Consider the following 55,300-nt stretch of genomic DNA (forward strand, 5'->3'; position numbering starts at 1 on the left):
CTATTTAAAGCGACCACCGATCCCGCCCGGCCTCTTTTGCCCGGTACAGCGCGGCATCGGCACGAGCGATGATCTCGGTGCCGGCCAGCCCCTCCGCCATGCTCGCAATCCCCATGCTTACGGTTACATGGTCGCTGACCGTAGAGGCGCCGTGCGGTATGGCTTCCGTACACAGGCCGTCCTGAATACGCAGGGCAACCTTTTCCGCGATGTTTGCCGGGCAGTTAAACAGGATCACCACAAACTCCTCGCCACCATAGCGTGACACCACATCGTCAGGGGTTCGCACCGATTTCTTTAGCACCTCAGCCACGCGTGTGAGGCATTCGTCACCCGCCTGATGGCCATAAGTATCGTTGTAGAGCTTGAAGTAATCGATATCCAGCATAATCACCGAGAAGGTTTTTTTCTGCTCTACCGCGTTTTCCAGCACCACTTCCATTTTCCGGCGATTAGCAGTTTTGGTTAATGGATCCTTATGCGCCAGCGCATCCAGTCTGGAGATCAGCAGCTGGTTTTGCTGGTTACGTCGCCAGGCCTCGTCAAACCAGCTCAACAGGATGAAACGCCCGCAGATCAGGATCAGCGTAAAGACGGTCCAGATAATAATGAAGTGAAGGTTGAGGCCATCGTTTCGTACCCAGCTTGCTATCGGCAGGGTGATCCAGAGCGGCAGCACAAAGGCGAGCAACCCTTTAGGGTAAAAATAGAGCGCCGTTAAGCCGGAGAGTAATAAAATGACGCACAGCGGCCAGACGTGCGGGAGCAGCAGATGGGTGATAAACCAGAAACAGGAGACCGACCAGATGGCACTACAAATAAACAACACCACACTGATACCGGCGATGCGCCGCCAGGCCATGAGGATCAGCGCAGCTGAGAGGAGGGTTATGCCCAGCATGGAGGCATCGACTATTTTCGTCAGCTGCGGTGAGTGGGGATAAAGGGGATCGCCGGCCTTAAGCAGAACGTGTCGCAGCAGAATCATCACCGCGAAGCTGATATTGACGAAGGCCAGCCATGGCAGGTTCATCGCCAGTCCATGCATGACCATGGCATGGCGCGTTGGCCAGGTTGCCCGTTCAAGTGTCGGTTTTTTTCTTTTTTCCATTAACGCTTTTTACCCTTTCTGGCGAACACGTGAAGCAGGAAAGGGCGGACGAGCCGCCCTTTTGCGTGACCGTTACGGTGTCACAATGTTAAACCAGAAATCAAATTTATCCATATATCCAAGCATTGAATCCAGTTTAGCGCCGTCACCGGTGAGTTTCACGTCGCCGCTCTGTTCGGCCTGTTTGAGCGTCACCTCTTTGAGGATAATTTTGTTCAGCGTGTCGCGGTTAAGGGTGAGAGTAGCGTCTGCGTCCTTCGCCTCCGCGTTTGCCGTGTGGTTCAGCACGCCGTTTTCCAGCTCGAGTTTGTATTTCCCGCCATCGCTGCCAAGATCAATGTTAAACACTGATTTGGCGTCACCTGCTTTTTGTCCGTTGATGTGAACGGCAAGGTAGTCAAAGAACATCTCCGGCGTCATCGCCCGCACCGTATCCGGGCTGGCGGTATTCGGCGTTGGACCTTTCACCACACCGTTACGCAATTCCTGCGCGCCGGTCAGATAGAAGTTACGCCACGGGCCGGATTCAGCCTGATAGCCAAGCTGTTCCAGCGCATCCGCTTCCAGGTTGCGCGCCGCCTGGTTGTTCGGATCGGCAAAGACCACTTTGCTCACTACCTGCGCCACCCAGCGGTAGTTACCCTGGTCGAAGTCGGTTTTCGCTTTGCTCAGGATGGCATCCGCGCCGCCCATATACTCCACGAATTTCTTCGCGCCTTCTTCTGGCGGCAGTTCATCCAGCGTCGCCGGGTTGCCGTCAAACCAGCCCAGATACAGCACATAGGTGGCTTTTACGTCATGGCTCACCGAGCCGTAATAGCCGCGGTTAGCCCAGGTATGCGCCAGTGAATCCGGGAGCTTGAAGTTAGCGGCGATCTCGTCGCGCGTCAGCCCTTCATTCGCCATACGCAGCGTCTGGTCGTTGATGTAACGATAGAGGTCACGCTGGCTTTTCAGCAGCTTAACCACGTTTTCATTACCCCAGGTCGGCCAGTGGTGTTGTGCCATGATGATTTCGGCTTTGTCACCCCAGCGTACAATCGCCTGGTTGATGTATTTCGACCACGGCAGCGGCTCGCGGATTTTGGCCCCGCGCAGCGAGTAGGTGTTGTGCAGGGTATGGGTCACGTCCTCAGCGGATTCAATCAGTTTCTTCTCTTCGATATACCAGAGCATCTCGGATGGCGCTTCGGAGCCCGGCGCGAGCATAAAATCGTATGTCAGGCCGTCGATGACCTCTTTCTGCCCATCTTTTTCGATGATGTTGGTCGGGGCAATCAGCGTCACCGTTCCGGCGGAGGTGGTCGTGCCCAGGCCCGCGCCCACCTGACCTTTGGCATCTGGCTTCAGCAGGTTGCCATACATATAGCTAGCGCGGCGGCTCATTACGTTACCCGCCATGATGTTCTCAGCAACGGCCGCTTCCATAAACCCGGCAGGCGCGTAGATTTTCACTTTGCCGGACTTCACGTCGGCTTCATCCACCACGCCGCGCACGCCGCCATAGTGGTCAACGTGGCTGTGGGTATAAATAATGGCGACGACCGGTTTTTTGCCGCGATTTTTAAAATAGAGATCCATCCCGACCTTCGCCGTTTCTGCCGACACCAGCGGGTCAACCACGGTAATACCTTCTTTCCCTTCAATGATGGTCATATTTGACAGGTCAAGATTTCGTATCTGATATACGCCATCGGTCACTTCAAACAGGCCGCTAATATTAATCAGCTGAGATTGACGCCATAAGCTGGGATTAACGGAGTCTGGTGCTTTATCGCCTTCTTTAATAAACGAATATTGCTGTGGATCCCAGATAACATTTCCTTGTTCCCCTTTGATAATGTCCTGAGGAAGAGGCGCAATAAAGCCTTTATGGGCGTCCGTGAAATCGGTATTGTCGGAGAAGGGAAGCTGATTAAACAGGGCGTTATTGGCTTGTTGCGTGGCGGCCGTGGCATCTTTCGGCGCTTCTGCGGCATACGCGGAACTGACGGAAATAAAAAGTCCAGCCAGAGCTAGACTCCTGACGATCAAATTGAATTTCATCCTAAAACCTCTCAATGATGTATTACGTCGCTTGTGGAAAGTTCGCGTCCTGGCAGAAAGTGATTCAAAAAATGAAATGAAAAAAAGGAGGTAGAAATAACTATAATCGGGGAGATGTATTCAGCAAGTAAATGGATGAAAAACCGGGCATTGCGCCCGGTACGTTATTTCTTTCTGTTCGTCTTTTTTCTTTCCGAGCGTTGGCGTCTCGTCGAAGAAGTTCCACGGTTTAAGTAGGGTATGCACCCATTCCGTCGGCATGATCGGCCACTCTTCCGCGCGGGCGACGTGGGTAGTCCCGGTGGTCATCCAGACCACGTCATCCTGGTCGTTGAGCGACTCGTTATCCTTGCTGTACTGCCCCAGCCCCGTATCGTGGATGGAGCGGTTCGGGAATTTGCCTTCCGGGTAAAGTTCATCCGGATGGTAGCGCGTCACCCACAGCTGTTTGTCCATAAAGCTCAGGCGATGGTAGATCCACTCGTCCGGGGCAAATTTCGCACCGCTTGCCACCGGGTGCGTACCGCCCGCGTAAGGGATAATCTGATACGAAACCGGGTTGCCCATGCGATTCTCTTTACTTGTGTTGCTCAGCAGCCGAATGGTGCCCGGGTCGAACTTCTGCGCGGCCTGCTGTTCGGTGTCAATGTCGTACTGATTCACCTGCATGGTGCTGGTGCGCGGGCCACCGGCGGTATTCGGCTTCACTTCCGGGTCCATCGCCACCAGCTTGTTGTTGATGCCGTCCACATCCATATCCAGGCGGAAGTTGTAGATGTGCTGGTGGGTGGTGCCGACGATGTTATGGTCGATCAGCGTGCCGTATTTTGTGTCGTCTTTGGCGGTGGCATCATGCATGGTTTTCGCCTGAACGCCTTTTACCGCCTCGATACCCGTTGCACCGGCGTCAATACCAATGGTGCCATTTTCATGGAACACCCAGTCGAAGATGTAATCGTAGTTGCCCACGGTACTTACCCAGCGTACCACCAGTTCACGACGTTCGGTGCTGACGTTCGGTTGGCCCATCTCCTGATGCTTATATTCCGGCCCCGCGTAGCGTTCGAAAATCGCAATCGCGCGCGGGATCTCCATCGGCGCACCGGTATAATCCGGGATGGTTTCATTGAGCATCACGCCGTTAGACGGCACGTCTTTACCGCGCACCAGCGGTGAGGTCAGGGTGCCCATACCGTAGTCGCCGGAGTCGAGATAGGCTTTAAAGTACCAGCCCACGTCCGGATCGCCGTAAGGGACGATCATGCCGCCGAGCGAACCCTGATACATCACCTGGCGTTTTTTGCCGTTGTCGTTATACGTAACGGTTGAAATCATCGGGCCCACGCGGGAGTCCAGGCTCAGGTGGAAATCCCAGTTCTGCCAGTGCACCATATCGCCGGTGATGGTGTAGTTCTTGCCTTCCGGCTCGACGATCTCCAGGGGTTTTTTCACCGTTTCTACCCGGTCGCGGCCGTCATACGGGCGCGGGGTGAGCGGAACCGGGATGACCGGGCCTTCTTCGATCTTCTGAATTTTCTTCTGTTCAAGATCAACAACCGCGACCAGGTTCTCAATCGGGTGCGCCCAGTAGTTGCCGTCGCCCACGTCCAGATAGCTCACCACCTTCAGCAGGCGATCTTCCTGCTTCAGACCGTCCTTGCCGTCGAAATAGCCGACGGTCAGCGGGGTGGTAATCACTTTCTTCGTATCGGTGATGCCGCGCTTTTTCAGCACTTCGGCAAACTCGGTGCTCTCGTTGATGATCTGCTGTACCGTGGCGAAGTCATCCAGCAGCACCATGCCGTGCGCGTCTTTTACCGGTTCCCAGCGCAGAATTTTTTTATCCTTCAGGCCCACCACGCTTTCGATAACGTGCTTGCCATCGAGCATGACGATCTTCGCCTGGCGAGGGGCATCGACTGCCGTGCCGTTGAGCACAAAGTCCCACACTTTGGCTTTCTCCGGCTCTGCAAGGGCGATCTGGGTAAAGCGGGTATTGGGTTTACAATCCGCCGAGGTTTTCACAATCTCAACGGCTTGCCTAATTTCGTCCGCCGTTAACGCGTTTAACGGGTGAGGGCGTTTTTCAACCTGGAAGGTCTGATCGAGGCCAGACTGGAAAACATCGTTGATGAAGGTCTCAGAGATAAAGGCTTTGTTGCCTTTCATCACCACCGGCACCTCAAGCTTGAGGGTTTTACCGTTGACGATGGCGGTTTTTGCGCCCGGTTTGACCTTCACAAAGGCACCGTCTTTCGCAATGGTGAACATCTGTGCGTAATCATCCCACTGAACGTCCGCGCCAAAGTCCTGCAGCGTTTTGTCCATTGGGACCATATGCGCCTCGCTGCCGTGGGCGAAAACAGGGGATTGCCAGGCGCAACACAGCGCAACGGCCATGGCCAGCGCCGTTCTACGGGCAGAAAAAGAAGAATTGCTTCCCATCGTAGACCTCATCTTGTTGTGTTTATTGTGTTGTGACAGCCTTATCCTGACAGGCCCATGAGAAAAGCGTTTGCCTGCATCTGCCAGGTTATTTGTTGGTCTTGCCAGGTTAAAAAAAGAGCGGGGATACATCACATGCCGGGCCATTTCCTCTCCCCACAAATGATGTCAGCACAGACGCCCCCCCTCTCCCTTGAGGGAGAGGGCTGGGGTGAGGGGGTACATACGGCTCTGGTGGTCATTCCGTTCACTTTATGTTCCTTGCTACTCTGTAACGGCATGGTCTGTGAACGTGCCAGGGTGGCTCAATCGCCACCACCCTGGCTACCCGGGCTCCCGGCGGTAAATCGCCGCTTCGCGGTGCCCTCAGCTTATTCCTTCAGGCTATCGGGTCGGGCATGAGCCTGCATCCCTGCAGGCCACGCCCTCTCGGCGCATCCCTGCGCCTCGCCCCGGCCTTACGGAAACGCCTCGGCGATTTACAGCCGGACCAGGGCATCGCTGTAAACCATTAATTTTCCTGAAGCAACATATATCGCTTTCGGTTAAAAAATTACTGGGATTCCTCTCCCATTGGGGAGAGGGTCAGGGTGAGGGGGAAACTTAGCTGAAATCGCCCCGCTGGCGCGCCACCAGCGTCAGAATGGAGTAGAGCGCCACGGCCTGCTGGTGCTGGTTGAAAATCTCAACGGACCATTCCACCACGCCGGTTGGTTTTTCCTCCGCGGTACGCTGTTTTTTCAGCGTTTTGCGTTTGCAGGTCAGACGCACCTGAATGGTGTCGCCCGGCTTAACCGGCTCGATAAAGCGCAGGTTTTCCATACCGTAGTTGGCAATCACCGGCCCGACGCCCGCGTCGACAAACAGTCCCGCCGCGGCGGAAATCAGGAAGTAGCCGTGCACCACGCGCTCGCCAAAGATCGACTCTGCCGCACCGATCTTATCCATATGGGCGTAGAAGTGGTCGCCGCTCAGGCAGGCAAAGTTCACAATGTCTGCTTCCGTGAGGGTGCGGCGCGGCGTCAGCAGACTGTCGCCCGGCTGTAGCTCTTCAAAGTATTTGCGGAACGGATGCACGCGATCTTCCTGCACCGTTGCGCCACGCACCCACTGTTTGCCAATGGCGGCCAGCATCGACGGGCTGCCCTGAATCGCGGTGCGCTGCAGGTAGTGCTTCACCGCACGCAGGCCGCCCAGCTCTTCGCCACCGCCCGCGCGGCCCGGGCCGCCGTGCACCAGCTGTGGCAGCGGGGATCCGTGGCCGGTAGACTCTTTTGATGATTCCTCGTTAAGGATCTGAATACGGCCGTGGGCGCGCGCCGCACCGGCAATAAACTGGCGTGCAATGTCCAGGTCTGCGGTGACCAGCGTACCCGCCAGGCTGCCGCCGCCCGCGCGGGCAAGCTGCATCGCGTGGTGTGCGTTGCGATACGGTATCAGCGTCGCAACCGGGCCGAAGGCTTCCGTCGCATGGACGGCAGGGGTTTCATCCGGCTGCGGGCAGAACAGCAGGGTCGGTGGGAAGAACGCCCCCGCGGCCTGCAAATCCGCATTGCCGCCCAGACGTATCTGGCAGCCTGCTACGATCAGCTGCTCCACTTTCTCCTGCACGTCCGCACGCTGTTCGGCGTTGACCAGCGCGCCCATCTTCACCCCTTCCTGCGCAGGGTCGCCCACCACCACCTTTTCCAGACGCGCAATCAGCGCCTGGCTCACGGCGTCAATCTGGTTTTGCGGGACGATAATCCGGCGGATAGCGGTACATTTCTGCCCGGCCTTGGCGGTCATCTCGCGCACCACTTCCCGGATGAACAGGGCAAATTCCGGCTGTTCCGGCGTGACGTCTTCCCCCAGCACGCAGCAGTTCAGGGAGTCCGCCTCCATGGTGAACGGAATGGAATTCGCCACAATATTCGGGTGCACGCGCAGGCTTTGCCCGGTGCTGGCGGAGCCGGTAAAGGTCACTACGTCCTGGCTGTCGAGCTGGTTCAGCAGGTCACCCGCGCCGCCGCAGATCAGGCTGATGGCGCCGTCCGGCACCAGTCCGCTCCCCACGATGGATTTCACCATCGCCTGCGTTACCTGTGCGGTAGCGGTAGCGGGTTTGATAATGGCGGGCATCCCGGCAAGCCAGGTCGGCGCCAGCTTTTCCAGCATCCCCCAGCAGGGGAAGTTAAAAGCGTTGATGTGCACCGCCACGCCGGATTTCGAGGTCAGGACGTGGCGTGCCGCAAAGCCGCCTTCTTTCGACAGCGGGATTAACTCATCTTCCGGCCACAGCGTGTCGTCCGGCAGCTCGCGGCTGCCCAGGCTTGCGTAGGTGAAGAGGGTGCCGATCCCCCCTTCAATATCGACCCAGCTGTCCGCCTTCGTCGCCCCCGTCTGGGCTGACAGGGCATAGAACGTCTCTTTCTCGCCAAGCAGGTGCTTTGCCACCGCCTTCAGCATGGCGGCCCGTTCGATAAAGGTCATCTCGTGAAGCGCTTCACCGCCGCGCTCAATCGCATAGCGACGGGCGTGCGCCATATCCAGCCCTTCGCTGGTCACGCTCCAAAGCGCTTCGCCACTGATGGCGTGATGAATAGTGCGTTCGCGGCCCCGACCAGACTGCCAGGTACCGGACACGAAGCTGGCTAACTGCTGCATCGCTTATCTCCAAATGTTTCGTGATTTCACTATTAATAGTTTGATCGTGAATCATAAAAATCAAGCTGTGTTTTTAATGAATTGTTAACGTTGTGATCTGGCTGGATGAATCGCATCGCTAAAAGCCGCCTGGCGCAAGGCTGTCAGTAAAAGCCTTGCGAGCGGCATCACAAAACCGGGAAACAATTCTTGGGGTTATATTTAACCTTTGTGTAACTTTTAAAAAACAAAGTGATTCAACATTACGCTTTAATTTGCAAACTAACGAATCATAAAGGTGATGACGTGACGCAAGAACAACGGTTTGAGCAGCGCATAGCGCAGGAGACGGCGATTGAGCCTCAGGACTGGATGCCTGACGCCTACCGTAAGACGTTGATCCGCCAGATTGGTCAGCATGCGCCCTCCGAAATTGTCGGCATGCCGCCCGAAGGGAACTGGATCACCCGCGCGCCGACGCTGCGCCGGAAAGCGATCCTGCTGGCGAAAGTGCAGGACGAAGCCGGGCACGGGCTCTACCTCTACAGCGCGGCGGAAACGCTGGGCTGCGCGCGGGAAGACATCTACCAGAAGATGCTCGACGGCAAGATGAAATACTCCTCCATCTTCAACTATCCGACCCTGAGCTGGGCCGACATCGGCGTGATCGGTTGGCTGGTGGACGGTGCCGCCATCGTCAACCAGGTGGCGCTGTGCCGCACCTCATACGGTCCGTATGCCCGGGCGATGGTGAAAATCTGTAAAGAAGAGAGCTTCCACCAGCGTCAGGGCTTTGAAGCCTGCATGGCGCTGGCGCAGGGGAGCGAGGCCCAGCGCCAGATGCTGCAGGACGCCATCAACCGCTTCTGGTGGCCGGCGCTGATGATGTTCGGGCCAAACGACGACAACTCGCCGAACAGCGCCCGCAGCCTGGCGTGGAAAATCAAGCGCTTCGGCAATGACGAGCTGCGCCAGCGCTTTGTCGACAACACGGTGCCGCAGGTTGAGATGCTGGGCATGACGGTGCCCGATCCCGACCTGCACTTTGATGACGAGAGCGGTCATTACCGCTTCGGCGAGATCGACTGGCAGGAGTTTGAAGAGGTCATTAACGGGCGCGGCATCTGCAACCACGAACGCCTGGCCGCGAAACGAAATGCCTGGGAAGACGGGGCGTGGGTGCGGGAAGCCGCGCTGGCGCACACCGAAAAACAGCGCGCCCGTCAGGCCGCATAAGAGGAAATAACCATGAGCAATGTCTACTGGCCGCTGTACGAAGTATTCGTACGCAGCAAACAAGGGTTGTCCCACCGTCACGTGGGCAGCCTGCATGCCGCCGACGACCGCATGGCGCTGGAAAATGCGCGCGATGCCTACACCCGCCGCAGCGAAGGGTGCTCTATCTGGGTGGTGAAGGCGAGCGAGATTGTTGCCTCTCAGCCCGAAGAGAGCGGCGAGTTCTTCGACCCGGCGGAAAGCAAGGTTTACCGCCACCCGACGTTTTACACCATCCCTGACGGCATCGAGCACATGTGAGGCAAAGAATGAATTCAGTGACTGCCTATGCCCTGCGTCTGGGCGACAACGGTCTGGTGCTCTCCCAGCGTCTGGGCGCCTGGTGCGGCCACGCGCCGGAGCTGGAAATAGACCTCGCGCTCGCCAATATCGGTCTCGATCTGCTGGGCCAGGCGCGCAATTTCCTGGCCTATGCCGCAGAGCTGGAAGGCCAGGGCGATGAAGACACCCTCGCGTTTGGTCGCGACGAGCGCCAGTTTCGCAACGTGCTGCTGGTGGAGCAGCCGAACGGCAGCTTCGCCGACACCCTTGCCCGCCAGTACCTGATGGATGCCTGGAACGTGGCGCTGTACGAACGGCTAACCCAAAGCCGCGACGGTCAGCTTGCCGCCATTGCCGCCAAAGCCATCAAAGAGGCGCGCTACCACCTGCGTTTCAGCCGCGGCTGGCTGGTGCGTCTGGGCGACGGGACCGAAACGTCCGCGCAAAAAATGCAGCAGGCCATCGACAGCCTGTGGCGTTTTACGGCCGAGCTGTTTGAGGCGGATGACGTTGAGCTGGAATTGATTGACGCCGCCGTGGCGGTTGACCCGCGCGGCCTGCGTCAGCCATGGGAAAGCGAAGTCTTTGCCGGTCTGAATGAAGCCTGCCTGCAGGTGCCCGAAGAGATGGCGTACCGCACCGGGGGCAAGCAGGGGCTGCACACCGAACATCTGGGCCCGATGCTGGCGGAAATGCAGTATCTCCAGCGCGCGTACCCCGGCCAGCAGTGGTAAAGGAGAACGCTATGCAACGCCTCGTCGACATCGCGCCTGCGCAAATTCCTCAGATCTGGTCGCTGTTAAGCCAGATCCCGGACCCGGAAGTGCCGGCGTTAACCATCACCGATTTAGGCATGGTGCGCAGCGTGAAGGCGCAGGGGGAAGGCTGGGTTATCGGCTTCACGCCCACTTACTCGGGCTGTCCGGCAACGGAACACCTGCTGGGGGCGATCCGCGACGCGATGACCGCGCACGGCTTTACCCCGGTGCACATTGTGCTCCAGCTTGAACCCGCCTGGACCACCGACTGGATGACCGCCGACGCGCGTGAGCGCCTGCGGGCGTACGGCATCAGTCCGCCCGTGGGGCATAGCTGTCACGTGCACGCACCTTTGGAGGTGAGCTGCCCGCGCTGCGCCAGCACCGACACCTCGCTTATCAGTGAATTTGGTTCGACGGCCTGCAAAGCGCTCTACCGCTGCAACACCTGCCGTGAGCCCTTCGACTATTTCAAATGCATTTGAGGCTGCCATGACAACGTTTCATTCATTAACAGTGGCAAAAGTGGAACCCGAAACCCGCGACGCGGTGACCATCACGTTCGCGGTGCCGCAGGCGCTGCAGGACGCCTACCGTTTCCGCCCCGGCCAGCACCTGACGTTAAAAACGAAGCTTGACGGGGACGAGCTGCGCCGCTGCTACTCCATCTGCCGGAGTACCGCCCCGGGTGAGATCAGCGTGGCGGTCAAAGCCATCGACGGCGGGCGTTTTTCCCGCTATGCCCGGGATGAGATCAAAGCGGGTATGGCGCTGGAGGTGATGGTTCCTCAGGGGCAGTTTGGCTACCAGCCGCGGGCCGAACGCGAAGGCCACTACCTGGCGATTGCAGCAGGCTCCGGGATCACCCCGATGTTGGCGATTATCTCTGCAACGCTTGCGACCGAACCGAACAGCCATTTCACCCTGATCTACGGCAACCGCAGCAGCCAGAGCATGATGTTCCGCCAGGCGCTGGCGGACCTGAAGGACAAATACCCGCAGCGGCTGCAGCTGGTCTCCATCTTCAGCCAGGAGCGGCTGGACAGCGACCTGCTCTACGGCCGCATCGACGGTGAAAAGCTGCAGGCGCTGGCGAAAACCCTGATCAACTTCCGCCAGTACGACGAGGCGTTTATCTGCGGCCCGTCGTCGATGATGGACGACGCCGAAACTGCGTTGAAAGCGCTGGGGATGCCGGACAAAGCGATTCACCTTGAGCGCTTTAACACCCCGGGAACCACCGCTAAACGCGCGGTGCACGTCCAGGCGGAAGGGCAGAAAGTGACCGTGCGCCAGGACGGACGCGACCGTGAAATCACCCTGACGGCGGAGGATGAAAGCATTCTTGATGCCGCCCTGCGTCAGGGAGCGGATCTCCCGTATGCCTGCAAGGGCGGCGTATGTGCCACCTGTAAATGCAGAGTGCTGCGCGGGAAGGTGGATATGGCGACCAACTACAGCCTGGAGCCGGACGAGCTGGCCGCCGGGTATGTGCTGAGCTGTCAGTCGATGCCGTTAACCGCCGACGTGATTGTCGACTTCGACGCGAAGGGGATGGCATGAGCGAATTGATTGTTACCCGTCATGGCCGCGTACTGCAGCTGACGCTCAACCGTCCGGCGGCGCGCAACGCCCTCAACAATGCGCTGTTGACGCAGCTTGCTGAGCAGCTTGAGGCCGCGGCTTCTGACATCGAGATTTCCGTCTGCGTGATTTACGGCAGCGAGCGCTGCTTTGCCGCCGGGGCCGATCTCAACGAAATGGCGGAGAAAGACCTGCCTGCCACCCTGAACGATATCCGTCCGCAGCTGTGGGCGCGAATCAACGTTTTTCCTAAACCGCTGATCGCCGCCGTGAACGGCTTCGCGCTGGGCGCGGGCTGCGAGCTGGCGCTGCTGTGCGACGTGGTGATTGCTGGCGATAACGCCCGTTTTGGCCTGCCGGAAATCACGCTGGGCATTATGCCCGGCGCGGGCGGCACCCAGCGTCTGATTCGCAGCGTCGGTAAATCGCTTGCCAGCAAAATGGTGCTGACCGGAGAGAGTATCTCCGCGCAGCAGGCGCTGAGTGCGGGGCTGGTGAGCGATGTGTTTCCAGCATCCCTTACGCTGGAGTATGCCCTGAAGCAGGCAGCGCTGATGGCGCGCCACTCTCCGCTGGCCCTGCAGGCGGCGAAACAGGCGCTGCGTCAGTCTCAGGAAGTGCCGCTGCAGGCCGGGCTGGCGCAGGAGCGTCAGCTGTTTGCGCTGCTTTCTGCCACCGAAGATCGCCGGGAAGGCATCGACGCCTTCTTACAAAAACGCACCCCCGACTTTAAAGGACGCTAATTGTGGAATGTATTCTCAGTCATGTTGAGCAGGGCGTAATGACCATTACGCTGAACCGTCCGGAGCGTCTGAACAGTTTTAACGACGTGATGCACCAGCAGCTTGCCGAGTGCCTGAAACAGGCCGAGCGTGATGACACCATCCGCTGTCTGCTGATCACCGGGGCGGGACGCGGCTTTTGTGCCGGTCAGGATCTGAACGACCGTAACGTCGACCCCAACGGCCCGGCGCCGGATCTGGGGATGTCCGTTGAAACCTTCTATAACCCGCTGGTGCGCCGCCTGGCAAAGCTGCCGAAGCCGGTCATTTGTGCCGTTAACGGCGTGGCGGCTGGCGCGGGGGCTACGCTGGCGCTCGGCTGCGACATGGTCATTGCCGCTCGTTCCGCCAACTTTGTGATGGCCTTCAGCAAGCTCGGCCTGGTGCCGGACTGCGGCGGCACCTGGCTGCTGCCGCGCGTGGCCGGACGCGCACGCGCCATGGGGCTGGCGCTGCTCGGCGACAAACTCAGCGCCGAACAGGCGCAGGCGTGGGGGATGATCTGGCAGGTGGTGGATGACGACCAGCTCTCCACCACGGCGCAGCAGATGGCGCTGCATTTTGCGTCTCAGCCCACCTTCGGGCTGGGGCTGATCAAGCAGGCGATCAATGCCGCAGAAACCAACACCCTCGACGCCCAGCTCGATCTGGAGCGCGACTATCAGCGCCTGGCCGGGCGCAGCGACGATTACCGCGAGGGCGTCAGCGCCTTCCTGGCGAAGCGCTCGCCGAACTTTACGGGGAAATAAGATGCTGAACATACGGACTGTCGCCGTGATTGGCAGCGGCACGATGGGCGCAGGCATTGCCGAAGTGGCGGCAAGCCACGGTCATCAGGTTCTGATTTACGACATTTCTGCCGACGCCATTTCCCGCGCGATTGACGGCATTCGTCAACGCCTCGCGTCCCGGGTAACGCGCGGAAAGCTTTCTGCGGACGCGAGCGGACAGATCCTCGCCCGACTGGTTCCGGTGACGGATATCGATGCGCTGGCATCGGCAGATTTGGTTATTGAGGCGGCCTCCGAACGCCTTGACGTCAAAAAAACGCTGTTTGCGAAACTGGCGGAAGTCTGTCCGCCGCAGACGCTGTTGACCAGTAACACTTCCTCTATCTCCGTCACGGCGATTGCGGCGGACATCCACCATCCGGAGCGCGTCGCAGGGCTGCATTTCTTTAACCCGGCACCGGTGATGAAGCTGGTGGAGGTGGTCAGCGGGCTGGCGACCTCTCCGGAAGTGGCCGACGCGCTGTGCGAGCTGGCGCTGAACTGGGGCAAACAGCCCGTTCGCTGCCAGTCAACGCCGGGGTTCATCGTCAACCGCGTCGCGCGTCCGTTCTATTCCGAAGCCTGGCGCGCGCTGGAAGAGCAGGTCGCCCCACCGGAGGTGATTGATGCTGCCCTGCGCGAAGGCGGTGGTTTCCCGATGGGGCCGCTGGAGCTGACCGACATGATTGGTCAGGACGTTAACTTTGCGGTGACCTGCTCGGTATTTAACGCCTTCTGGCAGGAGCGTCGTTTTCTGCCCTCACTGGTGCAGCAGGAGCTGGTGCTGGCCGGAAGACTGGGCAAAAAGAGCGGAAAGGGCGTTTACGACTGGCAGAGTGGCAAACCCGACGTGCAGTGGGTCAAGGCGGTAAATGACAGCTACAGCCCGATGCGCGTTGAAAAAAGACGTGACGGTGTCACCGAAATTGATGATGTGTATCTGATTGAAACGCAGGGGGAAACCGCTCAGGCGCTGGCGCTGCGGCTCAACGGCCCGGTGGTGGTGGTCGACCGCATTGAACGTGATGTGGCGGTGATAGCCGCGGCGGCAAGCAACCCGCATACCGCGACGCAAAAAGCCATCCGCTACCTGCAACAGCAGGGTAACCGGGTGGTGCAAATTGCCGATTATCCCGGCCTGCTGGTCTGGCGCACGGTGGCGATGATTGCCAACGAAGCGCTGGATGCCATGCAAAAAGGGGTCGCCAGCGAGAAGGACATCGATACCGCCATGCGCCTGGGCGTGAACTACCCGAGCGGGCCGATCGCCTGGGGCGAGCGTCTGGGCTGGCAGCGCCTGCTGACGCTGCTGGAGAACCTGCAGCGTCATTACGGCGAAGAGCGCTATCGCCCCTGTTCACTGCTGCGCCAGCGCGCGCTTCTGGAGAGTAGCTATGAGTCTTAACGCCTGGCATAACGCCCGCGCGATGTACGAACGGGACGCCTGCGCGCAGGCGATGGGGATGGACATTGTCGAGATGGATGAAGGCTACGCGGTGGTGACCATGATCATCACGCCGCAGATGCTTAACGGCCATAAAACCTGCCACGGTGGACAGCTTTTTTCGCTGGCAGATACCGCCTTTGCCTACGCCTGCAACAGCCAGGGGCTGGCAGCGGTGGCCTCAGGTTGTTCGATTGATTTTCTGCGTCCGGGCTTTGCCGGGGACACGCTCACCGCCACCGCGCGCGTGATGCATCAGGGCAAGCTGACCGGCGTGTATGACATTGAAATCCAGAACCAACAACAGAAAATCGTCGCCCTTTTTCGCGGAAAATCTCACCGCATCGGCGGCAGCGTGACAGGAGAGACAAATGCGTGACGCATTTATTTGTGATGGTGTTCGAACCCCTGTGGGGCGCTACGGCGGCACGCTTGCCGCAGTCCGAACCGACGATCTCGGTGCCGTGCCGCTGCGCGCGCTGCTGGCCCGCTATCCCCAGCTCGACCTCGAGCGGATCGATGATGTGATCTTCGGCTGCGCCAACCAGGCGGGGGAAGATAACCGCAACGTGGCGCGCATGTCGGCGCTACTGGCCGGGCTGCCGCAGACGGTCTCCGGAACCACCATTAACCGCCTGTGCGGCTCCGGGCTGGACGCGATTGGTTTTGCCGCGCGCGCCATTAAGGCAGGCGACGGCGACCTGCTGATCGCGGGCGGCGTGGAGTCGATGTCCCGCGCACCCTTTGTGATGGGCAAAGCCACCGCCGCGTTTCAGCGTCAGGCGGACGTCTTTGATACCACCATTGGCTGGCGATTTGTGAATCCGCTCATGCATCAGCAATTTGGAACTGACAGTATGCCGGAAACGGCAGAGAATGTAGCTGAATTGTTAAATATCAATCGTGCCGAACAGGACGCGTTCGCGCTGCGCAGCCAGCAGCGTACCGCGCAGGCGCAGCAGAACGGTATTCTGGCGCAGGAGATTGTGCCGGTGCGGGTACCGGGCAAAAAAGGGGCGGTCACAGAGTTCAGCGTGGATGAACATCCGCGCGCGGACACCACGCTCGAGCAGCTCGCCGGGCTGAAAACGCCGTTTCGTAAGAATGGGGTGGTCACGGCGGGAAATGCCTCTGGCGTCAATGACGGCGCGGCGGCGCTGATTGTCGCCAGCGAGAAGATGGCGCTGGCGCAGGGGTTAGTCCCGCGCACGCGGATCGTGGCGATGGCGACCGCGGGCGTGGAGCCACGTCTGATGGGACTCGGCCCGATACCTGCCACCCGCAAGGTGCTGGAGCGCGCCGGACTCAGTATTAACGATATGGACGTGATTGAGCTTAACGAAGCGTTCGCCTCGCAGGCGCTGGGCGTGCTGCGTCAGCTGGGCCTGCCGGATGATGCCGCGCACGTCAACCCGAACGGTGGCGCGATTGCGCTGGGCCACCCGCTGGGAATGAGCGGTGCCAGACTGGCGCTGGCCGCGAGCAATGAACTGCACCGACGCGGCGGGCGCTACGCGCTGTGTACGATGTGCATCGGTGTGGGTCAGGGCATTGCCATGATCCTTGAGCGTGTTTGAGCATAAAAACAATGTGAGTACCCTACAATGACAAATACAACAAAGCTTGATCCGATTGAAACGGCTTCCCTTGACGAGCTACAGGCGCTGCAGACCGCGCGTCTGAAATGGACGCTGCATCACGCCTACAACAACGTGCCGATGTACAAACGCAAGTTTGACGCCGCGGGCGTTCACCCTGACGATTTCAACGAACTGGCGGATATCCGCAAATTCCCGTGCACCACCAAGCAGGACCTGCGGGATAACTATCCGTTCGATACCTTTGCCGTGCCGATGGAGCAGGTGGTGCGTATTCACGCCTCATCCGGCACCACCGGCAAACCGACCGTCGTTGGCTATACGCAAAATGACATCGACAACTGGGCCAACCTGGTGGCCCGCTCCCTGCGCGCCGCGGGCGGCAGTGCGAAGGACAAAATTCACGTGGCGTATGGCTATGGCCTGTTTACCGGTGGGCTGGGGGCGCACTACGGCGCCGAGCGTTTAGGGGCGACGGTGATCCCGATGTCCGGCGGCCAGACGGAGAAACAGGCGCAGCTGATCCGTGATTTCCAGCCGGACATGATCATGGTGACGCCATCCTACTGCCTCAACCTGATTGAAGAGCTGGAGCGCCAGATGGGCGGCGATGCCAGCGGCTGTTCCCTGCGCGTGGGCGTCTTCGGTGCCGAGCCGTGGACGCAGGCCATGCGCCGCGAGATTGAAAAACGCTTAGGCATTACCGCGCTGGATATTTATGGCCTTTCCGAAGTGATGGGACCGGGCGTGGCGATGGAGTGTATCGAAACCGTCGACGGCCCAACCATCTGGGAAGATCACTTCTACCCGGAGATCGTCAACCCGAACGACGGCACGCCGCTGGATGACGGTCAGCAGGGCGAACTGCTGTTCACCACGCTGACCAAAGAGGCGCTGCCGGTGATCCGCTACCGCACCCGCGACCTGACGCGTCTGCTGCCGGCAACTGCGCGCAGCATGCGTCGTATGGACCGGATCAGCGGGCGCAGTGACGATATGCTGATCATCCGCGGCGTCAACGTCTTCCCGTCACAGCTGGAAGAGGAGATCGTGAAGTTCGAACACCTTTCACCGCACTACCAGCTGGAGGTGAACCGCCGCGGGCATCTTGATTCACTTTCGGTGAAGGTCGAGCTAAAAGAGAGCAGCTTAATCCTGACGCACGAGCAGCGTTGCCAGGTGTGCCACCAGCTTCGCCACCGCATTAAGTCGATGGTGGGGATTTCCGCCGACGTGACGATCGTGAACTGCGGCAGCATTCCGCGCTCGGAGGGGAAAGCCTGCCGGGTGTTTGATTTGCGTAAAGTGGCTGCCAACGGTTGAATTTCCCTCACCCCAGCCCTCTCCCAAAGGGAGAGGGTGTATTGCGTTCCCTCTCCCTTTGGGAGAGGGTTAGGGTGAGGGTCGATCCCTGATTCCTATGCTATGATTCATCCAGGACAAAAATTACAACAGAATGAATCACATGAATAAACTCGACGCCTTTATCCAGCACGCGGTTAGCTCCGTTCCCGTCAGCGGGACTTCGCTTATTTCTTCGTTATACGGTGACGCGCTTTCCCATCGCGGCGGTGAGATTTGGCTCGGCAGCCTTGCCGCTCTGCTGGAAGGCATGGGGTTTGGCGAGCGCTTCGTGCGCACCGCGCTGTTTCGCCTCAACAAAGAGGGTTGGCTGGACGTTTCCCGCATCGGGCGTCGCAGCTTTTACCGCCTGAGCGATAAAGGGCTGCGTCTGACGCGTCGCGCGGAGAATAAGATCTACCGCGCGGAACTGCCCGCCTGGGACGGCAAATGGTTATTGCTGCTCTCAGAAGGGCTGGATAAAACCACCCTTGCCGACGTCAAAAAACAGCTGATCTGGCAGGGGTTTGGCACGCTGGCACCGAGCCTGATGGCCTCGCCGTCACAGCATCTGGCGGACGTGCAGTCCCTGCTTCACGATGCTGGGGTGGCGGAAAACGTCATTTTCTTTGAAGCCCACTCGCCGCTGGCGCTCTCCCGCGCAGCGCTGCGTTCGCGAGTGGAAGAGTGCTGGCAGTTGACCGAGCAAAACGCGATGTACGAGACGTTCATCGATTCATTCCGCCCGCTGCTGCCGCTGCTGAAAGAGGCCGCGCCGGAGGAGCTGACGCCGGAACGCTGCTTCCAGATCCAATTGCTGCTGATTCACTTTTATCGTCGTGTGGTGCTGAAAGACCCGCTGTTGCCGGAAGAGTTACTGCCCGCGCACTGGGCGGGACAAAGCGCCCGACAGCTCTGCATCAATATCTACCAGCGCGTCGCGCCGGGGGCGCTGGCGTTTGTCAGCGAAAAAGGCGAAACCTCGGTTGGGGAACTGCCCGTGCCCGGCACGCTTTACTATCAACGTTTTGGTGGTCTGAATACTGCGTAAGGAGAGGGTATGCCTGTTTATCAAATTGATGGTCTGACGCCAGTGGTACCTGACGAGAGCTACGTTCACCCAACGGCAGTGCTGATTGGCGACGTGATTCTGGGCAAAGGCGTTTATGTCGGCCCAAACGCCAGCCTGCGCGGCGACTTTGGTCGCATCGTAGTGAAAGACGGGGCGAACATTCAGGATAACTGCGTGATGCACGGCTTCCCGGAACAGGACACGGTGGTGGAAGAGAATGGGCATATCGGCCACAGCGCCATTTTGCACGGCTGCATTATCCGCCGCAATGCGCTGGTGGGCATGAACGCGGTAGTGATGGACGGGGCCGTCATCGGTGAAAACAGCATCGTCGGCGCGGCGGCGTTCGTGAAGGCGAAAGCGGAGATGCCCGCCAACCATTTGATTATCGGCAGCCCGGCCAAAGCGATTCGTGAACTGAGCGAGCAGGAGCTCGCCTGGAAGCAGCAGGGCACGCGGGAGTATCAGGTGCTGGTGGAACGCTGCAAGCTGACGATGCATCAGGTGGAGCCGCTGCGTGAGGTTGAGCCTGAGCGGAAACGGCTGACATTTGACGAGAATTTACGGCCGAAGTCGGCGGTGTAGGGTGGAAGGTCCGCTTCGCGGCAGAAGCGGACGTAAAGAGACATAGAAAATATCCATTTTGGGATTAAGCACATTCCCAAGCATCCCTCTGATAAACCAGTTTCCCCGGGAAGCGGCATTGCTATCGCTGTGACTGAAGGACGACCGGGGGCTTATCAGCAGCTGCCAGCCCAGCCAGCTTAAGTAGGCGGCACCACAAACTTTCAGCACCGTGTAAGCCAGTTCTGAAACCGCCAGCAGAGCACCCAGACCTAGCGCAACCAGGGTGGTTGTTTCTCAATCAACCTGACGTCGCAACTCATAATTATTATCAAGGAACGCGTCAGGCCCCATCCCGTGAAGTTCTGGAATATCAGGCCTGAACTGATATGATAATTTTGAATTAATCTGGAGGGATAAATGAACGCAGACACGATTGTCACGTTATTTAAGTTCAAACGCTGGGCAGATGCAGAAACACTACGGGCAATGCAGAAGGTCGATATCCTGGAGAATGCTAAGAAGCACCATCTGATGCTCAGGCTTATGAACCATATATATGTTGTGGATATGATTTTCAGAGCAAATATTACCGGTCAAAAACACCAGTACACAGCGTTAAATACGCCAGAAACTCCATCTTCAGACGAACTTCTTTTAAAGATGTCTGAATGCGCTGACTGGTATATACAACACGCCGGCGCAATGAGTGCCGCTGATTTTCAGGAAACGATAAAATTTCGTTTTGTCGATGGCGGATACGGAGAGATGAAAGCGATGGATATGCTTAATCATGTCTTATTTCATGGCTCATATCATCGTGGTGCAGTGGGCTGGATGCTTTCAGAAACGGGAATTACCCCGCCAAAGGATGTACTCACTGTTTTTCTGAGGGATCATAATCATTAACAGGCCAACGTTAGAAACAATCGTCGAATTAGAACAGGTTCTGTTTTGAGGATGCCAGTATGACTCGTTTTTACCAACTTACAGCGACCAGCCTGGATGGCCAACCAATCTCTATGGCCGACTACGCGGGTAAAGTGGTTTTGGTCGTGAATACGGCAAGCCAGTGCGGCTTCACGCCTCAGTACGCCGGGCTTGAAGCGCTATACAAGAAATACGCGACTCAAGGGCTGGTGGTGCTTGGCTTCCCCTGCAACCAGTTCGGTAAGCAGGAACCCGGTGGTGCCGATGATATTTCAAAAACCTGTTACATCAACTACGGCGTCAGTTTCCCGATGTTTGAGAAAGTAGAGGTAAATGGAACTGCAGCGCACCCGCTGTTTCGTTATTTGAAAAACGAACTGCCCGGCGTGCTGGGCGGTCGCATCAAATGGAACTTTACTAAGTTTTTGATCGGACGCGACGGTAAACCACTCAAGCGCTTTGCACCGATGACTACGCCCGAGAAAATGGACGCTGCGATCCTTGCGGCGCTGGAAAGCTAAGCGTCTTTGATTGGCGCGGGCCAGAGGGCCTTTCTTTAGTCTGTTTTTCGACTTGTTTTCCCCGATTTGTTGTATAGCGAAAGAGAATTTATATGGCATAAATGCTCCATACGAATATCAAAGGGAACGACCGTATGTCGCTTTATGACCTTAAGACTGAAGCAACTGCATTAAATGAGGCCTGGCGCTCTTACGTATTAGGCCGCGTTGGGGAAACAAATCTCAAAATTCTGCGAATGGATGAGCGCTCGGTCACTGAAGAGGTGCATGAGTATGACGAGGGGTTACTGGTTATTGACGGGCGTCTGGAACTGAGTGTTAACGGAAAAAAAATCTCTGTAAGCTCGGGCGAGCTTTATATAGCCAAAGCTGGTGTTCCTCATACTGTGGAAATCGGCAGCTTTGGCACACTGGTTATCATCGATCTACCCGAAACCGAAAAAGCCCTATAAGGGAACTCAGACCGCTGACAACGTGCGTTTCGCCCGGCGGCGCTACGCTTGCACGGGCCTACGTTGCGAAATGTAGGCCGGGTAAGCGCAGCGCCACCCGGCAACAAAGACGGTTAAAATGTTGATGGCGGTGTTTGTCATCAATCCCAGGCCCCGTGAGGGGCCTGGTCTGTTTTAACGTCTGGATTAGAAGCGATATTGCAGACCCGCTGTAATGGTATAGTTGTGGTTAGAAATCCCTGCTGCACCCCCGCCAATAGACCCGGATTCGCCAGTATTGGTATCAATAATCTGCGTACCGCCTTTACCTTCTTCGTAACTGCTATAAGTAAATTCAGCAAAAACTTTGGCATGCGGCGTCACGTAATATCCGGCATCAACGGATGCGCCATAATAACGGGAATCAGAAGTCTTCTCGCGGAAGGTCAGATCGCGCATATAGTGCTCGTCGTTATCATGCGCGCGAACCCAGTCACTGAATTTAAACAGGGCATTAAATTCAAAGTCATTAAAACGGTACTGTCCTGCTAGGCCAATATACGGCATAGAGAAGCGCTGGCTATAACCAATACCGCGTTCGCCTGCCGGGAAATTACCCTGATAAGCACCATTGTCGTAATTGTAAGAACCCCCGGTCGCCGTCCAGCTGAAGCGGGTTTCCTGATAACCTGCGGTGACGCCTGCTTTATAGTTATCGCCCTGGAAGATCCAGCCTTTTACGTTAAGATCGTATTCATTGGCATAGTTAACATTCGTCGAAGGATGGCTTGAATGATCTGTCCAGGAGGATTGTTTTGCATTCATCCAGTCATAGTCATCCATATGACCTGAGCCTGAAGCCATGGACGTCCAGCCGCGGGCGTTCAGTGTCAAAAATGAGTATGCATCCCAGGAGATATCGCCTTTCAGAATGGCAACATTTTTTATTTTCCAGTCCAGTTGGCTAATTTTTCTTCCGGTGACTTCGTCATAAACCATTTCGTGAGATTTTCCGCTCAGCATCCCGGCAGAGGCTGAAACCGTTAAACTTTCCGGTGAAAAATCCGGTGTGACTTGTGAGGTGCCTGCATATACTGCCCCTGAAAACGCCGCCATCATCATTCCCGCAACAATATTTCTTGTCATTTTTATTTCCCTAAAACAAATTAATCGATGAGTTGCAGGGGAATATTAAAAGTCATACAAATAAGAATCAACTGCCAGTTTTGGTAATTTTTTTATAATTTGACGTAAGGCGCGATATTTAACTTTGGGCCGCCTGAAGGAGGCGGCCGCTAATATTTAAATCATTACTGGCTCGGTGCAAAATAGCAGTAACTTGATTCACTGTAACCGGCGCCACAATAAATTCCGTTTACCCACGCAGCCACGGCGTGATCGTGAGTCCTGTCAGCAGGCCCTCCGGGCTGAGCAGGCGAGTAACGGTCTGTCCCCACGGTTCGACGCGGTTGGCCACCAGCAGGCGATAGCCTTTTTCACTCAGAATGCGGGTAGCCGAATCCAGGTCCTGCACCTCGTATTCAATCCATCCCTGCGGTATGGGGTATTCAGAGGGCCACTGCGCTTCGCCAAAACAGGAGGTTGCCGCCTGTGAGAGCGGCCAGACGGCAAAATGCTTCGCGCCTGGCAACTGGCTCTCTTCAGTGAGCAGATAGTCGGCATTTCCTTCCATCAGCTTCAGCGGCAAACCGAGCGTCTGCACATAAAACGCGGTGCTGGCGTCGCTGCTCTGCGAAACAGGCCCGAAGCCGGCGATAAATAAGACATCAATTCCCGGTAACGTCTGCGGCATATCCACTCCTTAATGGGTTGAAACTCCAGAATTTATAGTATGGCTCTCAAAACGGGTACCGCATTCACCACACCTGCGCTTTCACGACGGGTTTAAACTTCAGCGCGATGACGATCAGCAGGATAACACCCGCACTCATGATCAGCCATGCGCTGGTCAGTGAAACAGAGCTGTCGCTAACGATCCCCGCAATTAATGGCATTAGCGCGGCAATCATATATCCACCTCCCTGCACTTTAGACAATAGCTTCCCGGCCTGCGCGGGCGTGCAGGCGTGATCGAAGGTGACGATGAGCGACAGCGGGAAGAGGGCACCGATCCCGGTACCCAGCAGCAACGTGGATAACACCGGCGTTGTACCCGGCGCAAAGACCAGACACAGTAATCCCGCCAGCAGCAGCAACAACACCGTAATCAGTGGAACGCGGCGGTCGGGGAATTTACCGATCAGCGCGGAGACGGCAAACCCAGCGACAACCTCGGTTAACGTCAGCCAGGCCAGCATGTAGCCGCTGCTGCGTGCGGACCATCCCGCCTGAATATAGAGCGGAGGCAACCAGGCCAATACCAGCGTATAGGCTCCTGTTCCCACGCCGAAAAAGAGCAACAGTAGCCCTGTGCGAGAGGACGAGAGCGTAACGGTTTCGTGTGCTGTTTTTTCCCCTTGAGGATGCTTAACCAGAGTCAACCACAGTATCAGCGCCAGCAGCGCTAACAGCCCGGCCATGGCCAGTGTGGGCTTCAGCGTGAGCCATGAAAACAGCGGCTCGGCGCTGGCGGCGGCGACTGCCGCACCGGCCATAATGCCCGTGCTGAATAGCGACATCACTGTGCTGGCCGTTTGCGTATATTCCTTTTTAATTAGAGCAGGCATTAACACCTGGATCGTGCCTATGCTGGCCCCGCCCAGTAACGCGGTGCCCATAAGACTCGCTGGTGAGGCGCTAAAACCGCGCAATAAACAGGCCACAAGCAGGATGAGGAGCCCGAACATAATTCCCCGAACGGCGCCGATCCTGGCTAAAAGCCAGGGCCCACATAAAGCGGCCAGCCCCATCATCGCGACAGGCAGGGTAGTCAGCAGGCTGAATTGCGTAGCAGTTAGCCCCGCTTCGCACTGAAGTACGGAAAACAACGGTCCGACAGAAGCCAGAATAGGGCGCAGGTTCAGCCCGACGATAAAAGCGATAACGGCGAAGAGTAATGGCGACGTGCGTTTCAACAGGGAATCCTTTTCAGTTGTGAATGGCTCGGGCAAATTGCCGCGAGCATTTATCTTAACGTTAAGATAAAATATATTTTTGCGTAAGATGTACCGCACAACAGGATAAATACCCACGCCATCAGGGGTGAAAATGAAAGATCATGTAGACTTCGTTGTCGACCAGTGGAGCCGTGCCATGCCGGAGCTGGACGCCTCGTCGATGAAAATTTTTGGCCGCATGCTCAGGCTAATGAAGCATCTGGGTAAAGAACGGGCGCAGGCCATGTCCCCGTTTGGTTTTCGCGAGGGCGAGTTTGACGTGCTCGCCACGCTGCGTCGCGCCGGAGAGCCGTACTGCCTTTCGCCTACGCAGCTGTATAAATCGCTGTTGATCACGTCAGGGGCGATGACGAACCGGCTCAGCCATCTCGAACAGCAAGGGCTTATCAGGCGTATTGCCGATCCGGACGATAAGCGCAGCACCCTCGTAAGCCTGACACCGCACGGGCAAGAGCTTATTGAGGAGGCGCTGATCGTGCATACACAAACGCAAAATGCGCTGCTGAGCAGCTTATCTGACGCGCAGCGCGCGCAGCTTGAGTCCCTGCTCAGGGAGCTGCTGCTGACGTTTCCGCCCGAGGGTCTGGGTGACAAGTCACAGAGTGCCGATAATACAAAAACTGCATAGCCAAACCTCACAGAAAGGGAACGTATGTCTTTACCACCACTGTATGCCTTGCGCGCCTTTGAAGTTGCCGCGCGGCTGAACTCCTTCAGCAAAGCGGCTGAGGCACTGAATATCACGCCGGGCGCGGTCAGCAGGCATGTCCGGACGCTTGAAATGTGGTTCGACTGCGAGCTGTTTAAACGGCAAGGGCCGAGAGTCGAAGTCAGTGAGGCCGGGCGTATTCTGGCCGGACAGCTTAGCGAAAGCTTCTCTAACATCGAGTGGGCCTGCCGCGCGTTCAGAAGTGAAAATCACCTTCTGCGCCTCAAGGCTCCCAGCACCCTGACAATGAGATGGCTTCTTAACGTCCTGAAATCGTTTCGTGAAAACCATGCGAAACCGAAAGTAGAAATTGCCAGCGTCTGGATGGACTTCGACACCGTTGACTTCAGCCGTGAGCCCTACGATTGCGCGATCCTCCTCGGTAATGGCTATTTCGGCGAGTCAACAGAAAGCAGGCTGCTCTTCAGCGAATGGCTCATTCCGGTTTGTACCCCGTCTTTGCTTGAAACTGCCCGGCAACAGCTACCGCACTGCGACCTTATTCACCCCTCTCCGGACAGACGGGACTGGCGACGCTGGCTGAAAAGAACGGGGCTATTTCCCGGTCTCGACATGAGCGGCGGGATTGTGTTTGATACCCTTGAGCAGGGAAGTCTCGCCGCCATGCACGGACACGGCGTGGCGATGGCCGATCTCCGGCTCACGCTGGAAGCGCTGAAAAGCGGCCTGCTCGCGCTGCCCTTCAGGGAGGCGATTGCAACAGGGGATGGCTACTACCTCGTCTGGCCGAAAAATTCGCTCAGAAGACAGAGTATTGAACGTCTGCTGGCCTGGCTAAACCTGAACTCGCCGGTAGTGCCTTCTCTGGATATCGTCTGTCTTGAGTACGATGAAAAACGGCTTTCTTAAATTAAGCAGGATATTCCTGACGGGATATCCCGCATAGTTAATGCGTTTATGCGTAGGGGATATTTGCCATCTTCTTATATCTTTCCGGCAGGGCGCTATTCAGGTTGAGTAATTTATCCAGAATATAAAGCGCAGGCGTACCCTTTGCGCGCTCTGCATCTATCAGCGCAGCGCGTAATACATTGGCAGCCGCGGTCATTTTATAAAAGTACGCTTCTGATGCAGGCGTCTGCGCTTCGCCTGACGTGGCGTACCGCACCTGGGGCCACTCGGCGAAGTCAAGCAGGGGAAGCGTTCCATCTTCTTTTGGCAAATGGGCAGTGAGCAGCTCCTCGGCGTTACCCGGATTGCTTTGGGCGAAAGACAGGAGATGCAGTCTATGGATAAAAGGGGAAAGCGCATCGGTTCGATGGTTTTCTGACGAAAGTAACGTTATTAGCGCAGGTATGTTTTCATCCACGGTGTTTTTTTCTGGTGAAAGAATTTCCATTAAATGAAATAAAACATCGAGTGTCATAGGTGCTCCATACATACTTGGTATTATTTATTTTTTTCTATCCCAGGGATGAGAGGATGGTATTTCAGGGCCGTCACTTTTGAAAAACGATAAATAGTGGCAATCAATGTGAGTTTTACTCATCATCGAATGTTGGTACATCACACTATACTTACTGCCTGAGACCAAACGAGTGGCATGAGGATGGTATGCCTGGTGAAAACTTATCCAGAATGGGCGCAGCAAAAGTCTGCTTGATTGCGGATCGCCATGGCAATCAGGTAATAGAAAAATGCCCTGTTAGCGATGTTGAATATGGCTTTTATATCCGTGCGGCGGAACCACTAAGTGGCGTTGTTGAATCCCCACGGCTGTTGCACGCCGACTCACACCGACGCAGCCTGATGCTCGAATACGTTCCTCATAAAATTTCCCAGGATGAGATTGCAGGGGACGAGATATTGAGACGACTTTCACGCCTGCATGATTATCCTGCCGACCCCGCATGGATTTATCACACCCACACCTGGACTGTGTCAGCGCTAGAAAAATCTTTGTCTCTTCTGGAATTACCCATCCGCGCTGAGCGGCAGATACGATGTTTTCAGCAAGCGGGCAGCGTTTTGTTTAGTCAGGAATGTTTAATTTCAGGTGATACCAATGCGGGTAACTGGGGCAGAAGAGAAAACGGTGATGCGATACTTTTCGACTGGGAAAGGTTCGGTACAGGTAGTCCGGCTATTGACCTTGCTCCGCTGGTAAAGGGGATGGGCTCAAGACAAGGTATTTTCCAGCTTGCCGAGCGCTACTGTTTTTTTGCCACACATTCGGTCGCAGGCAGGTTAGCCAGAGAAATTGCTCTCGCTAAAGCATGGATTGTCACTGAAGTCGTGTTACTTCTGCACGAAAGGAAAAACACTGATTTTAATCTCTACCTGGGCTGGTACAGAGAACATCTCCCCGACTGGCTGGATGAGTCCATCTCACTGCTTTGAGCACGCTGTAACACAGCATACGAAACCCATGCAGCGTTTTGTTTCTCAAACGCCATAGCTCATCGGCGTTTCGGGATACTACAACGTCTTGCGGCAATTGGGTTGCCGTCCGCAGGCCCCATTAACATAGATGTACATGCAACAAATCACTTTCAGTGACCTGCATCAACAAAGCGATCAGGATGCCAATTCTTTTCGCTTACGTGCGCATCGCAATTGACATCCTGAGCTGAGTGACCGGGTGCAGAGCCTGGCCATCGCGCCGGACAAGATAGACAAGATCCCGCCAACTCAACCGGTCGTATTAAAATGCCAGTCGCTGGCAGTCGACAGCGCCACGAACGGACCGGCCAGCGTGCTGTTGTGATGACGAATAATGTCACTGGCGAATAAATGTTCATTGTCCATTGTGGTATGTGCATCTGAAATCAATACCGTCCTGAAGCCAAGATCCGGCGCAGCCCGGCAGGTGGTATCGACACAAAATTCTGTTTTCATCCCGGCAATGACCAGCTGCTTGATGCCCCTCTGATTAAGTTCATGCTGCAATTCGGTATTCCGAAAACAGCTGGGATAGCGCTTTGTGAAAACAACATCCTGCTTCTTCACGTCCAGCTCGGGTATCAGTTGTGTTAATGGGCCTTTCTCTGAGAAGGGAGAGTCGTCTGGCCCGATATGTCGGGCAAAAAAGACGGGCACCTCTGCTTGCCGCGCGTTGGCGATTAACAAACGGATATTTGCCAGCACGGCGTCCGCGGACCATGGGGAAACCGGGCCCCGGAAGAGGCCTTGCTGCATGTCGATAATTAAGAGAGCATTGTCAGATGACATCATTTTCTTTCTCCATTCAGAGGGCGGTGAACGGAGAGCGATTTCCCCGTCCAGGCCGGCGGGGATTGAGGTTCTGTTAGTCAGTAGTTCGCTACAGATACGCTCACGCCGCCGAAGGTCTCGGTGGTGGTGAGAGTGGTTGTTGGCTTAACTGACAGATACATGGAATGACCTTTGTTTATTCAGTCCGCTATATGCGGAACGATCACGTTAGTTATAGTGTTGCTTAACGCATTTCTTCAATCCACCAACTTGGGTAGGGGTCTGATGCAGCGGCAGGAAGCTGTCAGCAAAGGCGCGTAGCCTGCGGGGCACGCCTTTGCTGACGAGATAGCCAGAATTATCTCAGGCTCTCGAGCCCTTGCAGGAAATCCTCCACCTGGGCAGGTGTTGCCGTGTCTGCCTGGTAAAGGATATCGAGCTTCACGTTCTTCAACCCGCAGAAGCCAAATACACCTTCTATTATCTGCGTCTGAATCGCCGTCGAATAGCCATGTTTGTCGAACCCGGTGAGATCGCTGCCGCCGGTGGCAATCAGGCGGACGGGAACATCGCGTAAATTGCCCACAATCCGGCCATCGTCGGCCACTTTATACGCCCAGTTCAGGGTCAACACCCGATCGAACCAGCCTTTTAACAGTGCGGGGACTGACCACCAGTACACCGGGAAGACAAATACCAGCATATCTGCGCGTTCAACGCGCTGCTGCTCGCGCAAAATATCCTCGGGAAGCGCAGTGGGATCGCCGTGATACAAATCAAGGTCGGGGCGTGACATGGTCGGATTAAAGCCTTCAGCATGAAGATCCGCAATTTCTACCTGCGTCCCTTGCTCGCGTAACGTCGCGGCAATGCGATCCGCCAGCGAATGGGATAATGAATGTTCAACAGGGTGAGCCGTCACGATCAGTGCATTATTGATGACATGTGTAACAGACATAGCAACCTCAGCAGGGGAGTGAATTGATATATATATTACTATTGGTAAGTTAGGTGTCAATCCGACAGCAACGATCATTTTGTGCTGTTGGCGTAGGTATCCAGAACGCCAGACATGGCGCCGCTGAGCATATCTTCTGCGACGTTGCGAGCGAGTATCCCGTTACCCGCGGCAGTACTGAGCGCGTCCGCGGCACCGATGATGGCTGTCAGTACCGCTTCACCCTGAACGCCTTTTAGCACGATAAACGGAGAAAGCGCCGTGCGAAGACAGTCGGCACATTCGGCAACGCACGCCTCGCGGAACGTCTGCAACGCGCGGGAGCCGCACAGCGCAGCGGCTATCGGACCCGTTTCCGGGCCGGCGGTAATGGCGCAGTCGATATAGGCAGCGCTGAAAAAGCGGATCGTCTTCTCCAGCGTTTTGCTGTCGACCGCCAGCGTTTCGCGGAATTTTGCTAGCTGACTATCGCTATAATCCTGGTACAGTGCCATCAGCAAGCCTTCACGATCGCCAAAGTGGTCGTAGGGAATAGGCTTTGTCACGTTAGCCCGCTCGGCAAGACAGCCCAGGGTGAGCGCCTCGGTGCCTTGCTGGCGAACAATGCCGCGAGCAACCTCCAGCAACTGCACCCGGCGATCCTCTTTTCTTAAGCGCTTAACAACCATGATGTCCCTCGTATCGTTTATCTACTGATAGTAGTTTACACGCTTTCTGCCAGAGGCTGAACGCTTTGTGTCGCAGGACGGATCCTGAACCAGATCGCATACATCGCGGGCAGGAAGACCAGCGTAATGATGGTTCCCCCTAACGTTCCGCCGATCAGCGTCCAGGCGAGCGTTCCCCAGAATACGGAATGCGTCAGGGGAATAAAGGCCAGAACGGCGGCCAACGCCGTCAGTAAGACCGGTCTGGCACGCTGTACTGTCGCTTCGACAACCGCATGGAACGGATCGAGCCCCTCTTTCTGGTTATGATCGATTTGACCAATAAGAATCAGCGTATTGCGCATCAGAATGCCCGAAAGGGCGATCAATCCGACGAGGCCGTTGATGCCAAACGGCTGATTGAACAGCAGCAAGGTTGGCACTACGCCGATAAGCCCCAGCGGCGCGGTAAGAAAGACCATGACCATCGCCGACATGGAACGCACCTGCAGAATGATGATCAGTAGCGTCAGGGCAATCATAATGGGGAACAACGGCAACATTGCCCGGGTGGCTTTGCCTGATTCCTCAATCGATCCGGCCATTTCAATACGGTATCCTGGCGGCAGCGAATCCACGATCGGCTGGAGCTGTTTCATGATGGCTGTAGACACGTCCGGTGGCTGAAGTGATTCGTCGATATCACCCCGGACGGTGATGGTCGGCGTTCGATCGCGACGACGCAGCAGCGGATCTTCCATTCTCACCTCAACATCGCCAATTTGTGACAGAGGGATGCGCTGACCCGCATTGCCGACCAGGGTAAAGCCCGCTATTTTTGCCGGATCCAGGCGAATGTCACCTGCGGCGCGGCCAATCACCTGAACGGCGCGAATGTCCTCTCGTACAGACGTGATAGGAACACCGGACAACAGGAACTGCAGCTGCTGAGCAACGGCATTCGAGGTTAAGCCAGTGGCCTGCAGACGGTCCTGATCGAGCGTGAAATGCAGTGTGGGTACGCGCGTTCCCCAGTCCGTGTTGACGGTCCGCATCATCGGGCTTGCCTCGAGCACGCCTTTCCCTTTGTCAGCGATGCCGCGTAGCGTATCGACATCGGGTCCCGTGACTCGCCAGGCGACCGGGAAGGGAGAGTAGGGACCAAACACCAGCTGCGTGACGCGCACGCGCGCTTCGGACGCAAGGCCTTCGGCAACCGCTTTACGTAGTCGGAGCTTGAGTGCCTCACGTGATGCCGGGCTATCCGTCAACACCACTATCTTCGCAAATGACGGATCGGGTAACTCAGGTGCCATGGCTAGATAAAAGCGCGGTGAACCCTGACCAATGTACGATGTGACGATGTTGGCTTCTGGCTGTTTCTTCAACCAGTCTTCTATTTTCGCTGCGGCGGCGCTGGTCTGCTCGATTGACGTGCCGTAGGGCATCTGCACTTCAACCAGCACTTCGGGGCGATCCGACGTCGGGAAAAATTGTTTTTTCACCAGCCCCATGCCCAGGATCGCCAGGATAAAAATGGCGACAACCGCCCCCGCCACAATCCATTTTCTGGCGATGACGCGGGTTAAGAGATGGCGAAAACGGTTATAGCGAGGCGTGCCATAGATGGCGGCATGGCCTCCTTCCACTTTGGGCAGATCCGGCAGCATTTTCACGCCGAGATAGGGGGTGAAAACCACGGCGACGACCCACGACGCAATCAGCGCCAGGCCGACAATCCAGAACATATTGCTGGTGTATTCCCCCGCCGTTGATTGGGCGAAACCATTCGGCATAAAGCCAATGGCCGTTACCAGCGTACCGGCGAGCATCGGGGCCGCGGTATGGCTCCAGGCGTAGGCGGAGGCTTTGATTCTGTCGTAGCCTTCCTCCATTTTTACCACCATCATTTCGATGGCGATGATGGCATCATCAACCAGCAAGCCCAGGGCAAGAATGAGGGAGCCCAGCGTGATGCGGTCAAAGTTAATGCCGCTGGCTTCCATTACCACAAAGACCACGGCCAGTGTCAGAGGAACCGCCGCCGCGACGACCACGCCCACGCGCCAGCCCATGCTGACAAAACAGACCACCATTACAACCAGCAGGGCGACGAAGAATTTGATCATGAACTCATCTACCGACGAGCTGATGTTCACGGACTGATCGGTGACTTTCGTCAGGGTCATCCCCAGAGGCAGACCGTCATTGATTCTCGTCGTTTCGGCATCCAGCGCTTTCCCCAGCGCCAGGCCGTTCCAGCCTTCACGCATCACAATACCCAGCAGCAGAGCCGGTTCATGCTGGTTACGAATTTGCAGAACAGGCGGGTCTTCATAACCACGTTCCACCGTGGCGACGTCGGAGAGCTTGAGCGTTTTGCCCTGCGCAATAAACGGCGTATCGCGAATTTTTCGCAGGGTATCGAAGGCCCCATCGAGGCGGATAAAGATCTGCGCGCCCCGCGTCTCAATTGAACCCGCAGCCGTCAATACGTTCTGATTGTTCAGCGCATTGAAAATATCCTGAGGCGACAGGCCCAGCGTCGCGAGACGCTCGTGAGAGAAGGAGATATAAATCCGCTCAGCCTGCTCCCCGATGATATTGACTTTCTTCACGCCGGGGACGTGCAGGAGCTGCTGGCGCATGGTTTCGGCATCGCGCACGAGCAAACGCTGCGGCTCTCCTTTTGCTTTGAGCGCAAAGAGAGCAAATGTCACATCGGCGAACTCGTCATTGATCATCGGTCCCGTTACGCCTGCAGGGAGATTTCGGCTCTCATCCCCAAGCTTTTTTCTGGCCTGATAGAACTCTTCCTGCACCTCAGAAGGTGGCGTATTGTCCTGTAATGACAGCGTGATAAAGGCCATGCCGGGGCGGGTATAGGTTTCCGTACGGTCATACCATTTGAGCTCCTGCAGGCGTTTTTCCAGCGGTTCGGCCACCTGATCCTGGATCTCTTGTGCGGTCGCGCCGGGCCACACGGCGATTGCGGTCATTTGCTTCACCGTGAAAGGCGGATCTTCTGCACGCCCGAGCCCAAAAAACGAGAGAATACCGGCAATCGTCACCAGAATAATCAAAAACAGCGTGACCGAGCGCTCGCGTACGGCAAGCGCTGACAGGTTAAAGCGTCCTTCGCTCATGGCTGACTCTCCGTGCGCTGTTGAGCTAGGCGGACCACTTCGCCTTCATGCAGAAGATGCACCCCTAACGCGACAATTTTTTCTCCAGGCCTGACACCTCCTGTTACCTGTGCGGAATCATCACTCACGCTAAGCACTCTGACGGGTTGCCAGGTCACTTTGGCGGGTTGAGTCGAGATCCGCCAGACGCCAGGCCCTTTGCCCGCATCGTAGAGCGACGCAAGGGGAACCTGCATGACCTGGTTTTTCTCTTTACTGTTCCCTATGTTCAGCGTGACAGTCGCACCCAGCGGCGCGTCTGCCAGCGCGCCTGCCAGAACATAGCGCGCCTCATAGGTGCGGGTGGTGGCATCGGCGGAATCGGAAAGCAGACGAAGCGTTGCGGTTACGGGCTGTTGTTCGTTGCCATAGCGAGTCGCCTGCGCTTCGCTACCGACGACGGGACGCAGGGTTTCAGGAAGTTGCACCAGCGCCTCACGTTGTCCCGCGCGGGCCAGGCGGATCACCGCTTGTCCGGCGCTCACGACCTGACCTGGCTCAGCGAAGGTCTCCATCACCACGCCGTCTGAATCGGCCAACAGTACGGCATAGCCTGTCGCGTTTTGCGCTACGCTGGCCTGCGCCCTGGCGGCACTAAGCTCCGCTCTGGCGGTATCGGCCGCCGCTTTAATTTGGTCGTACTCGGAGGCAGACACAGCGCCCGTAGCCACAAGGCCCCGATAGCGCGCTTCGTCAGCGATCGCTTTTCTTGCACGCGCCTGGGCGGCATCCACCGTCCGTTGCTGAGCCTGCGCCTGTAACGTCAGGTCAACGGGATCGAGGCGCATTAAAGGCTGGCCTTTTTTTACGCTCTGGCCTGTATCAACAAGTCGCTCAAGGATTTTGCCCTGAACCCTGAAACCGAGATCGCTTTGCGTTCTGGCAACCACCACGCCGGTAAACGCGCGAGACGTCGCGTTCGCGCGTTCAACGGACGCGGATCTGACGAGCGGTGGGTGCGTGCGCGGATCGTCACTCGCCGCGTTATCGCCGCAGGCCACGAGGGCCAGCGGCAGGAGAGAAACGAGACAACGGGCTGAAGTAAGCCTGAGCATGGGAAACCCTTATTAAAATAACAGGACAGTTTCCGCATTCTCTGACTAGTGACCAATAATGTCAATGGTCACAAATCAGGGAGCCAGACTTCTTAAAATCAGTGAGGGGAGAAGGATCGCTGCGGTGGGGGCGGTTTCGAGATTGTATTGCAGTTGAATGGGGTTAATGAAAGGGCACATCACCAGATATATCGCGAGTGTAGCCTCATCGAGCGGGGTTTTCCTTTCGAACTCCCCGGCCTGCCTGCCTTCGACAATAATGCTCTCAATCAGTTTTAACAGGTGTTCTGAATACCTTTCTGCTGAAGGCCATTTTTCCCGCGCGGCCACGGCAGCGATGTCGTAAAGCTTACGATCGTGGAAAAACAGTTCGCTTCCTGCCTCGGTGAGCGCCCTGAAGAGACGACGTATTTTCTCGCTGGCGGAGGGCGCATCGGCGAGTGCTGAATACACTGCGGTCATGATCAGCTCCAGGCGGTTAGCACAGATCACCTCGCCGATAGCCTGTTTGGAGTCAAAAAATTTATAAATGTAGGCCTTTGAAAAACCGATGGATTTAGCAAGCTCTGCCACGGTGGTTTTTTCATAGCCGTAGTGACCGAAGTGCTCAAATGCCGCTTCGACGATCTGCTCTCGGACGGAGTGGTCAAGTGGACCACGTGTAACTGGGACGTTCAAATTTTTAGTCATTTTTTAAGCTTAGCGTGACAGGCTTCGAATGACAACGAGTGACCATTTCGTGATTTGGTTACATGCGTTTTCGTCATGAACCCTTCAGACGGGACGATAAATCAGATGGGGTAAGTGTATCACTGTTTTTCGCGCGCAATGGCATCTATATGACAGTGCCAGCCTTGTGTCGATGCGTTTTAATCGGCGGATGAGAGGAGGCCGCAAAAAATGCGGCCTTATATATCAGGCAGCCAGTTCAGGCATCTGTTCCTTCACGAAATTTAACACCTTACTCGCGTCCAGAGACGCATAGGGTAAACTCTCAATAATGGCGATCGAACGCGTATTACCCACCGTTTCTTTTATCTCATCGAGTTTGTACTGAATGTGCGGCGCGATGAGGAAACCATCGAAAGCGGGAGCGACACTGGCGAAGTTATCCAGCCCTACAGCGCTAATCATCAGCGGATAGCCTTCGCGTTCTGCCAGAGACTGCATCTTTTTGGCGAGCGAGTTTGCGGTATTACCAAACAAACAACAGATCAGAAGCTTTTTCATATTTTCTACCTCCTGAAAACCGCTCACAGGGTAGTCCTGAGGCCACGCCTGAAATGTGCGCTATCTCTTAATAAAGCTATAAACCCAGATCGCTCAGAGAGGGGTGATCGTCCGGACGTCTTCCCAGCGGCCAGTGGAACAGTCGCTCTGATTCTTTTATCGGCATATCGTTTACGCAGGCAAAACGGCGCTTCATTAACCCGTCCGGCTCAAACTCCCAGTTTTCATTGCCGTATGAACGGAACCAGTTTCCGGAATCATCATGCCATTCATAGGCATAGCGCACCGCGATTCGGTTATCCGTAAATGCCCAAAGCTCTTTAATCAGACGATACTCCAGCTCTTTTTTCCATTTCCGCGCCAGAAACGCCTGGGCTTCTTCACGGTTGGTCGCGAATTCTGCGCGGTTGCGCCATTGGGTATCGAGCGTATAGGCAAGCGCGACTTTAGCCGGGTCGCGACTGTTCCAGCCATCTTCCGCCAGTCTGACTTTTTCGATAGCGCTTTCACGGGTGAAGGGCGGTAAAGGAGGACGTGTGTTCATTGCGATTACCTCTGGGTTATATTATGTAGACAGGTCTGTCTACTTGCGGTAATCTATGCCTGTAAAATAACGCTGTCAACCTTCGTTTTGAGGCTACTAAAAAAATGAAAACAGAACCCGCAGGCAACGATACTAAAATTAGCGTCAGAGATAAGATATTACTCACGGCGCACGATCTGTTTTATTCCACAGGCTTCAGGGCGACGGGGGTGGATACGCTAATTAAAGCGTCAAAAGTGACCAAGGTGACTTTTTATCGTCATTTTCCGAGTAAAAGTTTACTTATTCTCGCCTATTTACACTATCGGCATGAAATATGGATTAGCTGGTTTGAGACTACGCTGCGTCGACATTTTGACGAAGGCGAAATACCTTCTGATGCAGTATCTGCAACGCTTTACGAGTGGTTTATTTCACCCGAATTCCACGGCTGCGCGTTTATTAATGCCAGCGCAGAGGCTAAATCGGAAGATATTGAAAGTGAAATAAAAGAGATATGCCGGGACCATAAATCAGAGACAAAGAAAACAATCGTCACGCTCACCGGTATAAATGATGAAGAGACCGTCAATGACATGATGATGCTCATTGACGGCGCTATTATTCATGCGCAAATGGGTATGGATCCAGAAAGGGTGGTTAAAGCGTTAACAACGGGCTTAGAGAAACTGACCGGTCAGTGATATTTCCCTGCGCTTAATCAGCTCTCGTACCGAGCCGATCACGCACCCGCGTTATACTGTCGGAATGGTGCCGCCATCAATCACGTATTCTGTCCCTGTGATACTTGAAGCATGAGATGACGCGAGGAAGACGATGAGGTTAGCCACCTCAATCGGTTTGGCAGGGCGTCCGAGTGGTATTCCACCTAACGCCTTCATAATGATCTGTTTGCCACCTTCGTAGTCTGTTCCTGCCTGCTCTGCCAGCCTCTCCGCCAGTGCAACCGCGGCTTCGGTTTCGATCCAGCCGGGTGCAACGCGCACGACCCGAACACCCTTCGGCGAGACTTCCTTTGACAGGCTCTTGCTGTAGGTCGAGAGGGCTGCTTTAGCCGCCGCGTAGCCCGTGGTTGATTCCGGTAACGGCAGTTCGCGCTGAATAGACGTCACGTGAATAATCACCCCGTTTCCCTGCGCAACCATTCCGGGGAGCAGGGCGCGATCTAAGCGTACGGCGGGCAACAGGTTAAGACTTAGCTCCTGCTGCCACTCGGCTTCACCAAGCGCAGCGAAACCGCCACCGGGTGCGGTTGAACCACCTGCGACATGGACAATCACGTCGACACCGCCCATCTGTTCCTGCACCGCCGATGCGACGGAGGCACATCCTGCAACTGTCGTCAGGTCAGCGGCTACGAATGTATCGGCGATATTTACCTCAGGCGCGTGGCGCGCCGTGGTTAATACCGTTGCACCGAGCTGTTTTAAAAGTCCGACCACTGCTTTTCCAAGCCCTTTTGTTCCAGCGGTAACAAGCACGCGCTTACCTGTGAAATGAATATCTAATGACATGACCTTTAACTCCCGTTATTTACAGTACGGGTATATTCAACATAGACTGAGAAATTGACAAGTACGCACGAAAAAGTGAGTGACTGAATTATGAGTAAGTTATATAGCCCGGAATCTGCCGCAAGCGGCGTGGAACAGGTATTACGGCTGCTGGAAGGTCGCTGGAAATTGATTATTCTTTTTCATCTGTTCGACGGAAAAGTGCAGCGCTACTCTGATTTCGAAAAACTGATCCCCGGTATTTCCCAGAAAATGCTGGCGCAGCAGCTGCGGCAACTGGAATCCGACGGAATTGTTTCGCGGATGGTCTACCCTCAGGTGCCGCCGAAAGTAGAATATCGACTCACCGAATGGGGGCAGGCATTATGCCCGGCGCTCGATGCCATGCTGAAATGGGCAGAAAAACGCGAGGCTTACGCCGAGCTGTAAATCCTGTGCCCGGTCAACCTCGGATGGCTAATCGTGTCGATCTCTGCCAGCACGGAACGCGTTCACACCGGCTTCTCTTCTGCCTGCGCCATCTCAAGCGCGCTGGCACTTGCGGGATCGAACAGCGAGATGCTCTCAATCTGATTGAGTAAAATTACCTTCCGGAATGACATGGCGCTGCGGGGTTCAGAGTCGAGCGTAATGTCATGCTCCGCATACCACCTGCTGTAGTTATTCTCGATGCGCAGATTCATCGTCTTTGCATCTCTGTACCCGCTCAGCATCGGGATCAGCACGATATTGGCCGTTTTTTCGTACTCCAGCGTGGCGGTGTGGATCATGCCGACGTAAATCCGCCCCGACCGAAGCGACACCTGCGCCAGTTCTCCTTCCTCCATGCATTGATACAGCACCTGTTCAATACCGCTCGACTGCGCCAGACGTTTGTAGAGCTTTTTCCGGCTTTCACCGTCCAGCCTGGCACTGCCTGCCCAGTTAGAGCGGTAGAGGCAAAACAGGATGGCAAACGCCAGCATCACGACGACCGGCGCCTGGATGCCTAAAAAGCTCCAGTTCATAAAGTCGATTTGCCAGTCGGTATATTTCGGTGAGGCAAAGTGAAAAGCGTTGTTGGCGGCGGAAAGGGAGAGCAGGAGTAGCCAGAGCAAACCGGTGGCAATCACGCCCTGAAGAACAAAAATACAGCCATAAAGCGCCACGAGAAAATAGACGTCCCAGCCAAAGGAACGCTTGATTTTGAAGCGGGTGGACAGGTCGCGGCTGGTATACCAGTACCCGCACACCATCAGCACCATAAAGATTGCCGTTCCCATATCAGGCCCTCTTCAGCGCGTCGACGTGACGCAGAAAATCCTGCCGTACCTCATTGCTTCTGTAGTTCACCGAGGCGTTCCCGTCCTGGTCGATAATGATGCGATCGCCATCTTCTACGGCTTCAATGATTTCCTGCTGGCTCATTACCTGGAGCAATGACTCAGGGCTGGAGAAAAGGGAGAGAAAGAAGCGTTTCATGTCAGGCATCCTTATGAATAAAAAGGATAAGCCTGGAAGAAGGGCGGCGAGTTTGCCTTAAGGATATCCTGAAAGTTAAAGCCGGGTGGCGGCTACGCCTTATTTGGCCTACAAAACCCATTCTTTCTCATGGTTTTAACTTATTGATATAAAATAGAAATAAAAAATAGATCAACACAAACTTGGACAAATAACGATGATTGTGTAAGTTTTAATTATGCGATTACGCCACGTTATTTACAGCCAGGATGTGACCCATGAGCACGTTGCCGCCCGTTGTCAGTCGGTTTGTTGATTACTACGCCACGCTGGACGCTCAGCCGCCGTCGGCGCTGGTGGGGCTTTATCACCCGGATGCCACGCTTGTCGATCCGTTTGGCGAACACAACGGGCTTTTTGCGCTCCAGCGCTATTTCACCCATTTGCTGGCGAATGTCGAAAACTGCCGTTTTACCATTGATGCCCCCCTTCTGAGCGAACGCCGGTTTGTCGTCACCTGGACAATGCACTGGTCGCACCCGCGTATTGCCGGGGGAGAGCCTCTTGACCTGCCGGGGTGTTCAGTAGTGGACACGGAAAACGATCTCATCACGCGTCAGCGCGATTACTACGACGCGGGGGAGATGATCTACGAACACCTTCCTCTGCTGGGCTGGGCGGTACGCGGCGTGAAGCGGAGGGTAAAATCATGAAAACGGTGCTCATTACCGGCGCCAGCTCGGGCATTGGGGCCGGGCTGGCGAAATCCTTTGCCGCTGACGGCTACCAGGTTATTGCCTGCGGGCGCGATGCGTCGCGTCTGGACGCCCTCCAGCTGCACAGTCCGAACATCACGGTGCGCCGCTTCGACATGACAGACAAGGACGCCAGTTGCCAGGCATTGAAGGACTGTAATGCCGAACTGGCGATCCTCTGCGCCGGGACGTGTGAATACCTCGATCGTGGCGTGGTGGATGCCGCGCTGGTGGAGCGGGTGATGAAGACCAATTTCCTCGGCCCGGTGAACTGCCTCGCCGCGCTTCAGCCGCAGTTGGCTGCAGGTCATCGCGTGGTATTGGTCAGTTCGATGGCGCACTGGCTTCATTTTCCGCGAGCCGAAGCCTACGGAGCGTCCAAAGCCGCGCTCACCTGGTTCGCCGACACGCTGCGTCTGGACTGGGAGCCGAAAGGGATTGGTGTAACCGTGGTTTCTCCGGGGTTTGTGGATACGCCGCTGACCCAAAAAAATGATTTTGCCATGCCGGGCAGAGTGACCGTTGACGAGGCCGTGAATGCAATACGCGCCGGGCTGGCGAAGAATAAAAGCCATATCGCGTTTCCTTCCGGTTTCGGCCTGATCCTGCGGCTGCTCTCATGGCTTCCGACCCTGATCCAGAACGCGCTGCTGCGCAGGATGGTGCGCTCATGAAGATCGCGATTATCGGCAGCGGTATTGCCGGGCTAACCTGCGCCTGGCGTCTGGCGGGCCATCATCAGGTCACCCTGTTTGAAGCGGGTGCAACGCCGGGCGGACACACTGCGACGGTAGACGTCTCCACGTCGCAGGGGACCTGGGCCATCGACACCGGGTTTATCGTCTATAACGACCGCACTTATCCGCGCTTCATGGGCCTGCTTAGCGAGCTAGGCATCAGCGGACAAAAAACGCAGATGAGCTTTTCTGTGCGCAACCCGGCGACGGGGCTGGAGTATAACGGACACACGCTGACGTCGCTGTTTGCCCAACGCCGAAACCTGGTGAATCCGTCATTCTGGCGGCTGCTTGGGGAGATCGTCCGCTTCAATCGTCTGGCAAAACAGGCGCTGGACGGGGAGGTGGACCCGAACGCCACGCTTGAGATGTTTCTTGAACAGCACGGTTTCACCCCGTTTTTTGCACGCCACTACATTCTGCCGATGGGGGCCGCGATCTGGTCCTCATCGCTGCAGGAGATGAGGCGCTTTCCGCTGCCGCTGTTCCTGCGCTTCTTTGAGCATCACGGCCTGCTGGATATTACCCATCGCCCGCAGTGGTACGTTGTCCCCGGCGGCTCGCGGGAGTACATCCGCGCCATGCTCGACAAGCTGGGCGACCGTCTGAACTTGCATCTCAATTCGCCGGTGCAGCGGGTGAGCCGCCACGAGCACGGGGTCACGCTTCAGCTTGAAAACGGCATTTATACCTTCGATCAGGTGATTTTTGCCTGCCATTCCGGGCAGGCGCTGGCGATGCTGGACGAGCCGACGCCTGCAGAACGTGACGTGCTGGGCGATATCGGCTGGCAGCGCAACGAGGTGGTGTTACACAGCGACAGACGCTGGCTGCCGGTGCGCGAGCGCGCGTGGGCGAGCTGGAACTATCGCCTGAGTGAACGTGACCAGGCCAGCGCCTGCGTCACTTACAACATGAACATTTTGCAGGGGCTGCCCGAGGGGAGTCCGCTGTTCTGCGTCACTCTGAATCCTGAAACGCCGGTTGATGAGCGTTTCGTTCTGAAGCGCTTTATCTATGAACACCCGCTGTTCAACCCTGAAAGCTGGCGCGCGCAGGCGCGTCGCGGAGAGATTAACGGTCATCACCGGAGCTGGTTCTGCGGGGCGTACTGGTACAACGGTTTTCATGAGGACGGGGTGCGCAGCGCGCTGGACGTGGTCAATGCGATAGCGGCCGGGGAGGGGAACTGAGATGAACAGCTGCCTCTACCACGGCGTATTGCGCCACCGACGCCTCCAGCCGAAAACCCACACATTCAGCTACAGCGTTTTTATGGCCTGGCTGGATCTCGATGAGCTGGAAACATTGCCCTCGGTGGGCGTACGCCGTAACCGCGTGGCCGCCGCCTCGTTCCACGACGCGGACTATCCGCTGGGCACGCCGCTCAAAGAGAACGTGCTGAGCAGGCTGGAGAGCCTGACCGGGGAACGTCCGCAGGGGCGAGTCATGCTCCTGACGCAGCTGCGCTATTTCGGGTTCCATTTTAATCCGGTCAATTTTTACTACTGCTATGACCAGCACAATGCGCTTCGCTGGGTGCTCGCCGAAGTGCGCAACACGCCGTGGAACGAGCGGCACTACTACGCGGTAGACGGGCAGAATTCCCGGCCCACGGAGAAAGCGTTTCACGTTTCGCCCTTCAACCCGATGGACATGGTCTACCACTGGCGCTTCAACAACCCGGACAATACGCTGCATATGCACATTGAAAATCATCAGGAAGCGAAGGTCTTTGACGCTACGCTGGCGCTGCGTCGGGAGCCGCTGACCCGCCCGGCGCTGCGTTCGCTGCTGCTGCGTATCCCGCTGATGACCCTGAAAACCGTTTTCGCCATTTACTGGCAGGCGCTGCGGCTGTGGCTCAAGCGCGTGCCGCTGTATAACCATCCCGTCAGCAGGAGTGAACGCTCATGACCGATCCCGTCTTTGCGCTTGAACCCGATATCCCGCGCAACGTCCGCATCGCGCGCTGGCTGCTTTTTCGGCTGTTAAGCGGCATTCGCGGCGGCTCGCTGACGCTACGTGAAGGGGCGCAGACCTTTCATTTTGGTGAGACATCAGCCGCGCTGCATGCCGACGTGCAGATCCTCACGCCAGGGCTTTACTGGCGCATCTTAACGGGCGGCAGCCTCGCGGCGGCAGAGGCCTGGATGGACGGCGAATGGGAGACCACGCACCTGACGCCGCTTCTGGAGCTGCTGGCGCTCAACGGCAAGGTGCTTGGCCGTCTGGAGAATGGTTTCCGCCTGCTCGGCAGGCCGCTGGAGCGGCTGCGCCACTGGACGCGGCGTAACTCCCGCGCGCAGGCGCGCGAAAATATTGCCGCCCATTACGATCTGGGCAACACCTTTTATGCCCACTTTCTGGATAAGGAGCTGCTCTATTCCAGCGCGCTGTTTACCGCTGACGAGCAGGATCTTACTGCAGCTCAGCAGGCTAAAATGGCGCGTCTGTGCGACCAGCTGGCGCTAAACCCGGGTGACCACCTGCTGGAAATTGGCACCGGCTGGGGAGCGATGGCGGAATACGCGGCCCGTCACTACGGCTGTCGGGTCACCACCACCACGCTGTCGCAGGAGCAATATATTTGGGCGACCGAGCGCATCGCCCGCGCCGGGTTGCAGGATCGCGTTGAGGTGCTGCTCTGCGACTATCGCGACCTTACCGGGCAGTACGACAAGCTGGTGTCGATAGAGATGATTGAAGCCGTCGGGCAACGCTATCTGCCCACGTTCTTCCGTACCTGCCAGGCGCGGCTGCGCCCGGGGGGACGGATGGCGATTCAGGCCATCACCATTCAGGACCAGCGCTACCGCGACTACAGCAAAAGCGTCGACTTTATTCAGCGCTACATTTTCCCCGGCGGCTTTTTGCCGAGCGTCACCGCCATGAACGAATTGATGACGCGCCACACCGATTTTGTGGTGCGCAACCTCTTCGACATGGGGCCGGACTACGCCCGCACGCTGGCTCACTGGCGGCAGCGCTTTGTCCACGCCTGGCAGGAGATTGAAACGCTCGGCTTTGACGAACGTTTCCGCCGGATGTGGCTCTACTACTTCGGCTACTGCGAAGCCGGGTTTAACGCCCGCACCATCAGCGTGGCGCAGCTGACAGCGGAACGCGTATGAGACGTTACGTGCAGGTGTTCCTTATGGCGATTGCGTTCGATCTCTACTGGACGCTGGTGGTGCTGTTTCGCGAGCGGGGGCTGGTCGTCTGGCTCGCGCTGGCGATCCTTGCCTGCCTGATGCTGTCGCCTGCACACCGTATTTACGCCATTTTGCTGGCGGCCGCAGGCAGCGTGCTGGACGCCCTCTGGGCGGTGACGGGGCTTATTGCCTTCACAGGCGACTCGCTGATGCCCCTGTGGATGGTGGCGCTGTGGCTGATGTTCGCCACCGTCTGGACCCGACTGACGTGCACCACTACCTTGCCGGGCTGGATCTTAACGCTGCTGGCGACCGTCGGCGGGCCCGTGGCCTACCTTATCGGCGAGCGGCTGGGGGCAATTACGTTCCTGGAACCTGGTTTTATCGTCGTCAGCTGGATGGTACCGGGCTGGCTGGTATTAATGCTGTTTTTCCACCTGCTGATGGGGAGACAACAATGAAAACCCTGCTGATGTTAATCTGTCTGACCCTTACCGTACCGGTCGCGAACGCCGCTGACTGGCTAAGCTGGCGCAAAGTAGGCAGCGCCACGCTCACCTGGGGGCCCTTCACCGTCTACACCTCGCAACTGCTGACGCCCGATGGACGCTACACCGGCGAAAACAGGGATCAGGCGCTGGTCATTACCTATGCGCGCGACATCGACCGTAAGGATCTGGTTGAAGCGACGCGCGATCAGTGGCAGGCGCAGGGAATTTTGCAGCAGGAGCCGCTGAGCGAAGCATGGCTTCGCAGGCTGGAATCGCTCTGGCCAGACGTCAAGGCAGGCGCGCAGTTGGCGTTTGTGCTTAAAAATCAGCAGGGACAGTTCTGGTACCGCGCGCCTGACGCGCAGACAGGTTTCACTCCATTGGGGCCAGCGCAGCCAGCGGCGTTCAGTACGCGCTTTCTGGCCATATGGCTCGATCCCCGCACGCAATACCCTGAACTGCGTCAGCAGTTAATCGGAGGCCAAAAATGAAACATTTCCTGACCCTGGCGCTGGCGCTCACGATGCTGCTGGCAGGCTGCAGCACGGAGGTGACCGAGTATCGCCAGCAGCAGCCACGGCTTGATATCTTCCATTACTTCCAGGGCAAAACCGAAGCGTGGGGCATGGTGCAGGATCGCAGCGGCAAGCAGATCCGCCGTTTCCACGTTGAGATCGCCGGGGATGTGATTGGCGATACGCTGACGCTCAACGAACACTTTGTTTACGACGATGGTGAAAAACAGCAGCGCGTCTGGCACATCCGCCGCGTGGGGAACGATCGCTACGAGGGAACGGCGGGGGATATTGAAGGGGTTGCCTCGGGGCAGGCCGCAGGCAACGCCTTTAACTGGCATTACAGCATGAACGTAAAGGCCAACGGCAAAACCTGGCTGCTGCATTTCGACGACTGGATGTACCTGCAGGATGAGACCCATCTGTTCAATAAAACCGAGATGAAGAAATTTGGCGTCACCGTCGCCACGGTGACGCTGTTCTTTACCCGTAAGGCCTCGGTTTAGTCGCGGATGCTGCCGGTTTTGCTGCTGGAGTAGATGAAGTACAGGGCAATCCCCAGGCAAACTACCGCGCCCAGGCGGCTCAGCGAAAACGGAATGGCGGGATTGCCCAGCCAGCCAAAGTTATCAATCAGCATACTCATGGTGAGCTGGCCGAAGATCACCGCTACCGTGGCGACGGCGGTGCCGATCCGCTGTACGGCGAGCACCATTATCACGATATAGGGCACGCCAAACATCGCGCCGAGGAGCTGCCATTTTGGCACGTCCAGCAGCGTGACCGCCTGCTTAGGCTCAAAGAAGAAAATGAGCAGGGCGGTCACCAGCGCGCCGACGGAAAACGTCAGAAACGCGCTTTTAAATACGCCCACGCTGCCGCCGAGCTGCCCGTTGATCGCGGCCTGAATGCTCAGCGTCGCGCCGCCGCAGACGGCCAGTAAAATCATCATCAGTGTCATACGTTTACCCCTGAGCCACCAGAACCAGTGCGGCAATAATAAAAACCAGCGCCACGATGCGTTTCGCGTTTATCTTCCTGTGTGGCGTACCCAGCAGACCAAAGTGATCGATGATCAGGCTCTTAAACACCTGACCGGCCAGAATACCAATCATGGTCATCGCGATGCCGATAGCGGGTGTTGCAACGGTCAGAATGACCACGTACACGGGGCCGAGCACTCCGCCAAGCAGTTGCCAGGACGGCTGTGTAAAAAATGACGGGCTGTTGCGCGGGCTGAAAAACAGCATCAGCAGAAACGTCAGCGCGGCACCCACGCCGAAGATGCTGAACGTGGCCCACAAATCACCCACTTCGCCGCCTAGCGGTCCCAGCAGTCCCGCCTCTACGGACAGCCCCATCCCGCCAGCAATCACCAGGAAAATTAAAATAAGTTGCATAGCTCACTCTCTTGTTGTCCAGGCGACGAAGAATACGGGGTATCAGCAGTGAGAAAAATGCCATAATGCAGGAAACACCATTGCAGGAAATGCACTAATGATCGATGCCGGAAACATCAGCATTCGCGCGCTGCTGATCTTTATCGCGGTTTATGAATCGCAGAATTTCTCCGTGGTTGCGCGGCGGGAAGGGATCTCCGCCTCGCAGGTTTCACGCGTGATCCACCAGCTTGAGGACGCGCTCGGCCAGCAGCTTTTTTATCGCAATACGCGGGCCGTGATCCCGACGGAAAGCGGGCATCTCTTTATCCGCTACGCCCGGGCGATGGCAGGAAGTCTTGACGAGGCGCGCCGGGAGCTGGATGAGCGATCCATCGAGCCAACTGGGCTCATTCGCATCAACTGCCCGGTATTTTTTGGACAGCGGCACGTAGCCCCTGGCCTGGCGGGGCTGTCGGCGCGCTACCCCCGGCTCAATCTTGATTTGACCCTCACCGACGATTTTATCGATCCTCACCGGGACGCCGCCGACGTGTTGTTCCGCATCGGCACGCTGACGGACTCTTCATTTCACGCGCGGGTGCTCGGGCAGCAGCTGTATCATCTGGCGGCATCGCCGTCCTATTTGCAAAAGCACGGCGTGCCTGAGAAGCCGGAGGATTTTGCGCATCACAGCTGCCTTGTCTATCGCGGATCATCCGGGCCTAACCGCTGGCTCATTCGCCGTCCAAATGCGGCGTGGATTCACTATCCCGTTGCGCCGCTGATGACCTCCAACAACGCTGAAACGCTGCTGATTGCCGCGCTGGGCGGAATGGGGATCGTGCTGTTCCCCGACTGGCTGGTGAGCGAAAGGCTAAACAGCGGCGAGCTGGTGTCACTTCTGCAGGATCATGAATGTTCGATCAACACCGAGCCGCAAACCATTGCGGCGATCTACCCGAACGCGCGTCATCCGCCCCTTAACGTCAGGGCGGTGATTGATTATTACGTAGAGCGGTTCCGCACGCCGCCGTACTGGCAAAGATGAACCCGAGATTGCGCGACCTGGCTGCTATCCCGTACTGTAGAGAAAACGTAAAAGGATAATCCGGGCCTATGCATCTTGATTTTCGCCAACTGCGCAACTTCGTCGCGCTGGTTGAATACGGCAGTTTTAATCGCGCGGCAGAGGCGGTGTGCCTCTCGCAGTCGGCTTTTAGCCGCAGCATTCAGGCGCTGGAGCAGAGCGTCGGACATCCCTTATTTGACCGGCAAAGCAAGCTGGCCACCCTGACGCTGCATGGCCAAACGCTGCTGCCCTACGCCCGACGGTTTCAGGAGCTGAACGTTGAGCTTAGCAGCCAGATGCGCGAAGCGGAGGAGGCGCAGACCGGCGAAGTGACGTTCGGCTGCGGTCCGGCCCCGGCTGCCCGCCTGATCCCCGCCGCGGTGGGAGCGTTTCATCGCAGCATGCCGCAGGCGAAGGTACGCTTTCAGATCGATAACTGGTTTACGCTGCATCAGGCGCTGACCACACAGCATTATCCGTTTGTCGTGGCCGATAGCTGGCAGGCGGAGCTGGATCCCCAGCTGCGGGTGCAGCCGCTCAGCCCGCAGCGCTGCTTCTTTATCTGCCATGCCGACCACCCGCTGGCGCAGCAGGGCACCGTATCCGTGCAGGCGCTGTTGCGTTACCCCTTTGCGGCCCCCTATTTACCGCCGGGCGTACGCAAGGTGCTGGCTACCCTCAGCCAGCAGCAGGATTTTACCCCCGCGATCCAGTGCGATCACGTCTATGCGCTGCTCTCAACGCTCGCCTATACCCACGCGATAAGCTTCGCCAGCGAGGATGGCTTTGCGCTGTGCCAGCACAGCCACCGGCTGGTGAAGCTGGAGATAAGCGACCTGCCGGAAGAGTGGCGGCTGATGCAGACCCGGTTTGCCATTATTTCTCCGGTCCATGCTACCCAGCCGCCGCTGGTGGAAAAGATGATTGAGACGATCCTCCATGCCGACCGCCAACATCAGATTCAGCTGCTGGCGCAGGAGGAGGGGAGTTAAAGCGGCTGCCCCTCAGGCGAGTACTGCGGCCAGTGGCTTTCCAGCTTTTGCGCCTTGAGGGCCTGCTCGACGAAGGAGCCGTCAACCCACTCTTTGGCACTAAAGGCGCTGCGGATCAGGCGGCCCGAATACGCCTGTTCAACGCTGTTGGTAAAGCTGTCGGTCAGGAAAGGATCGATGCGCGGTGAGGTGGTGAAGTTAAGATCCTGCGGCTGCAGTTCCTTCAGGAACAGCGCCCTGGGGATTTGGCTTTGCTGTGCCATTTCTGCCGACCAGGCTTCACGGTTGTTCGGATCGCTGATTTCTGCCGCGTTCTTCACCAGCACGTCGATAATCTGCTGCGTCGCCTGCGGCCAGGCGTCAATAAAGGTTTGTGTCCCCAGGAACCCCGACTGCGTGGTGTTCTGACGACCGGAATCGCCGCTCTTTACCACCACGTCGATCTTATCGCCCCGCAACGCCAGTAGAGACACGCCGCCCCAGACGGCATCCACGCGGCCCGCCGCCAGCGCCGCTTTTCCGGCATTCCAGTCGAGATTAATGACCTGCAGGTTTCTTTCTGTGAGCCCGGCGGTTTGCAGGGCGCGGTCGAACGCCAGCTGGTCCGCCGTACCGCGATAGACCGCGACCCGTTTACCCTTTAAATCCGCCAGGGTTTTAATGCCCGAGGCGTGGGTGACCGCCAGGTAAGACTCCGACCCGCGGCTGCCCAGCAGCAGGCGCGTGGGAAGGCCGTTCGCTTTGCCGATGATGGCTGCCAGATCGCCAAGCTAGCCAAAATCGAGCTGTTGGTTAGCCAGCGCTTCATTCACCGCCGGACCCGCGCCCTTAAAGAACTGCCACTGGATTTCTACGCCCTGAGGTTTGAACACGGCCTCAAGCTGGTGGCGGATGTACGCCATGCCGACCGGGCCTTCAATAAAGGGCTTACTGCCCGCACTTTGATCCGGCACGCCGATGCGAATGGCGTGCAGCGCTTCGGCGCTGGCGTTCCCCATCAGGGCGAAGGCGGCCACCAGTGGCAGCAGAGCGCGACTAATAAATGCTTTCATCATAACAAGTTACTCCGAGGTTTTTTTCTCACCCTAATGAGCCGCCCGGCCCGCTGTTAAATGCTTTTATTAGCAAAGAACAGGTGAAAATGAGCTAAATCAGCGCCAGCGAGTCCGGCAGGCTGAAATGCATTTGTTGCATCGGGATTATTCGCGTAACGCAATGACGAAGTGGAACGGGGCGAGGTTTTATAGCGGCATGACGGGTTTAAACGTGAAGCACTATGTCGCAGATAATTTTAAAAACGGGCTCATCCGGAAGGCAGAAAGTACGACTTAACGGCTGGCCGTGGATATTGCCCGCGCTACTGCTGCTGCTGTGGTCCATCGCCGTAGAGCGCCACTGGATGCCGGAACAAATTTTACCCGCGCCTTCGGTGGTCGCCGACACGGCGCTCTCGCTCCTGGCCGGAGACCTTCTCTCCCAGTGGGCATTTAGCCTGCGGCATCTGCTGCTGGGCCTGCTGGCAGGCGCGTTCGCCGGCACGCTGTTAGGCGCGCTGTTCGGCCTAGTTCCCGGTGTGGCGCGTCGCGTGGAGCCGCTGTTTTACGCGCTGGCGCAAATCCCGACCCTGGGGTGGATCCCGCTGTTTATGGTGCTGTTCGGGATCGATAACGGCCTGAAGCTGGCGGTTATCATCAAAACCACCATCGTGCCGATGACGATCAACACGCAGCAGGCGGTAACCAGCGTGCCCCATACCCTGAGCGAGGCCGCCAGGGTGATGAATTTTTCCCGCTGGCAGCGTCTTCGCTGGCTGGTGATCCCCGCGAGCCTGCCGGGCTGGTTCACCGGCCTGCGGCTGGCGCTCTCTCAGGCATGGGTGTCGCTGATCGTTGTTGAACTGCTCGCCTCGTCGGAGGGCATTGGCTACCTGATGGTCTGGGGGCGTCAGCTTTTTCAGCTGGATATCGTTTTCGTCACCATTGCGGTGGTGGGCTTCAGCGGCATGCTGATGGAGTGGGCGGCGAATCGGGCCTTTTCCCGACTGGTGTTCTGGCCCCAGCCCGCCGTCGGGCGTCTTGCCTGGAAACCGCAGGCCAGCTGGCAGGCGCTGCAGCTGCCGATCCTGCTGCTGGCGCTGTGGCAGCTGGCTAGCCGATGGGGATGGATTGACGGGGCGCTGTTCTCTTCGCCGCTGGCGGTCGCCGGGCGCTTTATGCAGGGCGCGGCAAGCGGGGAGCTGGCGACGGCGATGCTGGCAAGCCTCGGGCGCGCCTTTGCGGGCGGGGCGGCGGGTATTGCCGGTGGCCTGCTCTGCGGATTACTGCTGGCGCTGCGGCCTCGCGCCGGGCAGATCGTGACGCCATCGCTCAACGTGCTGCGCCATATTGCCCTTTTTGCGTGGCTACCGCTGCTGACCGCGTGGGTGGGCAACGATAACGTCGGTAAAATCGTCTTTATCGCCCTGGCCTCGTTCTTTCCGATGTTCTTTAGCACCCTTCAGGCCGTGCTGCAGCGTAACCCGCAGCTGGACGAAGTGGCGCGCGTGCTGCGTTTAGGCGGCCTGACGCGCCTGCGGATGCTGATCCTTCCCGGCGCGGCGCCCGGTATTTTCGCCGGGCTGCGGCTGGCGATGATCTACGCCTGGCTTGGCAACATTGGCGCGGAATACTTCATGTCCTCGGGCGCCGGGATCGGCAGCCTGATGATTAACGCCCAGCAACTGCTGGATATGCCCACCATTCTCTGCGGCATGGTGCTGGTCGGTCTCACCGGCGCAGCGCTGGATAAAGCCGGACGTTTACTGGAACTTCGCGCCACCCGCTGGCGCCAACAGGAGCCATCATGACCGCTCAAACTCTGGTCTCATTTCAACATGTGCGTAAAACCTGGCAGCAGGTCACGGCGCTGCAAAATTTTAGTCTCGACATCGCTGCCGGTGAACTGGTGGTGCTGGTGGGCAGCAGCGGCTGCGGTAAGTCGACGCTTCTGCGCATGCTGGTCGGCCTTGAAGAGGCGACGCAGGGGGAAATCCGCATCAGCGGCGAGCGGGTCACCGGCGTGGGCAAAGAGCGCGGCATCGTGTTCCAGGAACCCCGGCTGTTCCCCTGGCTGAGTGTGATCGACAACGTCATGCTGGGGCTGGCGGATGAAAAACTGAGCCGTGCCGCCAAATGCCAGCGCGCGCGGGAGATGCTGGCGCGGGTGCAGCTCACCGAGTTCGAGGGCGCGCTACCCGCGCAGCTTTCCGGCGGGATGGCCCAGCGCGTCGCCATTGCTCGCGGCCTGGTTGCCCGCCCACAAATTCTGATGCCGGACGAGCCGTTCGGCGCGCTCGACGCCCTGACGCGGCACACCCTGCAGCAGGCGCTTTTGCAGATTCACAGAAGCGAGGGAACCACCACGCTGCTGGTGACCCATGACGTCGAAGAGGCGGTCGCCCTGGCCGACCGTGTCGTGGTGCTTTCCCCACGTCCCGGCCGCATACGCGAAGTGGTGAGCCTTACGCTGCCGCACCCGCGACAGCGTGACGACGCCGCGTTTGCCGACGCCTGCCGCCATATTCGCACTCTTATTACCTCTGCCTGATGACCTTCACTAAGGAGCAATACATGGGACATCCTTCCGTTTTCCCCACCGGCGCGACGCTTTACGATCCTGCGCGCGCGTGGAGCGGCTATACCCTTTTCCAGGCCACCGAGCATGGCGCGGTGCTGGTCGACATGAACGGCACCGTGGTCCGCGAATGGCCTGAGCTTCACGGCTTTCCCAACAAAATTCTGCCCGGCGGGGCGATCCTCGGACACAGCGGCGAGCGCGACCCGCGCTACGGCATGCAGGATATGCTCGACCTGATCCAGGTGGACTGGGAAGGCAATGTGACATGGTCCTTCGATCGCTATGAGAACGTGAGCGACCCCGGCAATGAAACCCGCTGGATGGCGCGGGCGCACCACGACTATCAGCGCGCGGGCAATCCGGTTGGCTACTACGCGCCGGGGCTGGAGCCGCAGGTCGAAGGGGGGAATACCCTGATTCTCGCCCACACCAACCTGGTCAACGAGGCGATATCGGACAAGGTTCTGCTGGACGACACCATTATTGAGGTCGACTGGCAGGGAAACGTGGTTTGGGAATGGCGCTGCAGCGATCATTTTGAGGAGCTGGGCTTCGACGATGCGGCGCGCACCGCGCTTTACAATAACCCCAACATGCGCGCCAGCGGCGGCGGAATGGGCGACTGGATGCATATCAACTCGATGTCCACGCTGGGGCCGAATAAATGGTATGACGCCGGAGACAGCCGCTTCCACCCTGACAACATCATCTGGGACGCCCGCGAGTCCAACATCATCGCCATCATCGATAAGCAGAGCGGCAACATCGTCTGGCAGCTTGGCCCGGATTACAGCACGCCAGCGCTAAAACACATCGGCTGGATCATCGGCCAGCACCACGCGCACATGATCCCGCAGGGGCTGCCCGGCGCAGGCAATATCCTTATTTTCGATAACGGGGGCTGGGCCGGATACGGCGCGCCGAACCCGGCCTCGGCGGACGGGGTGAAAAACGCCTGGCGTGACTATTCGCGGATCCTCGAAATTAACCCTGTGACGCTGGATATCGAGTGGCGCTACTCGCCGTATGAAGCGGATCTGCCCCAGCCAACCGATTCATACCGTTTTTATAGCCCGTACATCAGCAATATGCAGCGCCTCGAAAACGGCAATACCCTGATTAATGAAGGCTCCAACGGGCGCATTTTTGAAGTGACCCGCAATCATGAAATCGTCTGGGAGTACGTGTCGCCGTTCTGGGGCAAGACGCTCAACAACAACATGGTTTACCGCGCGTACCGCATTCCTTATGCCTGGATCCCACAGCTTCCTCAGCCGCTGGAAACGCCAATAGTCCCGGTGGATGTTCGGACCTTACGCCAGCCTGGCGCGGCGGCGGCTGGCCCGGCGCAAAGCGTGGTGCGGGTCGCAGGCGTGAAGCCCTACAGTAAAAGCGCCGATGCGCTGTGCGTCGCGACGGATAACGACACCCTTCGCCGCAGTCCAAAACTGTTCCGCGTGGCAGAAGGCGCGTTTAAAACGGTGAGCGCGTCGAGCGAGCTGGAAAGCGATGGCCCGATACTGCTGTTTGTCGGGGCGGAGCGCTGCGTGCACTGCCGCAGGCTCTGGCAGCTGCTGGAGAACGAGAAGCTGATTCCGCTGACGGCGCGGTTTGATACCCGCTATCTGGACGCCGATCTGAACACGGAACTGGCAAGCCAGCTTGGCGTGCGCGGTCTGCCCACGTTGCTGGTGCTCAGGCAGGGTCAGCCGGTCTCGCGTGCGCCTGCGCAGCAATCGGTAGAAAGCGTTGGTGAGTGGTTGCAAGGCGTGAGTGAATAATGCGATACCCGGGAGAGTGAGCCTCTCCCGGGAAGGGCGGGATTATTTTGCCAAAATCTCACGGCGAACGATCTCTGCGCCCGCGCTCAGCGCCCTGAGCTTGCCGTTAGCAACCTGACGGGAAAGGGGAGCCATTCCGCAGTTGGTGGACGGATAAAGCTTGTCGGCATCGACAAACTGCAGCGCTTTACGCAGCGTATCGGCGACTTCCTCCGGCGTTTCGATATGGTTCGTCGCCACGTCAATCGCGCCCACCATCACTTTTTTGCCGCGGATCAGCTCCAGTAGATCCATCGGCACGCGCGAGTTGTGGCACTCCAGCGAAATGATGTCGATGTTTGAGGTCTGCAGCTTAGGGAAAGCCTCTTCGTACTGGCGCCACTCGGAGCCGAGCGTCTTTTTCCAGTCGGTATTGGCCTTGATGCCATATCCGTAGCAGATGTGTACCGCGGTTTCGCACTTCAGCCCTTCAACGGCGCGTTCCAGCGCGGCGATACCCCAATCGTTGACCTCGTCGAAAAAGACGTTAAAGGCAGGTTCATCAAACTGGATGATATCGACGCCTGCGGCTTCCAGCTCGCGCGCTTCCTGGTTAAGAATTTTGGCAAATTCCCAGGCCAGCTTTTCGCGGCTTTTGTAGTGGGCGTCGTAAAGCGTGTCAATCATGGTCATCGGGCCCGGCAGCGCCCATTTGATCGGCTTGTCCGTCAGCTGGCGCAGGTATTTCGCATCGTCCACGAATACCGGCTTTTGACGCGCAACGGCTGAAACCACGGTCGGCACGCTCGCGTCGTAGCGGTTGCGAATGCGCACCGTCTGGCGGTTCTCAAAATCGACGCCGCTCAGGTGCTCAATAAAGGTGGTAACAAAGTGCTGACGGGTCTGCTCGCCGTCGCTGACGATATCAATGTCCGCGCGTAGCTGCTCGTCAAGGGATAAACGCAGCGCATCCTGCTTACCCGCCAGTAATTCATCATCCTGAAGTTTCCACGGGGACCACAGCGTTTCAGGTTGTGCTAGCCAGGTTGGTTTAGGTAAGCTGCCAGCCGTTGATGTCGGGAGCAATGTTTTCATAATAGAAGACCTTTATTATCGGTTAATTAAAGCGTGAAGTTATGAGACCACTGCTCAAGACGTTGTTTGTAAGGCTTAATAAACTGTTCTTCCGTAAATTTGCCCTGTTGAATCGCTAACTGGCTGCGCTCTTCACGGTCATAAACAATTTTCGTTAATGAATGATCCTGCTGATTCAGATCCGGCTGATAGCACTGTCCGGCGGTCGAGTTCGCATTATAAATTTCAGGACGGTAAATTTTCTGGAATGTTTCCATGGTGCTGATCGTTCCAATCAGTTCAAGATTCGTATAATCCGCCAGCAAATCACCGGAATAATAAAAGGCAAAAGGCGCAGCGCTGTTCTCAGGCATGAAATAACGCACCTTCAGGCCCATCTTGCCAAAGTATTGTTCAGTCAGGGATGTACCGTCCGGCTGGTACTCAATCCCCAATACAGGGTGCGTGTTGCCCGTACGATGGTAGGTATCTTTGCTGGAGACACTCAGGCAGATCACCGGCGGTTTTTTGAAGTTTTCTCTGTATTCAGCAGAGTGGGTGAAGTGCTTGAAGATGTTGCCGTGCAATTCACCAAAGTTCTCCGGGATGCTGAACGTTGAGCGATCTTTATTATGGTCGAGCA

56 protein-coding genes and 3 pseudogenes (1 of these 59 only partly in view) are annotated in these 55,300 nt (G+C 57.1%); 34 read left to right on the top strand and 25 right to left on the bottom strand.

Annotated elements, in window-relative coordinates:
- Window positions 1–4: 4 nt before the first annotated feature.
- The 4 genes from ENTMO_RS0111420 to paaZ all read right to left on the bottom strand — a co-directional run bounded on the left by ENTMO_RS0111420 (window position 5) and on the right by paaZ (window position 8,248).
- A complete protein-coding gene (locus tag ENTMO_RS0111420; RefSeq protein ID WP_010430714.1) occupies window positions 5–1,111 on the bottom strand; it encodes a GGDEF domain-containing protein in 1,107 nt (368 codons plus the stop codon).
- 72 nt (window positions 1,112–1,183) lie between these two features.
- Complete coding sequence (locus ENTMO_RS0111425; RefSeq protein WP_010430717.1) at window positions 1,184–3,157, bottom strand: alkyl/aryl-sulfatase; 1,974 nt, start codon at window positions 3,155–3,157, stop codon at window positions 1,184–1,186.
- Between the two features lie 120 nt (window positions 3,158–3,277).
- Entirely contained in the window at window positions 3,278–5,602 is a 2,325-nt protein-coding gene (gene tynA / locus ENTMO_RS0111430) for a primary-amine oxidase (protein WP_010430719.1), read from the bottom strand.
- 603 nt (window positions 5,603–6,205) lie between these two features.
- The gene (gene paaZ, locus ENTMO_RS0111435) at window positions 6,206–8,248 is read right to left on the bottom strand and encodes a phenylacetic acid degradation bifunctional protein PaaZ (protein WP_010430721.1); all 2,043 of its coding nucleotides are present in this window, start codon (window positions 8,246–8,248) and stop codon (window positions 6,206–6,208) included.
- 285 nt (window positions 8,249–8,533) lie between these two features.
- On the opposite strand from paaZ, the gene paaA reads away from it, so the two are divergent.
- The 13 genes from paaA to paaY all read left to right on the top strand — a co-directional run bounded on the left by paaA (window position 8,534) and on the right by paaY (window position 19,718).
- Window positions 8,534–9,463 carry a 1,2-phenylacetyl-CoA epoxidase subunit PaaA gene (gene paaA, locus ENTMO_RS0111440; protein WP_010430724.1) on the top strand — a complete coding sequence of 310 codons (930 nt, stop codon included), beginning with the start codon at window positions 8,534–8,536 and terminating at the stop codon, window positions 9,461–9,463.
- A 12-nt stretch (window positions 9,464–9,475) separates the two neighbouring features.
- On the top strand, window positions 9,476–9,763 hold the full coding sequence (paaB, locus tag ENTMO_RS0111445) for a 1,2-phenylacetyl-CoA epoxidase subunit PaaB (protein WP_003857353.1): 288 nt from the start codon (window positions 9,476–9,478) through the stop codon (window positions 9,761–9,763).
- Between the two features lie 8 nt (window positions 9,764–9,771).
- Window positions 9,772–10,518: a 1,2-phenylacetyl-CoA epoxidase subunit PaaC gene (paaC, locus tag ENTMO_RS0111450; RefSeq protein WP_010430737.1), complete on the top strand. Its 747-nt coding sequence runs from the start codon at window positions 9,772–9,774 to the stop codon at window positions 10,516–10,518.
- A gap of 11 nt (window positions 10,519–10,529) precedes the next feature.
- On the top strand, window positions 10,530–11,027 hold the full coding sequence (paaD, locus tag ENTMO_RS0111455; RefSeq protein ID WP_010430740.1) for a 1,2-phenylacetyl-CoA epoxidase subunit PaaD: 498 nt from the start codon (window positions 10,530–10,532) through the stop codon (window positions 11,025–11,027).
- A gap of 7 nt (window positions 11,028–11,034) precedes the next feature.
- Window positions 11,035–12,105, top strand: a complete 1,071-nt coding sequence (paaE, locus tag ENTMO_RS0111460) for a 1,2-phenylacetyl-CoA epoxidase subunit PaaE (RefSeq protein ID WP_010430743.1) — start codon at window positions 11,035–11,037, stop codon at window positions 12,103–12,105.
- Window positions 12,102–12,869, top strand: coding sequence for a 2,3-dehydroadipyl-CoA hydratase PaaF (gene paaF, locus ENTMO_RS0111465; protein ID WP_010430746.1), 768 nt, complete (start codon window positions 12,102–12,104; stop codon window positions 12,867–12,869). The genes paaE and paaF overlap by 4 nt, the downstream gene beginning before the upstream one ends.
- The gene (paaG, locus tag ENTMO_RS0111470) at window positions 12,869–13,657 is read left to right on the top strand and encodes a 2-(1,2-epoxy-1,2-dihydrophenyl)acetyl-CoA isomerase PaaG (RefSeq protein ID WP_029485063.1); all 789 of its coding nucleotides are present in this window, start codon (window positions 12,869–12,871) and stop codon (window positions 13,655–13,657) included. The genes paaF and paaG overlap by 1 nt, the downstream gene beginning before the upstream one ends.
- A 1-nt stretch (window position 13,658) precedes the next feature.
- Complete coding sequence (gene paaH / locus ENTMO_RS0111475; RefSeq protein ID WP_010430752.1) at window positions 13,659–15,083, top strand: 3-hydroxyacyl-CoA dehydrogenase PaaH; 1,425 nt, start codon at window positions 13,659–13,661, stop codon at window positions 15,081–15,083.
- On the top strand, window positions 15,073–15,501 hold the full coding sequence (gene paaI, locus ENTMO_RS0111480; RefSeq protein ID WP_010430753.1) for a hydroxyphenylacetyl-CoA thioesterase PaaI: 429 nt from the start codon (window positions 15,073–15,075) through the stop codon (window positions 15,499–15,501). The genes paaH and paaI overlap by 11 nt, the downstream gene beginning before the upstream one ends.
- Window positions 15,494–16,699, top strand: coding sequence for a 3-oxoadipyl-CoA thiolase (gene pcaF, locus ENTMO_RS0111485; RefSeq protein ID WP_010430755.1), 1,206 nt, complete (start codon window positions 15,494–15,496; stop codon window positions 16,697–16,699). Before paaI ends, pcaF begins: the two co-directional genes overlap by 8 nt.
- A gap of 27 nt (window positions 16,700–16,726) precedes the next feature.
- A complete protein-coding gene (paaK, locus tag ENTMO_RS0111490) occupies window positions 16,727–18,043 on the top strand; it encodes a phenylacetate--CoA ligase PaaK (RefSeq protein WP_010430757.1) in 1,317 nt (438 codons plus the stop codon).
- Window positions 18,044–18,176: 133 nt separating this feature from the next.
- Entirely contained in the window at window positions 18,177–19,112 is a 936-nt protein-coding gene (paaX, locus tag ENTMO_RS0111495) for a phenylacetic acid degradation operon negative regulatory protein PaaX (RefSeq protein WP_029485064.1), read from the top strand.
- 9 nt (window positions 19,113–19,121) lie between these two features.
- Entirely contained in the window at window positions 19,122–19,718 is a 597-nt protein-coding gene (gene paaY, locus ENTMO_RS0111500) for a phenylacetic acid degradation protein PaaY (protein WP_010430761.1), read from the top strand.
- On the opposite strand, the pseudogene ENTMO_RS24635 reads toward paaY, so the two are convergent.
- Window positions 19,716–19,982 (bottom strand): annotated as a pseudogene (locus ENTMO_RS24635) (LysE family translocator); the annotation flags it as partial. The gene paaY and the pseudogene ENTMO_RS24635 sit on opposite strands and share 3 nt — an antisense overlap.
- Window positions 19,983–20,117: 135 nt before the next feature.
- On the opposite strand from ENTMO_RS24635, the gene ENTMO_RS0111505 reads away from it, so the two are divergent.
- The 3 genes from ENTMO_RS0111505 (at window position 20,118) to ENTMO_RS0111515 (ending at window position 21,600) form a co-directional block, all read left to right on the top strand.
- Window positions 20,118–20,606 (top strand): DinB family protein, encoded by a 489-nt coding sequence (locus ENTMO_RS0111505; RefSeq protein WP_010430762.1) that lies wholly within the window; start codon window positions 20,118–20,120, stop codon window positions 20,604–20,606.
- A 59-nt stretch (window positions 20,607–20,665) separates the two neighbouring features.
- Complete coding sequence (locus ENTMO_RS0111510) at window positions 20,666–21,148, top strand: glutathione peroxidase (protein ID WP_010430764.1); 483 nt, start codon at window positions 20,666–20,668, stop codon at window positions 21,146–21,148.
- Between the two features lie 134 nt (window positions 21,149–21,282).
- Window positions 21,283–21,600, top strand: a complete 318-nt coding sequence (locus ENTMO_RS0111515; RefSeq protein WP_010430768.1) for a cupin domain-containing protein — start codon at window positions 21,283–21,285, stop codon at window positions 21,598–21,600.
- 186 nt (window positions 21,601–21,786) lie between these two features.
- Here the strand turns inward: ENTMO_RS0111515 and ENTMO_RS0111520 are convergent, their stop codons facing one another.
- From ENTMO_RS0111520 to ENTMO_RS0111530, 3 genes are all read right to left on the bottom strand, one after another.
- Window positions 21,787–22,725: an omptin family outer membrane protease gene (locus tag ENTMO_RS0111520; protein ID WP_010430772.1), complete on the bottom strand. Its 939-nt coding sequence runs from the start codon at window positions 22,723–22,725 to the stop codon at window positions 21,787–21,789.
- A gap of 229 nt (window positions 22,726–22,954) precedes the next feature.
- The gene (locus ENTMO_RS0111525) at window positions 22,955–23,392 is read right to left on the bottom strand and encodes a VOC family protein (protein ID WP_010430775.1); all 438 of its coding nucleotides are present in this window, start codon (window positions 23,390–23,392) and stop codon (window positions 22,955–22,957) included.
- A 64-nt stretch (window positions 23,393–23,456) separates the two neighbouring features.
- Entirely contained in the window at window positions 23,457–24,614 is a 1,158-nt protein-coding gene (locus ENTMO_RS0111530) for an MFS transporter (RefSeq protein WP_010430780.1), read from the bottom strand.
- Window positions 24,615–24,747: 133 nt separating this feature from the next.
- Here ENTMO_RS0111530 and ENTMO_RS0111535 point away from each other — a divergent pair, with 133 nt between their 5' ends.
- Both ENTMO_RS0111535 and ENTMO_RS0111540 read left to right on the top strand, forming a co-directional pair.
- A complete protein-coding gene (locus ENTMO_RS0111535; protein WP_010430783.1) occupies window positions 24,748–25,284 on the top strand; it encodes a MarR family winged helix-turn-helix transcriptional regulator in 537 nt (178 codons plus the stop codon).
- A gap of 24 nt (window positions 25,285–25,308) precedes the next feature.
- Entirely contained in the window at window positions 25,309–26,235 is a 927-nt protein-coding gene (locus ENTMO_RS0111540) for a LysR substrate-binding domain-containing protein (protein WP_010430786.1), read from the top strand.
- A 46-nt stretch (window positions 26,236–26,281) separates the two neighbouring features.
- Here ENTMO_RS0111540 and ENTMO_RS0111545 read toward each other — a convergent pair whose 3' ends face one another.
- Window positions 26,282–26,752 (bottom strand): hypothetical protein, encoded by a 471-nt coding sequence (locus ENTMO_RS0111545; RefSeq protein ID WP_010430789.1) that lies wholly within the window; start codon window positions 26,750–26,752, stop codon window positions 26,282–26,284.
- Between the two features lie 188 nt (window positions 26,753–26,940).
- Here ENTMO_RS0111545 and ENTMO_RS0111550 point away from each other — a divergent pair, with 188 nt between their 5' ends.
- Complete coding sequence (locus ENTMO_RS0111550) at window positions 26,941–27,726, top strand: phosphotransferase (protein ID WP_010430793.1); 786 nt, start codon at window positions 26,941–26,943, stop codon at window positions 27,724–27,726.
- Window positions 27,727–28,017: 291 nt separating this feature from the next.
- On the opposite strand, the gene ENTMO_RS0111555 is transcribed toward ENTMO_RS0111550, so the two are convergent.
- From ENTMO_RS0111555 to ENTMO_RS0111590, 8 genes are all read right to left on the bottom strand, one after another.
- Entirely contained in the window at window positions 28,018–28,560 is a 543-nt protein-coding gene (locus tag ENTMO_RS0111555) for a cysteine hydrolase family protein (protein WP_010430795.1), read from the bottom strand.
- Window positions 28,561–28,897: 337 nt separating this feature from the next.
- Window positions 28,898–29,497 (bottom strand): NAD(P)H-dependent oxidoreductase, encoded by a 600-nt coding sequence (locus tag ENTMO_RS0111560; protein ID WP_010430798.1) that lies wholly within the window; start codon window positions 29,495–29,497, stop codon window positions 28,898–28,900.
- Window positions 29,498–29,571: 74 nt separating this feature from the next.
- The gene (locus tag ENTMO_RS0111565; protein WP_029485065.1) at window positions 29,572–30,165 is read right to left on the bottom strand and encodes a TetR/AcrR family transcriptional regulator; all 594 of its coding nucleotides are present in this window, start codon (window positions 30,163–30,165) and stop codon (window positions 29,572–29,574) included.
- Window positions 30,166–30,200: 35 nt separating this feature from the next.
- The gene (locus ENTMO_RS0111570) at window positions 30,201–33,290 is read right to left on the bottom strand and encodes an efflux RND transporter permease subunit (protein ID WP_010430803.1); all 3,090 of its coding nucleotides are present in this window, start codon (window positions 33,288–33,290) and stop codon (window positions 30,201–30,203) included.
- The gene (locus tag ENTMO_RS0111575; protein ID WP_010430806.1) at window positions 33,287–34,384 is read right to left on the bottom strand and encodes an efflux RND transporter periplasmic adaptor subunit; all 1,098 of its coding nucleotides are present in this window, start codon (window positions 34,382–34,384) and stop codon (window positions 33,287–33,289) included. Before ENTMO_RS0111575 ends, ENTMO_RS0111570 begins: the two co-directional genes overlap by 4 nt.
- Window positions 34,385–34,459: 75 nt before the next feature.
- A complete protein-coding gene (locus tag ENTMO_RS0111580) occupies window positions 34,460–35,074 on the bottom strand; it encodes a TetR/AcrR family transcriptional regulator (RefSeq protein ID WP_010430809.1) in 615 nt (204 codons plus the stop codon).
- 225 nt (window positions 35,075–35,299) lie between these two features.
- Complete coding sequence (locus tag ENTMO_RS0111585) at window positions 35,300–35,614, bottom strand: PTS sugar transporter subunit IIB (protein ID WP_010430812.1); 315 nt, start codon at window positions 35,612–35,614, stop codon at window positions 35,300–35,302.
- Between the two features lie 76 nt (window positions 35,615–35,690).
- Complete coding sequence (locus ENTMO_RS0111590) at window positions 35,691–36,158, bottom strand: nuclear transport factor 2 family protein (protein WP_010430814.1); 468 nt, start codon at window positions 36,156–36,158, stop codon at window positions 35,691–35,693.
- 104 nt (window positions 36,159–36,262) lie between these two features.
- Here ENTMO_RS0111590 and ENTMO_RS0111595 point away from each other — a divergent pair, with 104 nt between their 5' ends.
- Complete coding sequence (locus ENTMO_RS0111595) at window positions 36,263–36,841, top strand: TetR/AcrR family transcriptional regulator (RefSeq protein WP_010430815.1); 579 nt, start codon at window positions 36,263–36,265, stop codon at window positions 36,839–36,841.
- A 51-nt stretch (window positions 36,842–36,892) separates the two neighbouring features.
- On the opposite strand, the gene ENTMO_RS0111600 is transcribed toward ENTMO_RS0111595, so the two are convergent.
- On the bottom strand, window positions 36,893–37,672 hold the full coding sequence (locus ENTMO_RS0111600) for an SDR family oxidoreductase (protein ID WP_010430819.1): 780 nt from the start codon (window positions 37,670–37,672) through the stop codon (window positions 36,893–36,895).
- 90 nt (window positions 37,673–37,762) lie between these two features.
- Here ENTMO_RS0111600 and ENTMO_RS0111605 point away from each other — a divergent pair, with 90 nt between their 5' ends.
- Window positions 37,763–38,101: a winged helix-turn-helix transcriptional regulator gene (locus ENTMO_RS0111605; RefSeq protein ID WP_010430822.1), complete on the top strand. Its 339-nt coding sequence runs from the start codon at window positions 37,763–37,765 to the stop codon at window positions 38,099–38,101.
- A gap of 62 nt (window positions 38,102–38,163) precedes the next feature.
- Here the strand turns inward: ENTMO_RS0111605 and ENTMO_RS0111610 are convergent, their stop codons facing one another.
- Both ENTMO_RS0111610 and ENTMO_RS0111615 read right to left on the bottom strand, forming a co-directional pair.
- The gene (locus ENTMO_RS0111610; RefSeq protein WP_010430825.1) at window positions 38,164–38,934 is read right to left on the bottom strand and encodes a hypothetical protein; all 771 of its coding nucleotides are present in this window, start codon (window positions 38,932–38,934) and stop codon (window positions 38,164–38,166) included.
- Between the two features lies 1 nt (window position 38,935).
- The gene (locus tag ENTMO_RS0111615; protein ID WP_010430828.1) at window positions 38,936–39,133 is read right to left on the bottom strand and encodes a hypothetical protein; all 198 of its coding nucleotides are present in this window, start codon (window positions 39,131–39,133) and stop codon (window positions 38,936–38,938) included.
- Window positions 39,134–39,390: 257 nt separating this feature from the next.
- Here ENTMO_RS0111615 and ENTMO_RS0111620 point away from each other — a divergent pair, with 257 nt between their 5' ends.
- Genes ENTMO_RS0111620 through ENTMO_RS0111655 form a run of 8 tightly spaced genes read left to right on the top strand, consistent with a single transcriptional unit; the run spans window position 39,391 to window position 45,271 of the window.
- Window positions 39,391–39,825: a nuclear transport factor 2 family protein gene (locus ENTMO_RS0111620; RefSeq protein WP_010430831.1), complete on the top strand. Its 435-nt coding sequence runs from the start codon at window positions 39,391–39,393 to the stop codon at window positions 39,823–39,825.
- Window positions 39,822–40,541 (top strand): SDR family NAD(P)-dependent oxidoreductase, encoded by a 720-nt coding sequence (locus tag ENTMO_RS0111625; RefSeq protein WP_010430832.1) that lies wholly within the window; start codon window positions 39,822–39,824, stop codon window positions 40,539–40,541. Before ENTMO_RS0111620 ends, ENTMO_RS0111625 begins: the two co-directional genes overlap by 4 nt.
- A complete protein-coding gene (locus ENTMO_RS0111630) occupies window positions 40,538–41,797 on the top strand; it encodes an NAD(P)/FAD-dependent oxidoreductase (RefSeq protein WP_010430836.1) in 1,260 nt (419 codons plus the stop codon). The genes ENTMO_RS0111625 and ENTMO_RS0111630 overlap by 4 nt, the downstream gene beginning before the upstream one ends.
- Before the next feature lies 1 nt (window position 41,798).
- Window positions 41,799–42,521 carry a DUF1365 domain-containing protein gene (locus tag ENTMO_RS0111635; protein WP_010430839.1) on the top strand — a complete coding sequence of 241 codons (723 nt, stop codon included), beginning with the start codon at window positions 41,799–41,801 and terminating at the stop codon, window positions 42,519–42,521.
- Window positions 42,518–43,738 carry an SAM-dependent methyltransferase gene (locus ENTMO_RS0111640; RefSeq protein ID WP_010430842.1) on the top strand — a complete coding sequence of 407 codons (1,221 nt, stop codon included), beginning with the start codon at window positions 42,518–42,520 and terminating at the stop codon, window positions 43,736–43,738. The genes ENTMO_RS0111635 and ENTMO_RS0111640 overlap by 4 nt, the downstream gene beginning before the upstream one ends.
- Window positions 43,735–44,220, top strand: coding sequence for a DUF2878 domain-containing protein (locus ENTMO_RS0111645; RefSeq protein ID WP_010430845.1), 486 nt, complete (start codon window positions 43,735–43,737; stop codon window positions 44,218–44,220). The genes ENTMO_RS0111640 and ENTMO_RS0111645 overlap by 4 nt, the downstream gene beginning before the upstream one ends.
- On the top strand, window positions 44,217–44,741 hold the full coding sequence (locus ENTMO_RS0111650) for a hypothetical protein (RefSeq protein ID WP_010430847.1): 525 nt from the start codon (window positions 44,217–44,219) through the stop codon (window positions 44,739–44,741). Before ENTMO_RS0111645 ends, ENTMO_RS0111650 begins: the two co-directional genes overlap by 4 nt.
- Entirely contained in the window at window positions 44,738–45,271 is a 534-nt protein-coding gene (locus tag ENTMO_RS0111655; RefSeq protein WP_010430850.1) for a DUF3833 domain-containing protein, read from the top strand. The genes ENTMO_RS0111650 and ENTMO_RS0111655 overlap by 4 nt, the downstream gene beginning before the upstream one ends.
- Here the strand turns inward: ENTMO_RS0111655 and ENTMO_RS0111660 are convergent.
- Entirely contained in the window at window positions 45,268–45,726 is a 459-nt protein-coding gene (locus ENTMO_RS0111660; RefSeq protein ID WP_010430853.1) for a DMT family transporter, read from the bottom strand. The genes ENTMO_RS0111655 and ENTMO_RS0111660 overlap by 4 nt on opposite strands.
- 4 nt (window positions 45,727–45,730) lie before the next feature.
- Entirely contained in the window at window positions 45,731–46,165 is a 435-nt protein-coding gene (locus tag ENTMO_RS0111665; protein ID WP_010430856.1) for a DMT family transporter, read from the bottom strand.
- Between the two features lie 97 nt (window positions 46,166–46,262).
- On the opposite strand from ENTMO_RS0111665, the gene ENTMO_RS0111670 reads away from it, so the two are divergent.
- On the top strand, window positions 46,263–47,195 hold the full coding sequence (locus ENTMO_RS0111670; RefSeq protein WP_010430859.1) for a LysR family transcriptional regulator: 933 nt from the start codon (window positions 46,263–46,265) through the stop codon (window positions 47,193–47,195).
- A 68-nt stretch (window positions 47,196–47,263) separates the two neighbouring features.
- Entirely contained in the window at window positions 47,264–48,208 is a 945-nt protein-coding gene (locus ENTMO_RS0111675; protein ID WP_010430862.1) for a LysR family transcriptional regulator, read from the top strand.
- Here the strand turns inward: ENTMO_RS0111675 and ENTMO_RS24080 are convergent.
- Window positions 48,205–49,263 (bottom strand): annotated as a pseudogene (locus ENTMO_RS24080) (ABC transporter substrate-binding protein). The gene ENTMO_RS0111675 and the pseudogene ENTMO_RS24080 overlap by 4 nt on opposite strands.
- Before the next feature lie 221 nt (window positions 49,264–49,484).
- On the opposite strand from ENTMO_RS24080, the gene ENTMO_RS0111685 reads away from it, so the two are divergent.
- The 3 genes from ENTMO_RS0111685 to ENTMO_RS0111695 are packed head-to-tail and all read left to right on the top strand — an operon-like array spanning window position 49,485 to window position 53,604.
- Window positions 49,485–51,053 (top strand): ABC transporter permease, encoded by a 1,569-nt coding sequence (locus ENTMO_RS0111685; RefSeq protein WP_010430865.1) that lies wholly within the window; start codon window positions 49,485–49,487, stop codon window positions 51,051–51,053.
- Window positions 51,050–51,793 (top strand): ABC transporter ATP-binding protein, encoded by a 744-nt coding sequence (locus tag ENTMO_RS0111690; protein ID WP_010430867.1) that lies wholly within the window; start codon window positions 51,050–51,052, stop codon window positions 51,791–51,793. The genes ENTMO_RS0111685 and ENTMO_RS0111690 overlap by 4 nt, the downstream gene beginning before the upstream one ends.
- A gap of 23 nt (window positions 51,794–51,816) precedes the next feature.
- Window positions 51,817–53,604: an aryl-sulfate sulfotransferase gene (locus tag ENTMO_RS0111695; protein WP_010430870.1), complete on the top strand. Its 1,788-nt coding sequence runs from the start codon at window positions 51,817–51,819 to the stop codon at window positions 53,602–53,604.
- Window positions 53,605–53,646: 42 nt separating this feature from the next.
- On the opposite strand, the gene ENTMO_RS0111700 is transcribed toward ENTMO_RS0111695, so the two are convergent.
- Both ENTMO_RS0111700 and ENTMO_RS24085 read right to left on the bottom strand, forming a co-directional pair.
- Window positions 53,647–54,678, bottom strand: coding sequence for a methionine synthase (locus tag ENTMO_RS0111700; RefSeq protein WP_010430872.1), 1,032 nt, complete (start codon window positions 54,676–54,678; stop codon window positions 53,647–53,649).
- Between the two features lie 26 nt (window positions 54,679–54,704).
- A pseudogene (locus tag ENTMO_RS24085) lies at window positions 54,705–55,300 on the bottom strand (DUF1852 domain-containing protein) (it continues 380 nt past the right edge of the window).

Source organism: Enterobacter mori LMG 25706 (assembly GCF_000211415.1).
Lineage (GTDB): Bacteria > Pseudomonadota > Gammaproteobacteria > Enterobacterales > Enterobacteriaceae > Enterobacter > Enterobacter mori.

Coding starts and splice junctions, on each gene's coding strand:
- ENTMO_RS0111420 (WP_010430714.1), bottom strand. CDS start 1,111: ATGGAAAAAAGAAAAAAACCGACACTTGAACGGGCAACCTGGCCAACG.
- ENTMO_RS0111425 (WP_010430717.1), bottom strand. CDS start 3,157: ATGAAATTCAATTTGATCGTCAGGAGTCTAGCTCTGGCTGGACTTTTT.
- tynA (WP_010430719.1), bottom strand. CDS start 5,602: ATGGGAAGCAATTCTTCTTTTTCTGCCCGTAGAACGGCGCTGGCCATG.
- paaZ (WP_010430721.1), bottom strand. CDS start 8,248: ATGCAGCAGTTAGCCAGCTTCGTGTCCGGTACCTGGCAGTCTGGTCGG.
- paaB (WP_003857353.1), top strand. CDS start 9,476: ATGAGCAATGTCTACTGGCCGCTGTACGAAGTATTCGTACGCAGCAAA.
- paaC (WP_010430737.1), top strand. CDS start 9,772: ATGAATTCAGTGACTGCCTATGCCCTGCGTCTGGGCGACAACGGTCTG.
- paaD (WP_010430740.1), top strand. CDS start 10,530: ATGCAACGCCTCGTCGACATCGCGCCTGCGCAAATTCCTCAGATCTGG.
- paaE (WP_010430743.1), top strand. CDS start 11,035: ATGACAACGTTTCATTCATTAACAGTGGCAAAAGTGGAACCCGAAACC.
- paaF (WP_010430746.1), top strand. CDS start 12,102: ATGAGCGAATTGATTGTTACCCGTCATGGCCGCGTACTGCAGCTGACG.
- paaH (WP_010430752.1), top strand. CDS start 13,659: ATGCTGAACATACGGACTGTCGCCGTGATTGGCAGCGGCACGATGGGC.
- paaI (WP_010430753.1), top strand. CDS start 15,073: ATGAGTCTTAACGCCTGGCATAACGCCCGCGCGATGTACGAACGGGAC.
- pcaF (WP_010430755.1), top strand. CDS start 15,494: ATGCGTGACGCATTTATTTGTGATGGTGTTCGAACCCCTGTGGGGCGC.
- paaK (WP_010430757.1), top strand. CDS start 16,727: ATGACAAATACAACAAAGCTTGATCCGATTGAAACGGCTTCCCTTGAC.
- paaX (WP_029485064.1), top strand. CDS start 18,177: ATGAATCACATGAATAAACTCGACGCCTTTATCCAGCACGCGGTTAGC.
- paaY (WP_010430761.1), top strand. CDS start 19,122: ATGCCTGTTTATCAAATTGATGGTCTGACGCCAGTGGTACCTGACGAG.
- ENTMO_RS0111505 (WP_010430762.1), top strand. CDS start 20,118: ATGAACGCAGACACGATTGTCACGTTATTTAAGTTCAAACGCTGGGCA.
- ENTMO_RS0111510 (WP_010430764.1), top strand. CDS start 20,666: ATGACTCGTTTTTACCAACTTACAGCGACCAGCCTGGATGGCCAACCA.
- ENTMO_RS0111515 (WP_010430768.1), top strand. CDS start 21,283: ATGTCGCTTTATGACCTTAAGACTGAAGCAACTGCATTAAATGAGGCC.
- ENTMO_RS0111520 (WP_010430772.1), bottom strand. CDS start 22,725: ATGACAAGAAATATTGTTGCGGGAATGATGATGGCGGCGTTTTCAGGG.
- ENTMO_RS0111525 (WP_010430775.1), bottom strand. CDS start 23,392: ATGCCGCAGACGTTACCGGGAATTGATGTCTTATTTATCGCCGGCTTC.
- ENTMO_RS0111535 (WP_010430783.1), top strand. CDS start 24,748: ATGAAAGATCATGTAGACTTCGTTGTCGACCAGTGGAGCCGTGCCATG.
- ENTMO_RS0111540 (WP_010430786.1), top strand. CDS start 25,309: ATGTCTTTACCACCACTGTATGCCTTGCGCGCCTTTGAAGTTGCCGCG.
- ENTMO_RS0111545 (WP_010430789.1), bottom strand. CDS start 26,752: ATGACACTCGATGTTTTATTTCATTTAATGGAAATTCTTTCACCAGAA.
- ENTMO_RS0111550 (WP_010430793.1), top strand. CDS start 26,941: ATGCCTGGTGAAAACTTATCCAGAATGGGCGCAGCAAAAGTCTGCTTG.
- ENTMO_RS0111555 (WP_010430795.1), bottom strand. CDS start 28,560: ATGATGTCATCTGACAATGCTCTCTTAATTATCGACATGCAGCAAGGC.
- ENTMO_RS0111560 (WP_010430798.1), bottom strand. CDS start 29,497: ATGTCTGTTACACATGTCATCAATAATGCACTGATCGTGACGGCTCAC.
- ENTMO_RS0111565 (WP_029485065.1), bottom strand. CDS start 30,165: ATGGTTGTTAAGCGCTTAAGAAAAGAGGATCGCCGGGTGCAGTTGCTG.
- ENTMO_RS0111570 (WP_010430803.1), bottom strand. CDS start 33,290: ATGAGCGAAGGACGCTTTAACCTGTCAGCGCTTGCCGTACGCGAGCGC.
- ENTMO_RS0111575 (WP_010430806.1), bottom strand. CDS start 34,384: ATGCTCAGGCTTACTTCAGCCCGTTGTCTCGTTTCTCTCCTGCCGCTG.
- ENTMO_RS0111580 (WP_010430809.1), bottom strand. CDS start 35,074: ATGACTAAAAATTTGAACGTCCCAGTTACACGTGGTCCACTTGACCAC.
- ENTMO_RS0111585 (WP_010430812.1), bottom strand. CDS start 35,614: ATGAAAAAGCTTCTGATCTGTTGTTTGTTTGGTAATACCGCAAACTCG.
- ENTMO_RS0111590 (WP_010430814.1), bottom strand. CDS start 36,158: ATGAACACACGTCCTCCTTTACCGCCCTTCACCCGTGAAAGCGCTATC.
- ENTMO_RS0111595 (WP_010430815.1), top strand. CDS start 36,263: ATGAAAACAGAACCCGCAGGCAACGATACTAAAATTAGCGTCAGAGAT.
- ENTMO_RS0111600 (WP_010430819.1), bottom strand. CDS start 37,672: ATGTCATTAGATATTCATTTCACAGGTAAGCGCGTGCTTGTTACCGCT.
- ENTMO_RS0111605 (WP_010430822.1), top strand. CDS start 37,763: ATGAGTAAGTTATATAGCCCGGAATCTGCCGCAAGCGGCGTGGAACAG.
- ENTMO_RS0111610 (WP_010430825.1), bottom strand. CDS start 38,934: ATGGGAACGGCAATCTTTATGGTGCTGATGGTGTGCGGGTACTGGTAT.
- ENTMO_RS0111615 (WP_010430828.1), bottom strand. CDS start 39,133: ATGAAACGCTTCTTTCTCTCCCTTTTCTCCAGCCCTGAGTCATTGCTC.
- ENTMO_RS0111620 (WP_010430831.1), top strand. CDS start 39,391: ATGAGCACGTTGCCGCCCGTTGTCAGTCGGTTTGTTGATTACTACGCC.
- ENTMO_RS0111625 (WP_010430832.1), top strand. CDS start 39,822: ATGAAAACGGTGCTCATTACCGGCGCCAGCTCGGGCATTGGGGCCGGG.
- ENTMO_RS0111630 (WP_010430836.1), top strand. CDS start 40,538: ATGAAGATCGCGATTATCGGCAGCGGTATTGCCGGGCTAACCTGCGCC.
- ENTMO_RS0111635 (WP_010430839.1), top strand. CDS start 41,799: ATGAACAGCTGCCTCTACCACGGCGTATTGCGCCACCGACGCCTCCAG.
- ENTMO_RS0111640 (WP_010430842.1), top strand. CDS start 42,518: ATGACCGATCCCGTCTTTGCGCTTGAACCCGATATCCCGCGCAACGTC.
- ENTMO_RS0111645 (WP_010430845.1), top strand. CDS start 43,735: ATGAGACGTTACGTGCAGGTGTTCCTTATGGCGATTGCGTTCGATCTC.
- ENTMO_RS0111650 (WP_010430847.1), top strand. CDS start 44,217: ATGAAAACCCTGCTGATGTTAATCTGTCTGACCCTTACCGTACCGGTC.
- ENTMO_RS0111655 (WP_010430850.1), top strand. CDS start 44,738: ATGAAACATTTCCTGACCCTGGCGCTGGCGCTCACGATGCTGCTGGCA.
- ENTMO_RS0111660 (WP_010430853.1), bottom strand. CDS start 45,726: ATGACACTGATGATGATTTTACTGGCCGTCTGCGGCGGCGCGACGCTG.
- ENTMO_RS0111665 (WP_010430856.1), bottom strand. CDS start 46,165: ATGCAACTTATTTTAATTTTCCTGGTGATTGCTGGCGGGATGGGGCTG.
- ENTMO_RS0111670 (WP_010430859.1), top strand. CDS start 46,263: ATGATCGATGCCGGAAACATCAGCATTCGCGCGCTGCTGATCTTTATC.
- ENTMO_RS0111675 (WP_010430862.1), top strand. CDS start 47,264: ATGCATCTTGATTTTCGCCAACTGCGCAACTTCGTCGCGCTGGTTGAA.
- ENTMO_RS0111685 (WP_010430865.1), top strand. CDS start 49,485: ATGTCGCAGATAATTTTAAAAACGGGCTCATCCGGAAGGCAGAAAGTA.
- ENTMO_RS0111690 (WP_010430867.1), top strand. CDS start 51,050: ATGACCGCTCAAACTCTGGTCTCATTTCAACATGTGCGTAAAACCTGG.
- ENTMO_RS0111695 (WP_010430870.1), top strand. CDS start 51,817: ATGGGACATCCTTCCGTTTTCCCCACCGGCGCGACGCTTTACGATCCT.
- ENTMO_RS0111700 (WP_010430872.1), bottom strand. CDS start 54,678: ATGAAAACATTGCTCCCGACATCAACGGCTGGCAGCTTACCTAAACCA.